34 protein-coding genes (2 of these 34 only partly in view) are annotated in these 57,671 nt (G+C 39.0%); 21 read left to right on the top strand and 13 right to left on the bottom strand.

The genetic code is table 11. The features are described from left to right. Together P0Y49_18960 and P0Y49_18955 are read left to right on the top strand one after the other, a co-directional pair. Window positions 1-40, top strand: the end of a protein-coding gene (locus P0Y49_18960) for a Panacea domain-containing protein (GenBank protein ID WEK18859.1). 470 nt of this gene lie to the left of the window's left edge; only the last 40 of its 510 coding nucleotides appear in the window; its start codon lies beyond the left edge, outside the window; the stop codon is at window positions 38-40. Window positions 41-66: 26 nt separating this feature from the next. After that, entirely contained in the window at window positions 67-522 is a 456-nt protein-coding gene (locus tag P0Y49_18955; protein ID WEK18858.1) for a hypothetical protein, read from the top strand. Between the two features lie 362 nt (window positions 523-884). Here the strand turns inward: P0Y49_18955 and P0Y49_18950 are convergent, their stop codons facing one another. Then, complete coding sequence (locus P0Y49_18950; protein WEK18857.1) at window positions 885-3,209, bottom strand: TlpA disulfide reductase family protein; 2,325 nt, start codon at window positions 3,207-3,209, stop codon at window positions 885-887. A gap of 1,004 nt (window positions 3,210-4,213) precedes the next feature. Here P0Y49_18950 and P0Y49_18945 point away from each other — a divergent pair. The 3 genes from P0Y49_18945 (at window position 4,214) to P0Y49_18935 (ending at window position 5,975) form a co-directional block, all read left to right on the top strand. Beyond that, the gene (locus P0Y49_18945) at window positions 4,214-4,585 is read left to right on the top strand and encodes a sigma-70 family RNA polymerase sigma factor (protein WEK21813.1); all 372 of its coding nucleotides are present in this window, start codon (window positions 4,214-4,216) and stop codon (window positions 4,583-4,585) included. A gap of 3 nt (window positions 4,586-4,588) precedes the next feature. After that, on the top strand, window positions 4,589-5,248 hold the full coding sequence (locus P0Y49_18940) for a hypothetical protein (GenBank protein ID WEK18856.1): 660 nt from the start codon (window positions 4,589-4,591) through the stop codon (window positions 5,246-5,248). A gap of 232 nt (window positions 5,249-5,480) precedes the next feature. Further along, window positions 5,481-5,975, top strand: a complete 495-nt coding sequence (locus P0Y49_18935; GenBank protein WEK18855.1) for a hypothetical protein — start codon at window positions 5,481-5,483, stop codon at window positions 5,973-5,975. A 35-nt stretch (window positions 5,976-6,010) separates the two neighbouring features. On the opposite strand, the gene P0Y49_18930 is transcribed toward P0Y49_18935, so the two are convergent. Beyond that, window positions 6,011-7,321, bottom strand: coding sequence for an MFS transporter (locus P0Y49_18930; GenBank protein ID WEK18854.1), 1,311 nt, complete (start codon window positions 7,319-7,321; stop codon window positions 6,011-6,013). A 28-nt stretch (window positions 7,322-7,349) separates the two neighbouring features. Between P0Y49_18930 and P0Y49_18925 the strand changes: the two genes are divergently transcribed. Further along, window positions 7,350-8,243 carry a LysR substrate-binding domain-containing protein gene (locus tag P0Y49_18925; protein WEK18853.1) on the top strand — a complete coding sequence of 298 codons (894 nt, stop codon included), beginning with the start codon at window positions 7,350-7,352 and terminating at the stop codon, window positions 8,241-8,243. On the opposite strand, the gene P0Y49_18920 is transcribed toward P0Y49_18925, so the two are convergent. Beyond that, window positions 8,223-11,216 carry a glycosyl hydrolase family 28-related protein gene (locus P0Y49_18920; protein WEK18852.1) on the bottom strand — a complete coding sequence of 998 codons (2,994 nt, stop codon included), beginning with the start codon at window positions 11,214-11,216 and terminating at the stop codon, window positions 8,223-8,225. The genes P0Y49_18925 and P0Y49_18920 overlap by 21 nt on opposite strands. A 111-nt stretch (window positions 11,217-11,327) precedes the next feature. On the opposite strand from P0Y49_18920, the gene P0Y49_18915 reads away from it, so the two are divergent. Both P0Y49_18915 and P0Y49_18910 read left to right on the top strand, forming a co-directional pair. After that, window positions 11,328-12,398, top strand: coding sequence for a patatin-like phospholipase family protein (locus P0Y49_18915; protein ID WEK18851.1), 1,071 nt, complete (start codon window positions 11,328-11,330; stop codon window positions 12,396-12,398). Between the two features lie 51 nt (window positions 12,399-12,449). Continuing rightward, the gene (locus tag P0Y49_18910; GenBank protein ID WEK18850.1) at window positions 12,450-14,942 is read left to right on the top strand and encodes an ATP-binding protein; all 2,493 of its coding nucleotides are present in this window, start codon (window positions 12,450-12,452) and stop codon (window positions 14,940-14,942) included. Between the two features lie 5 nt (window positions 14,943-14,947). Here the strand turns inward: P0Y49_18910 and P0Y49_18905 are convergent, their stop codons facing one another. Together P0Y49_18905 and P0Y49_18900 are read right to left on the bottom strand one after the other, a co-directional pair. Continuing rightward, window positions 14,948-16,276, bottom strand: a complete 1,329-nt coding sequence (locus P0Y49_18905; GenBank protein ID WEK18849.1) for a sigma-54 dependent transcriptional regulator — start codon at window positions 16,274-16,276, stop codon at window positions 14,948-14,950. A 96-nt stretch (window positions 16,277-16,372) separates the two neighbouring features. Beyond that, window positions 16,373-16,684: a hypothetical protein gene (locus P0Y49_18900; protein ID WEK18848.1), complete on the bottom strand. Its 312-nt coding sequence runs from the start codon at window positions 16,682-16,684 to the stop codon at window positions 16,373-16,375. A 206-nt stretch (window positions 16,685-16,890) separates the two neighbouring features. Between P0Y49_18900 and P0Y49_18895 the strand changes: the two genes are divergently transcribed. After that, entirely contained in the window at window positions 16,891-17,328 is a 438-nt protein-coding gene (locus P0Y49_18895) for an Rrf2 family transcriptional regulator (protein ID WEK18847.1), read from the top strand. Between the two features lie 139 nt (window positions 17,329-17,467). Beyond that, window positions 17,468-19,063, top strand: coding sequence for a S8 family peptidase (locus P0Y49_18890; GenBank protein WEK18846.1), 1,596 nt, complete (start codon window positions 17,468-17,470; stop codon window positions 19,061-19,063). A 56-nt stretch (window positions 19,064-19,119) separates the two neighbouring features. Here P0Y49_18890 and P0Y49_18885 read toward each other — a convergent pair whose 3' ends face one another. Further along, window positions 19,120-21,666, bottom strand: a complete 2,547-nt coding sequence (locus P0Y49_18885; GenBank protein WEK18845.1) for a hypothetical protein — start codon at window positions 21,664-21,666, stop codon at window positions 19,120-19,122. Between the two features lie 303 nt (window positions 21,667-21,969). On the opposite strand from P0Y49_18885, the gene P0Y49_18880 reads away from it, so the two are divergent. The 4 genes from P0Y49_18880 (at window position 21,970) to P0Y49_18865 (ending at window position 38,051) form a co-directional block, all read left to right on the top strand. After that, entirely contained in the window at window positions 21,970-31,302 is a 9,333-nt protein-coding gene (locus P0Y49_18880; GenBank protein WEK18844.1) for a putative Ig domain-containing protein, read from the top strand. Between the two features lie 35 nt (window positions 31,303-31,337). Continuing rightward, on the top strand, window positions 31,338-32,333 hold the full coding sequence (locus P0Y49_18875) for a PorP/SprF family type IX secretion system membrane protein (GenBank protein WEK18843.1): 996 nt from the start codon (window positions 31,338-31,340) through the stop codon (window positions 32,331-32,333). A 40-nt stretch (window positions 32,334-32,373) separates the two neighbouring features. Next, window positions 32,374-34,368: an OmpA family protein gene (locus P0Y49_18870; GenBank protein ID WEK18842.1), complete on the top strand. Its 1,995-nt coding sequence runs from the start codon at window positions 32,374-32,376 to the stop codon at window positions 34,366-34,368. A gap of 143 nt (window positions 34,369-34,511) precedes the next feature. Further along, window positions 34,512-38,051, top strand: a complete 3,540-nt coding sequence (locus P0Y49_18865) for a gliding motility-associated C-terminal domain-containing protein (GenBank protein ID WEK18841.1) — start codon at window positions 34,512-34,514, stop codon at window positions 38,049-38,051. A gap of 15 nt (window positions 38,052-38,066) precedes the next feature. On the opposite strand, the gene P0Y49_18860 is transcribed toward P0Y49_18865, so the two are convergent. Continuing rightward, window positions 38,067-39,077 (bottom strand): type IX secretion system membrane protein PorP/SprF, encoded by a 1,011-nt coding sequence (locus tag P0Y49_18860; GenBank protein ID WEK18840.1) that lies wholly within the window; start codon window positions 39,075-39,077, stop codon window positions 38,067-38,069. Window positions 39,078-39,169: 92 nt separating this feature from the next. On the opposite strand from P0Y49_18860, the gene P0Y49_18855 reads away from it, so the two are divergent. The 4 genes from P0Y49_18855 to P0Y49_18840 all read left to right on the top strand — a co-directional run bounded on the left by P0Y49_18855 (window position 39,170) and on the right by P0Y49_18840 (window position 43,623). Continuing rightward, window positions 39,170-39,358: a hypothetical protein gene (locus tag P0Y49_18855; GenBank protein ID WEK18839.1), complete on the top strand. Its 189-nt coding sequence runs from the start codon at window positions 39,170-39,172 to the stop codon at window positions 39,356-39,358. A 190-nt stretch (window positions 39,359-39,548) separates the two neighbouring features. Then, on the top strand, window positions 39,549-40,067 hold the full coding sequence (locus P0Y49_18850) for a GAF domain-containing protein (GenBank protein ID WEK18838.1): 519 nt from the start codon (window positions 39,549-39,551) through the stop codon (window positions 40,065-40,067). A 192-nt stretch (window positions 40,068-40,259) separates the two neighbouring features. After that, on the top strand, window positions 40,260-43,436 hold the full coding sequence (locus P0Y49_18845; protein WEK18837.1) for a hypothetical protein: 3,177 nt from the start codon (window positions 40,260-40,262) through the stop codon (window positions 43,434-43,436). Between the two features lie 4 nt (window positions 43,437-43,440). Next, window positions 43,441-43,623: a hypothetical protein gene (locus tag P0Y49_18840; GenBank protein WEK18836.1), complete on the top strand. Its 183-nt coding sequence runs from the start codon at window positions 43,441-43,443 to the stop codon at window positions 43,621-43,623. On the opposite strand, the gene P0Y49_18835 is transcribed toward P0Y49_18840, so the two are convergent. From P0Y49_18835 to P0Y49_18820, 4 genes are read right to left on the bottom strand one after another with little or no spacing between them, the layout of a single operon-like run. Continuing rightward, window positions 43,613-44,467, bottom strand: a complete 855-nt coding sequence (locus P0Y49_18835) for an N-acetylglucosamine kinase (GenBank protein WEK18835.1) — start codon at window positions 44,465-44,467, stop codon at window positions 43,613-43,615. The genes P0Y49_18840 and P0Y49_18835 overlap by 11 nt on opposite strands. 18 nt (window positions 44,468-44,485) lie before the next feature. Then, complete coding sequence (locus P0Y49_18830) at window positions 44,486-45,826, bottom strand: TolC family protein (GenBank protein ID WEK18834.1); 1,341 nt, start codon at window positions 45,824-45,826, stop codon at window positions 44,486-44,488. Then, a complete protein-coding gene (locus P0Y49_18825) occupies window positions 45,813-48,917 on the bottom strand; it encodes an efflux RND transporter permease subunit (protein WEK18833.1) in 3,105 nt (1,034 codons plus the stop codon). The genes P0Y49_18830 and P0Y49_18825 overlap by 14 nt, the downstream gene beginning before the upstream one ends. Continuing rightward, entirely contained in the window at window positions 48,914-50,005 is a 1,092-nt protein-coding gene (locus P0Y49_18820; GenBank protein WEK18832.1) for an efflux RND transporter periplasmic adaptor subunit, read from the bottom strand. The genes P0Y49_18825 and P0Y49_18820 overlap by 4 nt, the downstream gene beginning before the upstream one ends. Before the next feature lie 284 nt (window positions 50,006-50,289). On the opposite strand from P0Y49_18820, the gene P0Y49_18815 reads away from it, so the two are divergent. After that, window positions 50,290-52,077 (top strand): PDZ domain-containing protein, encoded by a 1,788-nt coding sequence (locus P0Y49_18815; protein ID WEK18831.1) that lies wholly within the window; start codon window positions 50,290-50,292, stop codon window positions 52,075-52,077. A 607-nt stretch (window positions 52,078-52,684) separates the two neighbouring features. On the opposite strand, the gene P0Y49_18810 is transcribed toward P0Y49_18815, so the two are convergent. Then, window positions 52,685-53,161 (bottom strand): hypothetical protein, encoded by a 477-nt coding sequence (locus P0Y49_18810; GenBank protein ID WEK18830.1) that lies wholly within the window; start codon window positions 53,159-53,161, stop codon window positions 52,685-52,687. A 305-nt stretch (window positions 53,162-53,466) separates the two neighbouring features. On the opposite strand from P0Y49_18810, the gene P0Y49_18805 reads away from it, so the two are divergent. Next, the gene (locus P0Y49_18805) at window positions 53,467-54,231 is read left to right on the top strand and encodes a copper homeostasis protein CutC (protein ID WEK18829.1); all 765 of its coding nucleotides are present in this window, start codon (window positions 53,467-53,469) and stop codon (window positions 54,229-54,231) included. Between the two features lie 137 nt (window positions 54,232-54,368). Beyond that, window positions 54,369-55,022 (top strand): response regulator transcription factor, encoded by a 654-nt coding sequence (locus tag P0Y49_18800; GenBank protein ID WEK18828.1) that lies wholly within the window; start codon window positions 54,369-54,371, stop codon window positions 55,020-55,022. Here the strand turns inward: P0Y49_18800 and P0Y49_18795 are convergent. Then, window positions 55,010-57,671, bottom strand: the 3' portion of a protein-coding gene (locus P0Y49_18795) for an ATP-binding protein (protein ID WEK18827.1). 308 nt of this gene lie beyond the right edge of the window; 2,662 of the gene's 2,970 nt are visible here — the last part of the coding sequence; the start codon falls outside the window, past its right edge — the gene reads right to left on this strand; the stop codon is at window positions 55,010-55,012. The two genes, P0Y49_18800 and P0Y49_18795, sit on opposite strands and share 13 nt — an antisense overlap.

Below are 57,671 nucleotides of genomic sequence, written 5' to 3'. Positions count from 1 at the left end.
GATCAACTATATTCAATCTTCAAATGAAAAATTAATCTAGCATTCTTAGCTAGTATTTGTTCCCCTATGAACCTAGCTGATGCATTTGGAGAAGAAGCCAAAAGAGAGTTTGCCCAAAACTGTATTGTTGTGGGGAAAGTCATTAAATGCTTTGTTGAAGACACAAATCCTCCAAAGGAAAAACGATTCATTATAGTGGGCATTTCAAATGACAATTCGATAAAGCTTGCTACTGTCTATATAAATTCACATGTGAATCATAACGTCTTTCCTACTCCAGAGTTACAAGCCCTCCATTTAAACCTTGAATGCGCAAATCGTCCATATTTATCCTATGATTCGCATGTTGATTGCTCTCAACTAAAAAAGAAAAACAAGGATTGGTTGATTAATTTAATTGCAGAAGATCCCACCAGGGTATTAGGAGAAGTCGCTCCGACTGATTTTGCTATAATTAAAGAGACCTTAAAAGGCACAACTACCATATCTGTGGCTGACAAAAAACGTTATGGATTATTTTAAACCCACAGGCATTTATATAGTGCATGGCAAAAGGGGCATGGTCCAAAAGTGTTGGCATAATTTTTAAGAAGATTGAACAGAAGAAGTGTAAATCCCAAGGGAAATACCATATCAACTGTACTGTAATTAGTCAAAAACGTAACATTTATACTGTTTTCGCTGCATCTAGCAAGTCTAAGAACTGTATTAGGTGTTCAAAGAATTTCCCCTTCCCGCTACGGAAAAAAAAGCGGATTGTACTCAATCCGCTTTTTTTATGTCGTATGCTAGGGAATGCTTTACAGTTTTGCAGAGGGGGTTATGGTTATAAAATTAATTGTTTTTCTTTAGGTCTTTAATTTTTTTCTAAGGGATTAAAAAAATTAAAGATATTTCTCCAATAATTGCTTCACCGCCTTGTTTTCCATAAAGCCCAGATAAGGATTTACCACCTTACCTTCTTTATTCACTAAAATCTGATGTGGAATACCTGTAATTTTAAACTTATCGGCTAAATATCTCCACTCATCACTTTTTAACCTATAATGTTGGCCTTTAATGGTAGGGATCATGTTTTGGTAAGTAGCTAGGGGGGAAGTCTCATCGGTAATGTAAACAAAAACAACATTCCTATCTTTCATTTCTTCTTTTAAAGGTTTTATTTCCGAAATCCCGTTCAAACACGGACCGCACCAGGTGGCCCAAAAATCGACCAGTACAACCTTTCCAGCATATTTACTCATAATGTTGTCGAATATTTTGTTTGCTTCAACTTTTGGTGTTTCATTCTCAAAATAACCACCTCTATTTTTGTTCAATGCAATCTGCGTTAAGGTTTCGTTATTTTTCAAAGCAATATAGTCCTTTATAAAAGGGTTGCTAATGGTTTTTGTTTCCAATGCCAGTTCATTTGCACTAAGCGGAGTTAATTGTTCTACAATCGGTCTTGAAATATCCTGGGCTTTCATTAAATCAATTAAGATACCCTTATTGATGCTTAATACAGAGTCTAACGCGGTGTAATAGCTGTTTTGGAAAAAGTTAGACACAAAACTTTTTATAAACTCATTATGATCGGCAGTCCATTTTTTTTCTACTGTTTTACTGGTGCTATCTTGTAGAATACTAATTCCATCGGCACTTATTAGCTTTTCGAAAGCGATATCATTTTCGCTGGGCCGCGCTCCAGTTGATTTTAATCTAGCTATAATGGCTTTATAATTATGGGTATAGCTTGTTTTTCTAAAACCAGGTGCAAATTTAATCCGGTTTATAAAAGTGTTGTAATTATCTGAAATTACATTGAGTTCGTTGTTGTAGATTTCATTATCAATAAAATTGTAATAACCAGCAGGATATTTTGCAACGGTAACTTTAGCTGTATCTGCCAATTTGTGTGCTTCTCTGTAAGCATATTTGTAATTCATGTGATATTCCATCATTCTGGTAGCATATTCAAAAAGGATATTCAGCTTTTTTACCTGATAAGCTTTTGCTGAAATTTTGCCTAATTTATTAACCGAATCCAACTTGGTGTTTTCAATGTGTTGGAGATACTGTAAATAAGCTTTATAATCGTTCGGCTGCATGTTTGCCATTTTTTTTTTCGTAGTCTCGTAATTATATTGGTCAATGCTATTCAATTCGCTTAAATCATAATTAAGTTGGGCAATATCTCCTGCATATTTTACAGGTCCGCTTCCAAGTATCACAAAAAGTTCTTTACTTGGTTCGAGGTAAATATCATTTTCGTTGCTAATATCCGATCTTAAAAAAACTCTTTGAAAATGGTATAAGGGTATTTTTTTATAGAAATAACCATTGGTATTTATTTTTATTATAGCATTTTCTTGTTTGCCCGTTATATTATTATCGATGTAAAGCATTAATGTTTTAGTATTTAGTTTTGGCGAGTAATTCTTAATGTATCCGCTAAAAACAGTACTGTCACTTTTTAAAAGAGGGAGTCTATACACTTCTTTAGAAACGGTTTGCATACAGTTTGCTTTATTGCTGCTAAGTCGTTCGGTAAGCTTGTTAACCGTAATGTTTATTTCATTGTTGGCTAGCCGTTCTACATAAACCTGTTTATTCTGCTTATTATAGGCAATAGATATGGTATAGGTATTGTTCTTTTTTGTGATGTTTTTATACTCCCAAACTTTTTTATCTAAAACAACAGCTTTATTATAAAAAGCAATGCTTAGTTTACTATTTGTCTTGTTGTACCACTCGGTATAAAGGAAATTGGGTAGTGGTTTTTGTGTTTTTGCCAGTTCAATGTCGTAAATTTTCCAACCGTCGCTATCGTCTTCGCCATAATCAATGGAGCTGGCTGCAGGGGTTATTTTTGGGAAGATTAGTTGATAAGCGATTTTACCACTATCTGGCATGGTATAATTTTCGTTAAAAGGGATCCCCCTAGTTGCTTTTATAAAAAGTTTGTTCGGCTCACCATTTAGCTGTATATAGGTATTTTTCGGAATGCGAATCCAATTTCCTGCAGATTCTGTGGTAACGAAGTTTAAAATGGTTGCTGTATCACTCAAAATTACTTTAACAATTTTTAAATTCGGGTTGTTACCATCAAAGCCAACCAAAGGATTAAAAATTGTTTTTTGCGCAAAGCTGAAGAGTGAAAGAGAGGTTAAGAAAAATAAGAGCAAAACTATTCTATGCAGATTGTGCAATGATTGTGGGAGGTTCATAGATTGTGAGTTAATTTGATATGAAACTAAATTACACAATTCATCCATATAAATAAATGCAGTAAGTCTTAATATATGTTAATTTTTTGGTAGCCAAAAAAGTCATTTTTTAAAAATATTGATAGCAATTAATAAAAATGCCCTATAAGGTTTCAACTCTTTGTAAGCCTAATTAACACCCAGAATTGGTAAATCACAATTGCTGGGTGTTAGATTATTCAATTAATATGGACAATCCTCTAAACCTGCTGCATTATGTAAATCATCTATAAAAGAGTTCGATATTTGTAGCTTATGGGCTACTAGATAGGAAAAGTGATTAAAAATCGCTTTTCCTGTTTTTGTTTTGTTGTAAGCCATTGTTTATCTGAAAGATGGTTTGCGTTACATTTCATTTGGGCGGTTCGATAAGTTTTTTCGTCAAATTCAAATTTTTTCGGGTAATATTGAACCAATCACGGCTCTCTTTGTATTGATTTTGTCTTCGCTGTACATCCTAAATATAATTTTAAATTCGACTAATACGAAACACCGAGTGTTTGCTGATGAATTCAAAAAGATGGTGGTTGAATGGTCCAGATTTAAGAAAGGCATCAGGTTCACCTTAGTATCAGAAGCATTCTGAAGAGAAAGTATGGGGTTACCAGGTCCTCTTAGCATCGTTACCCCATCCGCCTAACCATCTCAAGAGATTTCGGTACATCTGGGTAAAACTGTAAATATTCAGGACTATGTTTATAGAATAGAAACTGTTATTAAAAATAGCTCCAGATTGTGATTTTTTGAAAGGGTCTGCGAATAATTAAGAAAAGGAGTTTAATAAAAAATTGCAAATTTAATTTTATTAAAGATTGGTTTTCACAGCTATAATGAATAAACAGGAGCAACAGAAATTCTTTACGGAAATCATTGAACAGCACAAGGGCATTTTGTTCAAGGTTGCCCGTGTGTATTGTCCAAACGAAAACGACAGACAAGACTTGATGCAAGAAATGATGATATAAATATGGCAATCTGTTTACAAATACAATGACCAATTTAAAATATCAACGTGGTTATACCGTATTTCACTGAATGTCGCTATTTCGTTTTATCGGAAAAACACAACAAGAACAAACCTATTTACTGTATTGAGCAAACAAACAACAGAAATCTTAACTGCAGACAAAGCGGAAACCGAACAGCAGCTGACCTTATTAGAGCAATTTATAAGTGAATTGAAAGAGCTTGACAAAGCCTTGATATTACTTTATCTGGAAGATAAAAGCCATATTGAAATTGCTGAAGTATTGGGACTGTCCGTAAGCAACGTAGGTACAAAAATAGGACGTATAAAAGAAAAATTAAAAACACGGTTTTCACAATTAATATCATAAGAAATGAACGAATTGGAATTAAAGGAACTTTGGAAAACAGCCAATGAAAAATTGGAGGAAAGTTTTATAATAAACAGAAAAAACGCAGAAGATATAACTCGAATAAAGGTCTATAACTTTTTAAGCTCAATGAAGCCCATCAAAATATTTGCACTTTTAGTGGGGATATTATGGGTGAGTATCGGAGCAACTGTTCTGGGCCGAATTTATTTGAACACATTTTCGGAAGCCAACAAGTTTTTCCTTTTTTCAGCTACAATTCAGATTTTACTTACAGCTATTGCCCTGTTTGTTTATATTTATCAGTTAATAAAAATTTATCAAGTAAATAGCGACGAATCTATTTTGAAAACACAAGGAAAACTTGTGCAATTAAGAATTTCCACGCTTTGGTCTACAAGAATTTTATTTTTACAACTACCAGTTTGGACAACCTTTTGGTGGAACGAAACTATGCTTACGGATTGGAATTTATTTCAATGGATAATTACAATAGTGATTACCATTACATTCACTTATGTTTCTATGTGGTTGTTTTTTAATATCAAATACGAAAACAGAAATAAGAAATGGTTTCAGCTTATTTTTAGCGGAAAAGAGTGGATACCACTAATGAAGTCAATGGAACTGTTAGAGCAGGTGGAGGATTATAAGGTAAAATAGTTTCAATGAAAGCCAAATTGTCATTTATACTGTGCTGGCTGTTTCAATTAAAATCGTTCATCTTAAGATTTTCATTTTTGGTAAGCTAGAATTTAATAGTTGCAAAATAAAATAATAAGCTGATAAGATAAAAAAAGTAAAGATGTTTGAAATTATTTAAAACAATGTGCCTGTTTTTTTTATTTAACATTAAAACCAACTAGTTAATCGTTCATTTTATTTTAATGTTATTATGAAAAATTCAGCCTTTTATTTGTCATTTATGGCCTTGCCATTATTGTTTAGCTGTAACCAGAATGCTCAAAAAAATCAGGAATTAAAGGATAGTTTAAATGCTGTATCGAAGGGACTGGCTCCCAAGGAATGCTATATGGCCATAGATGGAAAGGATACTGCCACTTTAGTAATCAGACCAATTCTCAATGATAAACTATCAGGGCATCTGTTGATCAACTATGAAACAAAAGGGAAGAATGATGGGGAGTTTGAAGGGGCATATAAGGGGGATACCTTGTTTGTAGATTATACCTTCCAGATTGGCACAACGAATAAAACCGTTTATAAAAACCCATTGGCTTTTTTAAAGAAAGATGGCAAACTGATACTCGGTGTTGGCCAGATCGAGACAAATGTTGGCAAGTCCTATTTTGTAAAAGGAAAGCCGATTAACTTTGATAAAGGCAGGTTTACGTTTGCACCTACAGATTGTAAGGAAGAAAAGCTATAGAAATGAAAGAAGCCACTCCCTAAAGAGTGGCTTCGTCATAATTTGAACATCAATCTCATAATCGGTCTACCAGATCGCTTGGTTTGATAAAGCAGGAATAAACCCGTAGCTAAAAGTCCGATGAGACCGGCAATACAAACCGCCAATCTAGGCCCAAAAGCATGAGCTCCCCAGCCGATCAGTAAACTCCCAATGGGAATCATACCCTGATACGCCATGACATAATAGCTGATTGCTCGCCCTCTCATTTCAGGAATGGCATGAGTTTGAATATAAGTGTTGATTGCAGAAGTCTGAGCCATCATACCCAATCCACTTAGTGTCATAAAGACCAAGGCAATTGTTAATACGCTTGAATAAGATAATAGTATTAGGCTTAAGCCAAATACTGCACTGGCAATAATCGTGATTTTCATTAGCGGTTTAGCCGATTTTAGGTTGGCCAGGTACATAGCCGCTGCCACCGAACCTAAACCTGCAGCACTTTCGAACCAGCTAAAAGTCCCGGCATTACCATGAAACAAGTCTTTCGCAAAAATAGGCATTAAGGTATTGAATGGAATCACAAATAAACTGCTAATTCCAATCATGACAATCATACTGCTCAGATCTTTATCTCCGGATATATATTTAAATCCGTCTTCCAGCTCTGCCCAAATGCTTTTCTGGTCATGTGGAATTACAGTGAGGTTCAGCTTCATCATCAATAAACAAATGAGTACTGGGATATAGCTTACAAAATTGCCAACAAAACAGAAGTCTTCGCCAAAAGTGCTTAAGATAACACCTGCAATTGCAGGTCCTAAAATTCGGGCAAGGTTTGCCATGGTGGAATTGAGTGCGATGGCATTAGGTAAATCAGCCTTATCTTCGACCATTTCAACCATAAGCGATTGGCGGCAAGTTACATCAAAAGCATTAATGATACCTTGTACCAGGCTTAAACCTATTATGATGGGAATATTATAATATTTAAAGAAAATGATGGCTGCAAGTGCGCCTGCCTGCATCATCGAAATCACTTGTGTAACGAGGAGGATTTTATATTTGTTGTTTCTATCTATTAAACTTCCGGCATAAGGAGAAAGAATTAAAGATGGGATAAGGCTCACAAAGGCAACCAGCCCTAATAACATGGCCGAATCTGTTAGTCTGTACACCAGCCAGCTCACCGCCGTCTTCTGCATCCAGGTCCCTATAAGGGAAATGGATTGTCCGTAAAAGAAGAGTTTGAAATTGCGGTACTTTAATGATCTGAACATAGGTGTTTTTTTATTGCGTTGCTGCGCTACAAATTTCGGGATAAGATTTAAAGTGGTAAAATTGATTGTTTTAATGATATTCATTAGTTTTAACGATTGATTATTGAAGCTCATGGAAATAAGACAAATCAATTATTTTATTAAAGCTGCTGAAATGCTCCACTTTACTGAAGCTGCTGCGGCATGTTTTGTTACGCAGTCAACCCTCTCTCAGCAAATTAAACAATTGGAAGATGAGCTGGGTATGATGTTGTTTGACAGGATAGGGAAGCATGTACATTTAACTGAGGCTGGTGGTGTATTTTTAAATCATGCCCGACAAATTGTGTTGGATGTAAAGAAATCTAAGCAGGCAATTTTCGAATTAAATAACCTGGTTATTGGCGAGCTAAGAATAGGTGTTACCTCTGCGTTTAGTTCTGTATTGTTACCTGCACTGGCTCCCTTTTCTGCTAAATACCCGGGTATTAAAATAGTCGTGGAATATGGTACTGCAATGGAGTTGGAGCATAAACTGAAACAGGCCGAACTTGATGTACTCCTTGCTTTTCATGACCAAACCGATAGTGATGATGCCAGTCTGGAAATGGAGCATCTTTTTTCCTCAAGGATCATGATGGTGGTATCAAAGCACCACCCACTTGCAGGTCTTAAAAAGATCTCTTTAGCTAACCTTGCCAAAATAGAGCTTTGCTTGCCAAGCAAGGGATTTAGCTCCAGGGACTTGTTGGACGAGCTCTTCCATAAGGCGCGTCTTTCTCCGCTTATAAAAATTGAAATTAATAATATCCATTCCTTACTTTCATTGGTGGATGATGGGAGCTGGGCCACTATCCTTAATGAGAAGGCACTCATTACCTGGGAAAACCTGATTGCGATTCCAATCTCAGGAAAGGAATATTACAAGCAAGCATTTATTTTGTGGCAAAAAGGAGGATATAGAAAGAAATCTGCCACCCTCTTTATACAGGAGTTAATTGAAACACTACAACTTAGGAAAACCTGATGAACTCATTTCTGATTGTTTAATGGCGGGTAATTTGGTTGGCGATTTGTCCCACTGATCATTAAAGTAAATAATGTTGTCGGCTACAACATCCGATGAGTTTTTAAGTTTGATGACAACGGGATTATTACTTGCCCTAACCATTTTTAAGCCGGATAGGTTTGCCCTTTGTACGTCATCCAGAAAAATTGCATATCTGCTGTCGCGTTTTTCATAATTAAATGAGCTGTTTTTTATGGTAAGACCGTTAACGTGGCGTGCCCAAATTCCATAAGAGGGCTGGACTTTCAAGTTTCCAACATTGTATTGACCAACGCCCAATTCAGGAGCCAGGTTTGCCGTATCTGAGGGCGGGTTTCCACCTTTTACCAATATCTGCACATCGTTAAACACGATGTTTTTGATATAGCCGGTATGTAATCCGTTTGGCAGTTTAAAATTAAGCCCGCCTATAACCGTTTCTGTATCTGGTAACTTGTAGCCTGCAATGATTGGAGTAGCTTTATCATCAGTGCCTTCATAAGGTTTCCAACGACCATTTTTTCCGCCGTAAGAACTTCCGGCATAGACCTCATAAATATCTATTCCATTAAGTATAATGTTCTCTACTTTACCAATGTTCACATTCTTAACCAGCAATTCATCATGTTTTACCCCATTTTCAGTAAAGGCATATTTGCCCACACTGGCACCTATGATACGGGCGCGGTTAGATATAGAAATAAAGAAAGGAGCCCTGGTTCTGTACATCTGAGAACGGGAATGTAGTTTTCCGGTATGACCACAATTTAAGTGAATGTCGCTGATATGTGCGCCATCATTCGTTGAAATTGAGAACCCAGCCTTATTAGCCCCAAGCACATAGATGTTGTCTACACAAATATCTTTGATGTCATCAGCAGTTTCCGAGCCGATTTGAAATAAGTTACAGTTGGTATCACCGATAATGTTGCGGACTTTATAATTCCTTGCCGGACGTGTAAATCCCAATGAACAATCAGAACCTGGCTTTATAATGTCATCCGAGCTTACCTTTGAGTAAATGTTGGTAGCTGTAACATTATTGCAGCCCATGAAATCGTAAATATCGCGGGCATTCCCCTGACTTTCTTTAGCCATGTAGGTATCATGCACATTGATGTTATCTGTGCCCGTAGCTAGTAAAACAAAGTGCCCCGCACGGTCAATCCTTAACATATTGCTTACATCCGCTATTTTCGAGTCGTTTTTGCCAATATAATACGGTTCATCTCTTTTAGGATCATACCAAAGATCTTCGGAGCGGTAGATGCCACCGATTTCCAGATTGGTACACAATTTCAGGGTAAACATTTTATCTGCACGATTGTCGGGCGCATTGCTCATCACCTTGTCGCCATTTACCAGGTTTCCATTACCCGTTATCAGACCATTGCCAATAATTTTTATATTGTCCAGCCTCTCCCCAAAAAACATGGTATTCCTAAAATAATGATGGCCCACATCTTGCTTCGTCATATAATTCTCTGGATCAGCATAAGGTCCTGCATCAGTAGGCGAAAGCCCTGAGCGGTATTTCTTATCACTAAACCAGGTAGATTCCGGAGCGTCGGCACCTTTAATCGCCCTAATGGTCGCCTCCTTATCCACAAATAAATAAACATTGCTTTTCAAATGAACCGTTCTCACGTTGTAAACTCCGGCACTAAACAACAGTGTACCACCACCCATTTTGTTTAAAGACTCGATCGCATCATTTATACCCTGCGTATCATCCGTAGTACCATCGCCCTTTACACCAAAACTTTTCACGTCCATTTTTCCTGAGTAAAACTTGAGTTCATTAGATAAACCTTTATTTGGTCCATCCTTAGTATTAAGTTTAAAGGCATATAGTTTTTTAGGTAATAAACCCGACACTGTAGCCATCGCTTTTTTAGTGTCAATCACCGCGGAAGCAGTTGTCCAGGTTTGGCCATTGTCCGCAGATTGCATCACCTCAACATTTTTGATGTCATTATTTACACCCCATTTAAAACCAACAGTGGTGTATCTGTCAGGAGTCTCCCTATACTGAATGTCCATGTTTACGATCCTTTCAAAGCTCGAAACAGGGTTAGTTACTGTAAGTGTTGCACAGGCCGCACCTGTAGCCGGGCTGGTTAAAACCTCAGGTTTACTAGTTGTATAAGTACCACTAAAAGTATATTTGCCCGCCTTATTCAATTTTACATTTTCAATGGTAAGCTTGAGGTCCGGGCCATTTTTTGGTCTCAAATCCAGGTTGCTGAAGGTAAGGATAGAGCCTCCATCAGCAGTTTTGCCAATGGCTACACTGCCAACCTTCGAATAAGAATAGGCACCGCCAACACGACCAATAGATTGAGTGGATAAGTCTTTTAATTTAACCGCTCCACGTCCAATTACGTTAACAGTGGTATTGTCTTGCGTGACCTCGATGCCGGCAGGTAAAAAGAGCTGAACTGTAGCATTGGGCGTTCTTTGGCCTGCGCTAAAATAAAGGGTCAAATCATAACCAGTATTTATGGTTGCATTCTCTGTTTGTAAATAAAGATGCCCTGCTACAGCCATAGTTTTTATTGCAATTTGATAGGTCTTTGTCGCTTTCCCATCCTCAGCAGTCACTACAAGCTGATCTCCATTTACGAGCTCACCATCTTCTTTTTCCATTCCATCCTTATCCATTAACCTGTACTTTTGAAAAGAACCATCTTTCGACCTTAGTTGCATTGGGAGTTGCTTCGCACTAATTTTTGTAGATACCAGGCCTTTATCCTCAGGAGTGTCCACCGTAAATAAATAAGTACTTCCCGTAATGATGATCAGACGATCATCAGATATTTGTGCAACATGAGTGGCTGATTTGCTAATCTCTATTTCTGTAGTAGGCTTGATTTTTTTGACTTTAACAGCCATTGAAGGGAGATAAGTACAGATCAATAGAATCAGTGACAAAGATTTTAGTTGGTTCATGATGGTTTAAAATGGTTGTTAAAAATCGGCATTAAGTATTAAATATATACGACTAAGTATTAAACTATTCTGGCAGAAAACCTATATTTACCTGCAAGGCTTAGTTATGTTATGAAGAAAATCCTTTCTATTGATGGTGGAGGAATAAGGGGAATTATCCCGGGAATGGTTCTGGTTGCACTTGAAGAAAAGCTGAAACTGGAAAGTAAAAATCCCGATGCGGCTATAGTAGATTATTTCGATTTTTTTGCGGGCACCAGCACCGGAGGCATACTTACCTGTCTATTGCTATGCCCTGCAGAGGAAAATCCGACAAGACCTCGTTTTTCGGCCCGGGCAGCATTAGATCTATATCTGGAGCATGGGAATGAGATTTTTAAAATGAGTTTCTTTAAACGCATCCGGGCAAAGCTGGGGCTTGCGGGAGAGCGATACAATAGTCAGATTTTCGAAGGCGTGCTCAAGAATTATTTCGGGGAAAAAAAACTCAGTCAATTGATCAAGCCCTGCATCATAAGTGCCTATAATATCGAACTGAGGAAAACCCATTTTTTTAGGCAACAGAATGCAATTTCCAGAGGTGATATCCGTGATTTTTATTTAAGGGACGTTTGTCGCGCTACTTCGGCTGCACCTACTTATTTCAGTGTAGCAGAAATACACTCCCTGGCTAATGTGCGTTACCCCTTGCTTGATGGGGGGGTATTTGCAACAAACCCCGCTTTAAGTGGTTTGATAGAAGTAACGCGGGCCTTTAACCAAACCCGGATTAATGATATTTTTTTAGTTTCACTGGGCACGGGTCGTTCCAGAAGGTCTTATGATTATGATCATTTTAAAAAAAGCAGTGCAATGGCTATTGTGCCTGCAATATTGGATATTATGATGAGTGGAGTGGCTGAGACCAGTGATTTCTTTCTGCAGCAGCTGTTTCATTCGACCGGAAAAGGGGACAATTACATTCGTATTGAGCCCGACAGTTTGGATAGTATTAAAGAAGGGTTGGACGCGGCAAGTCCTGCAAATCTTGAAAGGCTGGTAGCGCTGGGCGACAGGACGGTTAGCGAAAACGAAGCCCGGATTGCGCAGCTTGCAAAGCTGTTGGTTGCTGAAGAAAAAGAAGCCGTAAATAAAAAACCATGGGATTTTTTAAAGGCAGTAAGATCACTAGGCTCTTTATAAGCGCTTGATTATAGCACACTTTTTGTTAATGTTTTATCGTTAACAACCAGGATGAGTAATAAACCCCAAACCAGATTTTTTAAAGCCGTAAAAGGAAAAATCATTATTGCATTACTTTTAGCTTGCTTTGCCTTGTTTATGGCTTGGGGAGTAAGTAAGGTGGCTTTTAAGGAAATGCTGGCCACTGTCGAGAATGTCTCAGCACCAAGTGAGCGGCTACGGGTAGTGAATGCGATATCCCGAAAAATCAGCAGCCTTGATCAGCTGCAAAAGAAACAAGCATTTAACGATCCCGGTAACTACAACCAATTGTTTAAGGAATCCGGGCAATTGCGGTTGGTATTAGATACCCTGGCCAGCTTATATGCGAATGACTCTACTCAGCTGAGGAGAATTTTAACGATCAAAAAACTCTTAAGCGAGAGAGATAAACAATTTATAAATTACCTCAAAGTAAGGGAGCGGCTGGTCAATAACAAGTCATTCTCCGAGCAAGTTAAAAATCTAAGTGCGCTGGTAACCAGGGGCTCAGAACAGGCTGATAGTACCATTGTTGCTACAGAGCAAAAAACATCCACAACAACGATATACCCAACAGAAGAGCGAAAAGGCTTTTTTAGTAAAATTTTTGGTAAGAAAAAGACCAATGAGCAGGAAAATGCTTTCAAGATTGTAAACGAAGAAAGGGTAAAAAGAGATACCATCGCGCTGTCTGCCGAAGACCGGATGACTAAAAACCTGGAGCAATCGTTAAAGGTGATCGAGCAGGAGCAACGGATTAAAAACGAGCGTTTCTTAAATAGGGAAGCGCTTTTAACGGATGCAAATAACCTTTTGGTTAGCCAGATGCTTGATGTTTTAAGAAAAGTGGAAAGCGAGGTTGTCGCACAAATAGAATTAAATGGCATACAGGCAAAAAATGTGGTAAATACGGGCATCAATACGATCAGTATCATTATGCTGGTTTTCTTCCTTTTAACCATATTACTGCTATATTTCATTTTAACAGACATTACCCGAAGCAACAAGTACAGGGCGGAGTTAGAGCTGGCAAAAGACGAAGCGGAATATCATGGAAGAGCGAAACAGCGGTTTCTTTCCAATATGAGTCACGAAATCAGAACACCCTTGCAATCCATCATTGGGTATGCTGAGATCATCCGAAAGCAGGAGCGACCGCAACGTAAGGATATTGATGCCATCTATCATTCCTCAGAACATCTGCTGCAGATTGTAAACGAAGTGCTGGACTATAACCGCATCATTTCGGGCAAATTTACCTTCTCAGAAAAAGCATTCGATATCGAACAACTGCTCCTCGAAGTGGTTTCGGTAATGCGTGCCCAGGCCGAACTAAAATCACTAAAACTGATTGCTGAATTTGAGCTTTCCGGACTAAAATATGTAGAGGGAGATCCTTTTAGATTAAAGCAGATTTTATACAATCTTTTAGGTAATGCGATAAAATTTACGGTAAAAGGAGAAGTCACACTTTCTGCTTTTTATAAAAGGCGGGGCGAGCTCCTTCATTTTACTTTTATGGTAAAAGATACTGGAGTTGGACTTAGCGAGGATGAAAGTGAACTGATATTTAATGAATTTGAACAGGTCAATACTTTAACAGATGAAGAATTGAATATATCTGGTGCCGGACTGGGTTTAACCATTATTAAATCATTAATTGAACAACAGGGTGGACGGATATATGTGAAAAGCAAGAAGGGTGAAGGAAGTATTTTTACCGTTTATCTAACCCTTAAAACAGCTGTTGAACCTCAATATGAAAGTTCGCTTATTGCGCCCCTGGGTTATAAGGGTAGGGTTTGGGTAGTAGATGATGATCGGTTAATCCTTGACTTGTGTGCGGTCATGTTTCAAAATCATGGAATTGAGGCCCGGTTTTTTAATTCGCCCGCCGAATTGCTAAATGCATCATGGGATAATAAAGTAACGCATATATTGATGGATATGCGGATGCCAGAAATGAATGGCATAACCCTTTGCAAGCTGCTCAGGGAAAAGTTGGGTAATGCAGTAAAGATTTATGCAATTACAGCACAGGTCTTGCCTGATGAGCGCGAATTGCTTTTAAGTAATGGGTTTGATGGCCTGGTGATGAAGCCTTTTAAAGAAGAGGAGCTTTTGTCAGTATTTTACGATCAACCTGCTGCGGAGGAAGAAGACGATGAACGGGATGAAACAAAAACGATTGACCTGGATTTAACTGGTTTAAAGAAAATGACTTTCGATGATGAAGCGCAGTTAAAAAAGATACTGATCAGATTTTCAGCAGATAGTTTGGATGATAACAATGAAATATTGGATGCAATCAATAAAGCCGATCAGCCTCGTCTGCGATTGCTTACCCATCGGTTGGCAGGGCGAATAGCACAGATAGGGGCAAAAAAACTTGCTACATCCTTCAGGTTGATGGAAATGGAGCTTACTGGTAGTGAAGGTTTAGATCCGATTAAAAAGCGTAAAATAGAAAGTTTGTTGCAGCAGCTAAGTCAGCTATTGACTCAGGTTAAGCAGTTGGGATAAACCATTTATTCGATGTCGTAACGCTCCATTTTACTGTATAGCGTTTTCCGATCTATATTGAGCAGTTTCGCGGCTTTAGATTTATTGTATTTAACCTTAATCAGCGTTTCCATAATCATCGCCTTTTCATTTACTTCATTAATCGCTTTTAGATCACTTGTATTTGGCCTTGGTAGCTGATTAATAGAAATGATCATATCATCAGGCAGAGAATCAACTTCAGCTGTGTCTGATGGCGTTAATAAGACCATTCGCTTAATTACATTTTTAAGTTCCCGAAGGTTGCCCGGCCAGTCGTACTGAAGCAACAGTTCTTTTGCCTCAGTCGAAATGTTCTGGACATGCCTGCCTAATTCCTGATTGGATAACTTTATAAAATGGTTGATGAAAAGCTCAATATCCTTTCCTCTGTCCCGCAATGCCGGTAATTGTATTTTAAATTCATTAAGTCGATGGTAAAGGTCTTCTCTGAATGTACCATTAGCTACGCTTGTTTTCAAATCATCATTTGTAGCGGTAATAATTCTTACGTCAACCTTAATGGTTTTAGTACTACCGAGAGGCTGTATAATTCTTTCCTGAAGTGCCCGAAGCATTTTAACCTGAACCTCGTAACTTAAATTGCCGACCTCATCTAAAAAAAGAGTGCCCCCGCCAGCGGCCTCAAATTGACCTTTTTTATCATTTAACGCACCTGTGAAAGCCCCTTTGGTATGACCAAATAGTTCGGATGCTGCGAGCTCTTTAGACAGTGCTCCACAGTCTATAGCTACAAAAGGCTTATTGCTCCGCTTACTCTGCATATGCAGTTCTCGGGCAGCATATTCTTTACCGGTACCACTTTCGCCTTGTATAATCACAGACATATCAGTAGGGGCTACCAGGTTAATGTGTTCATAAAGCTTATCTGCAATTACACTTTTGCCTTTTATGGCATCCATATGTTCAACAGACTTTCCTGATTTAATGGTCTCTTTTTTGCCCAGCGCATTTTTTATAATCATGAGCAGCTCATCTGGGTTAACCGGCTTGGTGATGTAATCAAAAGCACCGAGCTGTATAGATTTTACGGCTGTTCTGACGTCGTTAAAACTGGTCATGATGATGGCGGGTTGCGGTGAACCCTTCTCGAGCACATGCGAAAGCACATCTAGTCCGGTGCCATCTGGTAAGCGATAATCGATCAATAGGAGATCGAAACTTTGCTGATCCGTTATTTTAAAAGCCTTTTTTACATCATTTACAACATAAGGTTCATGACCATGCTTTGTAAGAAAGCCTTCTAGTACCTGTGAGAAAGTAGAGTCGTCTTCAATGATCAGTATTTTTGCCATAGGTAGTTAGCTAGAGATAATAGCAAAAATACAAAAGCCGGATGAAATCCGGCTTTTGTAAGGTGTTAAATTGTTATTTATTGAGGAATATAGGGATTATTCTATAACTACGCCGTCTTTACCAATTTTTAAAGATGCGGTTTCTTCTTGTTTTTTAACATCAATCTGATAATGCTCAGATTTGTCTGCTTTTGTAACGAGGAATGCTGCTGTTGGAGCCCATGCTTTATATTTGTCTGAAGCTAATGTGGTCTTAACTGCATCAGGAAGATCCTTCACTTCAACCGGAGTTTTAGTTACACTATCTTGTTGTGCATTGATGGCAACTGGAACTTTAATGTCGCTTGCTTTTACTGTGGTTAATCCTGCAAATGCCAGGAACGCTGCTGATAAAATGATCTTTTTCATAATTATAAAATTTAAAATCGTGTTCTAATTAAATTACGATCAGATAAGGTACAGAATGATGCCATGATTTTGTTTTGTGTTTAATCGCTTGTTTTTTAGGTTGTTGGGTTGTTTTTGTGTTGCCGGGGTTGTGGACTTATTCCACAATATGTAGCTGGATGAAGCAGGGTGATGAAATACATAAATCTTTTCTTAGCTTTGTTGTTATGCTGTCTAAGAAAACGAAATATGCAATAAAGGCTCTGGTTGCCCTTGGCAAGAACAGAGAAAATCCTCCTATGCAAATAGTCAGGCTGGCAGAGCAGGAGATGATACCCCGGAAATTTCTGGAGCAAATTCTGCTGGATATGCGTAATGCAGGCTATTTATATAGTAAGAAGGGTGCGGGAGGTGGATATAGCTTGAATAAGGATCCAAAAGATATTTATCTGGCTGATATACTTCGTATTACTGATGGACCCATAGCAATGGTTCCTTGTGCCAGTTTAAAATTTTACCGAAAATGTGACGAATGTCATGATGAGGTAACTTGTGGTATCAGAAAAACATTTATTGATGTAAGGGATGCGACCTTAAAAGTACTTGCCCAAACGAGTATAGCTGATGTAATAGCCAGAGAAACTGACGATACGATAATGAGCTAAAATACGTTTGTTAAGTGGGACTTCCATAACATTTTAAAGCCAGGACTTGTCCTGGTTTTTTGTTTCAGGTGAGATTGGTTTATAAGGGTTTATCGCGCGGGTCCTAAATTTAATTAACTTTGTCAAAATTTTGAAAACTATGAATAAGATTAACAAGAATTTTTTCTGGAGTAGAGTAATGGTGGTGGCCTTATTGGCAGCGATGCCTTTTATGTCATTTGCTCAGAAACCTAATTGGCAGAACCTGGATTTAAAAGCAGATACTACTTTCGGCATAAGCACAGAAAAAGCTTATAATGAATTATTAAAAGGTAAAAAATCAGTGCCGGTTATCGTTGCAGTTCTTGATGGTGGTGTAGATATTGAACATGAGGATTTAAAACCGGTAATTTGGGTAAATAAAAAAGAAAAACCAGGAAATGGAAAAGATGATGACAAAAATGGTTACATCGACGATATTCATGGCTGGAACTTTATAGGCTCATCAAAAGGCAATGTGAACTACGAGACCTTAGAGCTGACGCGTTTGGTGAGAAGAGACAATGCTAAATTCGCTAATGCTGATGCAACTTCAGTACAAGCAAGCGAGCTACCTGCTTTTGAGGCTTATCAAAAAAATAAAGCAGAATTGGATAAGGAATTGGCTGAAGCAAAAATTGGATATGAACGTTTTTCAGGGTTCAAAAATGCAGTTGATGGCGTAGTGAAGAAAATTGGTAAAGAAAACCCTACTCTTGAAGATTTTGAGGCTTTTAAACCTGAAGGTGATATGGAAGCCAATATTCAGCGCATCATGGTTAAGCAGTTAAAAAACAATAGCTTCGATGATTTTTATAAGAACCAAATTGTAGCAGGTTATGACCATTATAAAGATCAGGTAGAGTATAACTTGAATGTTGATTTTGATCCACGTGGTATTGTAGGTGATGATCCAAATAACAGTAAAGAGCGTTTTTATGGTAACAATGACGTAGCCGGACCAGATGCAAGGCATGGAACACATGTCGCTGGTATTATAGGTGCTGTCCGTACCAATGATTTAGGTGTCAAAGGCGTGGCCGATAATGTACTGATCATGGGGGTTAGGTGTACGCCAAATGGTGATGAGCGAGATAAAGACGTAGCTAATGCAATTCGTTATGCGGCCGATAATGGTGCTAAAGTAATCAACATGAGCTTTGGAAAAGGATATTCATGGGATAAGGCAATAGTTGATGAGGCTGTTAAGTATGCCGTTGCTAAGGATGTATTGCTTGTTCATGCTGCTGGTAATGACAATAAAGATCTTGAAGTTGAGGATAATTTCCCGAACCCAGATTATATTGGTGGTGGTAAAGCGGCTTCATGGATTACTGTAGGTGCCTCTAGCTGGACAAATGATGGAAATATAAAAGCTAATTTTTCTAACTATGGTAAAACCAAAGTTGATGTTTTTGCCCCAGGTGTAGACATTAACTCCACTGTACCGGGATCGAAATATGAAAAATTAAGTGGTACAAGTATGGCATCGCCGGTAGTCGCTGGCTTAGCGGCACTAATTCGCTCTTACTATCCTAAATTAACTGCTGTACAGGTAAAGGATATTATTATGAAGTCAGTAGTTAAGGTTAATCAGTCAGTGGTGATTAAAACAGAAACAGACACGAAAACTGTTCCTTTTTCAGACCTATGTGTTACAGGTGGTATCGTAAATGCTTATGATGCGTTGAAACTTGCTGCTGAATACAAGAAATAATTATTAAGACAATATAACAACAAAGCCATTGATCTTCAGGTCAATGGCTTTGTTGTTTAACGGTGATCGAAGTCCGTAAATTCTTTTGGCAGGGCGAGTATCCTGCTCGAAATCTTGTTTTCCTCCATAAAACAGAGCCGCTCATATTTATATTCGTTGATTCTGGCCATACTATTTAAATCAGAAAAGATAGCGATCATCAGGTTGTACATTTCTATGCAGTGATAATTTAAACGATGTTTTTTAAATAACTGTATACAATCCTCACAATAGTCACGGGCTAGCAGATATTCCCCCCTGTTTTTCAACTGATGCGTCAGGGTCGTCTTTAACAGCACAGCCGAGTGTTGTGTTACTTTAAACCGGTGCTTATTTTCATGAACTCTTGTCAGAATCCTGACTAGCTGATCAGTTTTCTTGCTAGGGTTTATCCGTGATTTTGATAAGGCAAGTGTATTCATCATAAAAATTGTAAAAGCAGATCTTCGGGTAAAGTCTTTAGGATGTAATTCGATAATGGCATTTATGATTTGAATCGTGCTTTCATCTGATCCATAAAATAAGTTGGTTACAATTGTCAGCAAATAAATGATTCCCTGTCGGGTGTTAAGTACGGTACTTTCCCTCAAAAATGGATGCAATATGTTTTCTATCTTGGTTAGAAGCTGGTTATTGCTGACTGGTTTGTTGGTGATTTTTGAATAAACAAGCTGCATAACTTCATATGGATCCAGGTTCCAACCTGTGCGATCAAGATTCAGTAATTTGTTCATTCTTGCATTTATATTGTTCTCATCCAGACTGAGCATGTCCAGTACAGCAAGGATTGACTGATATATTAAAGTGTGTTCATCCGAATCCGAAATCTCAACCAACACTTCTACTGCCTCCCTGAAGCTGGGATCTACAAAATCGAAGTTAATTAGTTCTTCTATAATTCTGTCGTGCAGTTTGTGTTCTCTGATCAGGTAGTTTGTGTCTGCGCTATATTTTGACCTGTATTTTAAGTTTTCTGCTATAAAAAGTATTAAATAGTTATGTTCGAAGGAGTTTAATGGTAAGTCGAATAAATAGTTTAGCGATTTTAAATCACCTATTCTAATGATAAAACGAATGGCCCATTGTAATAGTTGGAAACGGATCGGGTCATTTTCATGCTCGCTTTGGATATATTGAAAGAAATCCTGTTCTACCCGTAAATGGAACTTTTCCAGGATCTCAATGAATAAGAAATATTCAAATATATGTGGATGAATAAAACGAACATATTCTCTGGGATGGTAATCTTCGTATTGTTTTTCTTCCATTAATATACCATCAGAAAGGAGTTCCATATAAGCATTTTTGAAGGCTGATAATTCTGCAATCAAACTGTCTTTAGGAACACTTGCTCCATTTTTGCCAAAATTGGTGAGCTGAATTACTTTTTTCAGAAAAAGGATTTTCTCTGTGTAATAATTTGAGCGGTATATATTTTCCTGAATAAACCTGGAAATCAGTTCATGGAATGTAATGTTCGTAGAATAATTGAAGCAGGGATCTTCTTCTTTTAATTGATAATACAGCTGAATATGGAATGGTAGTTTTAGTTGCAGTTTAAGTTTTGGATTGATATTCGTAATCTCTTGTCCATCAATTTTAGATACGATCAAATCAACTTCTTTTTCCGTTAATGGCGGAACGTTAGAAATTTCACTTACGTTGAAATAATTGCCTGCAAACCATTTTGTTTTTAAATAAGCCGAATGCCGCATCAATTCATAAAAACGAATCCATATGGTAGAGCGCATGCTCATGACTAATTTAATGCAATCAATGTTTTCTATAGAACAGATAAAATTGATAATGCTGTCAAACAGCTGTTTCTTTAAATCTTTCTTAAGGTTAAGCTCTGAAAAACCATCTAAAAAAATGACAAATTTACCTTTGGACTGCTGGTAGTTCTGCTGAATGAAACTAATCAGACTTTCTTTTTTTGGAATATTGAGTAAATTTTTGAGCTGATCTTCAAAATTCAGGTTAGGATTTTCAGCATTAAAAAAGTTATATGCCTGCAAAAATAATACGGCAGAATCAGGGTGAGCGTAATTTGGATTATTAAAGAATTTTTCTGCCAGATGACTTAGTAAAATTGTTTTTCCATAGCCCGGTTGGGAGACGAAAGCAGTAAAGCTATAATTACTTTTAAGGAATTCCTCAAAATCATGTTCAGCAAATTTCCTGCTAATGGTTAACTGAAAAGGCATGCCTGCGCGATTTTTAACTCCTTTCAAGGTAAAATCCGTGACTTTGGATACCCTGTATTTTAAGTCTCCCCAACTTGCCGGAGCATTGTTGGGATGGATACTAACTGAGATCGGCCAGTTTTCTAAACTCTCTCCGCTGACATATTCAGATAATGTAGTTATAGTGAATTTAGAAAACTTGTGTTTGACCACCGCAAACCCAAACAATCGCTTAATGGTCGTTTCACTGACGTTCTTATTTAATGCTTTGCTGATTTCAATCGATATCCTTTTACAATCAGCAGGAGTAATCGTCCTAATTCCTGTTTTAATTAGGATTAAACCTTTGAGTTCGTTTAAGATAGATGCTTCATCCATACACTTGATAAGTGAGCGTTAAAAAATTCAACTAAACGAATGTAAAGTAATAATAAGAATAAATGAACAGGAATTGTTTTAAGAATAAATAAATAAAAAAAATAGCGGACGCACAAAATCCTATCTTACAGTTGTTTAATGATTGTTTTTGAGTAAGAATAGCTTTTATTCATTCAAATAATGAACAAAATGAACACAGACAGACACTCAGTCTGATTTTAATGAACAAGTCGAATAGGGGTAAAAATGATAGGTATGTATAGACTTGTGCTATATAAATATAATCATCTCAATCTCTCTCCTATGAAAAGGACCTCTACCTTATTTAACTCATTTAAAAAGTATCTTTTCCTTGTTAGTTTTATCAGTCTAACGCTCGCAGCTTCAAAATTGGATGGTCAGACCAGGGTTTATGCTAATAGTGTAAACAGTACCGCTAATGTAACGAATCCGGATAATGCTAAAAGCAACAACGAATCTACTTTCGCAAGGGTGAACTCCAACGCAGGACTCGCGTTGGGTCTCGGGGCTTTCCAGGGCGAGTTGGAATTGATATTTCCAACCAAAGTCCTTGCAGGTAAAACCTCGTACATCAGGATAAATGTAAATGACCCGGATCTTTTAAATACGCTGTTGGGTGGTAGTTTGGGTAATTTATTAGCCAATGTGGTTGGAACCGTTGTACTTGGCAACAGATATTTTGAAACCGGGGCCAGAATGGGGCAGGGTAGTGGTAACAATGTGATCTCTGCAAATAGTTCCACGCCTTTCGCTACTGACAACATCAAAATTATTAAAGATGCAAAGGGTTATTTTTATATCGCCATTACGCCACAAAAGGATTATGATCGTGTTTATGTCAAAGATTTTACCAATGCGGTTGTAGGTCTTGGTGCAAGTAGTTATACTGATGTTTACTATGCTTTTCATGGGGAGGGTACTGATCCTTGCGCACAGGGTTTTGCCACATCTTTCGAAGGAAACGGTATATCATTAGATTTATTGAAGCTAGGTCAGGCTGGGGTAAAGAATATGGAAAGGGCTATTGATGCCGATAGAACTAATTATTCACAATTAAGTCTGGGTGTTGTAGGTGTAGGATCTGATGTGAGTCAGGTGATTTATTTTGAAACACTTTCTAAGTCTACAGATGAGTTCAATGTGAAAATTCAGGCCGCTCAGGCTTTGCTGGACCTGGGACTTGCAAATAATATTAAGCTGACGGCTTATAACGGATCAACAGCAGTTTATCAGGCAAACTTAAATACATTGTTAAATCTGGATCTGTTAGGTCTGCTAAAGACGGGAGTCCCCGTTGCTGTTCCTTTTGCGCCGGGAGTTCCTTTTGATAGAGTGAAAGTGACTTTCTCGTCGCTCGTGGCAGTTGGTTTAACACAAACTTTTAATTTATATGGTGTTACGCGTTCGGCGGCTCGTCCTACATTTGTAGCTCCGGCATCGAATACCGTCACAACCTGCTATGGAACAGGAGCCAATTTAACTGCGACAACATTAGCTACAAATGATTTACTTTGGTACGATGCACCAGTAGATGGTAATTTGTTGGCCACCAGGACTTATAATGGTGTTTATACTACACCTGCCTTAACGGCTACTACAACTTATTATGTTGCTGCAAGAACTACCGGTTGTACAGAAGAATCTGTAAGGGTACCAGTTATAGTTACTGTAAATCCTCAGATAAATTTTTCGACCACCATATTAAGCAATGCATCGCTTACAGCGCCTTACTTTAAACAAATTAATGGTGCTACAGGAGGAACACCAGCATTTACATATGCTTTAGCGCCGGGGAGTACCCCACTGCCAACTGGTTTAACATTGTCTACCACTGGAGGGATCGCTGGTACACCAGCAGCTTCGGGTGTTTTTCCATTCATTGTTGCAGCTACAGATAGTAAAGGTTGTTCGGTAACCGCTAATTTTAGCTTAACGATAACTGCGGCCTTGTCTATTCCAACAAAAGTATTGCCTAACGGAACAGTTGGAACGGTTTATCCACCGGAGACAGTTCCACAAGCTACTGGTGGAACCGGCCCTTATATTTATGCAGTACCTCCCGGCGCTCTGCCTCCGGGATTAACTTTTGACCCGCTAACCAGAGAAATAAAAGGTACGCCTACACAAAAAGGAACTTATGATATTCCTGTAACGGTTACCGATGCAAACGGAAACACCATTACTCAAAAATATACCATCGTGGTAAGAGATCCGCTGGTATTGGCTACTGTACCACTTTCAAACGGTACGGTGAATGTAGTCTACCCAACTCAAACAATCCCGCCGGCTACCGGAGGAAGTGGTTCTTATACCTATAGCGTACCAAATGGAGTATTGCCTCCGGGATTAACTTTTGATCCGGTTACGCGCGAAATAAAGGGTACACCTACCCAATCCGGAACATATCCAATTCCGGTTACCGTTACCGACACCGAAGGGAAAACAATGACTGCTAATTATAGCATATTGGTGAAAGATCCATTGTTGTTGCCTGCAAAATCATTGCCGGATGGAACAGTGGGAACTGTTTATGCGACACAAACGCTTACGGGTGCTACAGGTGGAACTGGTCCATATACCTATCAAGGTAATAACCTTCCTCCGGGATTAACTTTTAATCCGGCAACACTTCAGATCTCAGGAACGCCAACACAATCGGGTTCATATAATGTAAGTGTGAAGGTAACGGATGCGGATGGAACTGCTGCCAACCAGATTTATACGATAAAAGTAAATGGAGAGCTTACACTTCCATCGGCTACATTACCACATGGGGTGGTGGGTACAGCTTATCCAACTCAGGTTTTACCTGGCGTTAGTGGTGGCACCTCACCATATACTTATACCGCAATTGGCTTGCCTCCGGGATTAACATTTAACCCTGCTACCCGCGAAATAAAAGGTACACCATTATCAGGAGGTACTTTTACCGTAACAGTTATGGCAAAAGATAAAAATGACCTGAGCACTTCTACAGATTATACGATTGTGGTAGATGTAAATGCTCCTGTTGTTGCTGCAGCTACTACTTGTAGTGGCTCAACGGCAACTTTGTCGGTATCTAATTCGCAATCCGGAGTGAATTATAACTGGTATGGCTCAACCGGGAATACGCCAATATTTACAGGAACAACTTACACTACAGGGTCTTTAAGTGCGAATACAACTTATTATGTAGAGGCCGTTTCAGGTACCGCTGTGAGCAGCAGGACAGCTGTAAATGTAACCATTAATGCTGCTCCTGATCCAGCTAATGTAATCACTTCGAATGAAACGATCAGTACTGGCCAAACTGCAACACTGTTAGTTAACACAACTGGCGGAAGTGTTGCAAAATGGTATACTGCACCAACAGGAGGCACAGCATTTTTTACAGGGACCAGCTATACCACGCCTGCCTTAACGACTACAACAACCTATTATGTGGAAACAGAAAATACATTAGGCTGTGTTAGTGTCGGTAGGGTAGCAGTTAAGGTTACAGTAACCAATCTGCCGGTAAACACTAAATGTAATGCTGCCATTAGTCAGCAATCCGGAATTGATGGAATTTGTGCATTATGTGCAGTTGTTGATCCAGGCAATTCTACAGATGCAGATCCAGATAATTTTACCAGGATTAATCTGGTTGTAGGCGTTGGTTCTACAGGTTATCAACGATTGATATTTGCTGCTCCGGGTTCAGCTACCGATAGTATACGTCTGGATCTTGCTACACCAGTAGGTCTGGCTGATCTGAGCCTATTGGGAAATATTACCATTACTTTAATGAATGGTAATACTGTAGTGGGGACACCACATGCTTTAAATGAATCATTGATTAACCTTCAACTGTTGACAGGAACCCGATTTAAAGCAACCTTTGCAGCAGGTGGGGTATATGATCGGGTTGAAATACGCTTTGGCGCATTGGTTTCTGCATTAAGTAATTTAAACATTTATGGGGCAGAGATTATTTATCCTAATCCAACAGTTTCGGCTACAGGCAAAACCATTTGTTCGGGTAGTACTACGACATTAAATGCGATAGCAAATGGTGGCACCACATTAAAATGGTATGCTTCGGCAACCGGAGGTACTGCACTTGCCACCGGGGCAACCTTTACAACACCTGTAGCCTTAACCGCAAATACTACTTTTTACATTGAAGTTAGCAAAAATGGTTGTGCGAATGCAAATAGGGTGCCGGTTACTGTTATTGTGACTACCGCACCTAATGCTCCGGCATTGGCAACTGTTAATCCTGTATGTGCCGGATCGGTAGCTGTATTGTCAGTAAGCAATCCTGGCGCAGGAACAACCTATAGGTGGTACACCGTAGCAGCAGGGGGAGCGTCTGTATTTGAAGGACCGGTATTTAATGCGGGAGCATTAAATGTTACAACCACCTATTATGTTGAAGCTGCTAATGGAAGCTGTTCAAGTGCGAGTCGTACTGCCGCTACAGTTATTGTAAACCCGCTTCCAAACTTGCCACAAGTTCAGGCTTCGGCAACAACTGTTAGTCCGGGACAAACAGCAATACTCAATGCTTCATCAACAGAAGCCAATATTATATTTAACTGGTATGGTTCAGCCAATGCTAGTACATCTTTACACACCGGCCCTACATACGTAACCGCTCCATTAACGGTTACAACTACCTATTACCTTGAAGCTGTATCTACCATAACTGGTTGTGCAGCTTCTAGCCGGGTGCAGGTGACCATTAATGTAGACAATGGCGGGGTGCCAAATCCGGTACCATGCGAGGGTGCTATAACTGAAACGAATGGAGTTGATGGTCTTGGATTATTAGCTGGGGTGTTTAATCCAGAGCTAGCAATCGATAATGATACTAAAACCGGATCATCATTGGTGCTTCCAGTAGGTCTACTAGGTGGCTCAGTATATCAGCGTGTTGGGTTCAATGGGCTTTCTCATGTAGGGGATACCGTGCGTGTTCAATTGTCTACACCAGGTAAATTACTTTCATTGGGGCTTTTAGGAGGAATTACCATTACTACTTACAAGAACAATGTCAGCAATAACGATCCAATGTTATTGACCAATAATCTTATAGATCTGCAGTTATTAAGCGGAAATACAACTGTGCTACTTACTTTTGTTCCGACTAGTCCGTTTGATCAGGTAGAGGTACGTTTGAATGGCGGAGTAGCAACCTTGCTTACATCAGTCGATTTAGACTACGCGCAGCGTATCATTAAAGCACCGGATGTGGCTTCGGCTAATGTTGCCGGCTGTGCAACAAAACCATTGACCTTATCAGTGCTTAATCCTCTGGCAGGGATAACCTATAAATGGTATGATGAAACCGGAACATTTAAGTTTGAAGGCAGTTCTTATATAACACCTAATCTTACTGCAAATACAAAATATTATGTTTCGGCTAACAATGCTTCGGGATGTTTAAGTTACAAAACTTTAATTAATGTAACGGTAACACCTAAACCGGCAGCCCCTGCGCTGGAAGCTCCAGTTATCAATACTTGTGCTGGTAATAATGTGATTTTAACGGTAAAAAACCCGGTTGTAGGAGTCACCTATAAATGGTATGATAGCGGTAACAATTATATTGCCGGTAAAGATGGAATATCATTTACAATAACTAACATTCAGATATCAACAACTTATTCAGTAACTGCTGTAAACAGTTGTGATGTAGCTTCTGACCCTACCATAGCGACTATTAATGTCGGTTCATTAGATATACCGGTAATTACCCCGCCTTCTATTACAGTAAAAGTTGGGGTGAAAGCTGTTTTAACAGCAACATCCAGCACCGCAGGTGTTACATTTAACTGGTACGATGCTGCAGTAGGGGGTACATTGTTGTATACAGGTTCAACTTTTATCGCTCCGGCACAGACTCAGCCAGGTACAGTTACTTATTTTGTAGAGGGTACCGCTCCTTCGGGTTGTAGTACGTTAACAAGAGCGTCGGTTACCGTAACAGCTTTTGATGGCCCGGTTTTACCTGTTCCTTGCGAAGGTGCAAGTAAACAAGAAAGTGGAGTTGTTGGCGTAAATCTGCTTGCCGATGTATATAATCCCGGATTGGCGATTGATCAGGATGCTGCAACAGCATCATCACTGGTAATCCCAGTTGGTTTATTAAACGCTTATGTTTACCAACGATTAGGTTTTAACGGTTTATCTAATGTAGGTGATACAGTCCGGGTACTGATTACCTCACCTGGTAAAGTACTTTCACTAGCGGCATTACCTTCACTTGAACTGACAACTTACAATAATAATGTAAGCAATGGTGATGCAATGATGATTTCCAGCTCATTCATCAATCTTGAACTCTTGAGTAATGGTACACAGGCTTTATTAACTTTTGTGCCAACAAAACAATTTGATGCTGTCGAAGTAAAATTAAACTCCGGACTTTTAGGAGCCTTTACTTCTATAGATGTGAATTATGCACAGCGTGTATTAGCCGCTCCAACTGTTTTTGCACAAACCGCAGGTGCATGTCAGGGATCATCGGCAGTATTGTCGGTTACAAACCCTCAGGCAAATGTCACTTACAGATGGTACCAGGGAGCTACGTTTATGGCAGAGGGCACTACCTATGCAACGCCTGCTACTTTGGCTGCGGGTACTTATGATTTCTTTGTTACTGCTGCAAGAAACGGATGCGAAAGCAGAAGGGTAAAAGTAGCGGTAACCATATTACCATTGCCATTGCCTCCTGTTGCCAATATGGTTAGCCCGGTAACAACATGTATCAATACCCCGGTTACTTTAAGCGTAAAACCTGTAAGCGGTGTGGTATTTAACTGGTTCGATGCTGCAGTTGGTGGAAATCAGCTGGTAACTAATAACACTAACTATACTACGGCTGCAAACCTGGCAGTAGGCACTTATGACTACTATGTTGAAGCGGTCAATGCAAATAGCTGTACCAATTCGACCAGAACAAAAATTACACTCATTGTTCAATCAAATGCATTGCCAACAGATATTATTGTAAACGATGTAACAATTTGTTCAGGTACCAAAGCAACATTAAATGCTACTGCGCCATCTATTTCAGGAGCTACATTTAGCTGGTATAAAGATCCGGCTTTAAAAGATATCCCGTTTGTAGGGGCTAACTTTACTACTGATGCATTAACTGCAACTACTAAGTATTATGTAGTTGTAAATGGACCAAATACCTGCGCTAATGATGCATCGTCAGCTAAGATTGTTACTGTAACAGTGAATCGTAATTCAGTTGCTTCGGATATTGTTATTACAGACAAGACCATATGTGCAGGCTCAATAGCTACATTAAATGCAACAAGTACAACGGTGACCACTCCAGTATTTAGATGGTACAAAGATCCATTATTAACGGATGTACCTTTTGCAGGAGCCTCATTTACTACAGATGCGCTTACCGCAACTACTAAATATTATGTAACTGTTAGCGGTGATGGTACTTGTGCCAACAACGCAGCATCGGCTAAAGTTGTTACGGTTACAGTAAACCGCAATGGAACAGCAGCTGATATTGTTGCAGCCGACAAATCCACTTGCTCGGGTACCGCTGTAGTTTTAACTGCTTCGAGCACATTAAACAATGCGGTGTTTAGTTGGTATCGTGACGCGGCACTTGCCGATCTTGCAGTAAGAAGTAGTTCATTTACTACACCAGCACTAACAGTTACCACCAAATACTATGTTACTGTAAGCGCGAATGATGTATGTGCGAATGATGCTGCAAATGCGAAAGTAGTAACCGTAACGGTAAATAGAAATGGTGTAGCATCTGATATTACCCTTGCAGATAAAACTATCTGTTCGGGAACTGCAGCAATACTTAGCGCTAGCAGCGCTGTACCTTTACCTGTATTTAAATGGTATCGCGATGCTTCGCTAACTGACCTTGCATTTGAAGGCCCTAATTTTACTACGCCTGCACTTACACTAACTACTAAGTATTATGTAACGGTTAGCGGAACTGGTGTGTGTGCTAATGATATGAATACTGCAAAAGTGGTTACAGTTACTGTAACCAGAAATGGTGAGGTGAAAGATATTATTTCAGCTGATCAAACCATTTGCTCGGGACAAACAGCCGCACTTACTGTAAGCAGTGGTACTGTAAATAACGCAGTATTTACCTGGTATCGTGATGCTGGATTGACCGATGTAGCCTTTAGAGGAACAAATGTAACTACGCCTATCCTAATCACTACTACAAGGTATTATGTAACTGTAAGTGGTGATGGTGTTTGTGAAAACTTACCAGGGTCAGCCAAAATGGTGACGGTTACCGTTAATCCGGTGCCAAATGTACCGATCATTGGCCCAGCAAATCCAACAGTTTGTTCTGGAGATGCTACGATATTAACTGTTCAAAATCCACAAGCAGGAATTACTTACGAATGGTATACAGCAGCAGTGGGTGGTACTTTATTAAATACTGGTATTTCGTATACCACTGGTCCACTTAATGCTAATGTAGATTATTATCTGCAGGCTACCAATGCGTCAAATTGTGGCAGTGTTTCTGGTAGAGTTAAAATAACTGTAACTGTAACCAATAGACCACAACCACCTTCAGTAGTCTTAGGCACTGTAAATACCTGTATTGGAAGCGGTGCTACATTAGCTGTATCCAATGTGGTGGCTGGAGTTACGTACAATTGGTACGCTACTGCTACCAGTACAGATGTGTTAGGCTCTGGAGCGACATTTACTTCCCCGCCGGCTACTACGACAACTACAACTTATTATGTAGAGGCCAAATCAGGAAACTGTACCAGTACTTCTCGCACACCAGTAGTTGTAAATGCAGGAGCACTTCCAAATCCACCGGCAACGGTTTCAGGTGCGGGTAATCCGGTATGTCCGGGTAGTACAATTGTGCTAACGGTTAATAATCCTGATCCTGCATTTAAGTATGTATGGTTTAGTGCTCAAACAGGTGGAACAGTACTTGCCGAAGGAAATAGCTTTACGGTGCCGGCATTAAATGCAACAACGGTTTACTATGTGGGTAGTGTCAATTTGGTTTCCGGTTGCTCAAGCAGTACACGTACTGCAGTAACTGTTACAGTGTTAACCAGACTTGCTGCACCGGTGGTTTCTATACAATTTACTACTGCAACTAGCATCACCTTTGCGTGGGCTCCAGTACCCGGCGCTACGGCTTATGAAGTTTCTACAGATGCCGGTTTAACATGGGTATCGCCAAGTTCGGGTCCGGCAGGAACAACACACCTGGTGGCAGGTTTAAATCCAGATCAGCAAGTAACAATACGGGTAAGGGCTAAAGGTCAGCTGGATTGTCAGTTGAGTGATGCAACCACCTTTACTGGTAAGGCTGAGAATCCTTTGGGCAACAACATATTTGTTCCGAATACATTTACGCCAAATGGTGATGGTAAAAATGATGTATTCTATGTATATGGAAATACCATTGCCAAATTAAGACTTCGAGTTTACAACCAATGGGGGCAGTTCCTGTACGAATCATTAACCATTCAGAATGGTTGGGATGGTACTTATAAGGGAGAAATGCAACCAAATGGAGTATATGTGTATTACCTGGAAGTTGAGTTTAATGACGGAACCAAAGCAACGAAAAAAGGAACGATAACCCTATTGAGATAAAAATGTATCCGGGAATAATGAAAAATAGAATTGTCATGAAGAAACTAATTAGAATACTAGCAACTGGAGCATTTTTAAGTTTGGGTATGTTAAATGCAACAGCACAGATTGACCCTCACTTTTCACAATATTATGCTCACCCTCTATGGTTAAACCCGGCTTTAACTGGGGTTACCGATGGGGAGTATAGAGTTTTATTAAATGCTAAACAACAATGGGGACCGATCTCCAACTCATTCTTAACCGGGGGCGCTTCGTTTGATATGGCCCCGGTTAACAACCTGGCTTTTGGAGCAATGGTGCTTAATCAAAACGCTGGAGACATCAATTACAATCAATTAAGTGCATTGGTTTCCGGTGCCTACCGGATTCATTTCGGATGGGCAGGGCTAAGCATGATCAATTTTGGTTTACAGGCTGGTATTTTAAACAAGAGTTTCGACCCTTCAAAAATTACATTGGGGAGTCAGTATAATCCTGTAACAGGGTATGATCCGGGATTGGGCCTTAGTGAGTCTTTTTCTTCGACCAATACCCTTGTTCCGGATGTGAACGCAGGAGTCGTGTTCTTTGATGGTAATCCTGATCAGGGTGTGAATGCTTTTGGCGGGATTATGGCTGCGCATCTAACCAGACCAGTAGATAAATTTTTGGGAAACAGTATACGTATGCCTATTCGCTATGCAGCTCATGGTGGTGCCCGGATTAAAATCACAGAAACTTTTGATCTTACTCCGAATGGCTTATACATGAAACAGGGTAATGCAAGGGAAATTTCGATGGGTGCATATGGGCAATTTATGCTTAATCCTGAGTCTGACCTACTTTTTGGGTCTAATTACAGGGTGGATGATTCAGCCATTGCTTTCTTTGGATTACACATCAGAAATATGGTGTTCGGATTAAGCTATGATTTTAATACATCTAGCTTAAATCGGATTACAGGGAGCAAAGGCGGACTGGAGCTGTCTGTTTCATTTACCGGTAGAAAAGGAATACTGGGCCCTAACTTCTTTTGCCCACGATTATAGCTGAACTAATATGAATTCATTACCCATTAATGAAACCCCGATGAAAACTAAGATACTCCTGATCCTCTGTTTATTTACCTCCACAGTCCAAGCACAATTTATAGCCAATAATAAAAGGGTGGCTGATGTATATTTTCAAAATAAAGAATATTATGCTGCGGCTGTATATTATAAAAAAGCACTGACTATCTCGTCTGATAGTGAAGGCTTCATAATCCCTTATGGTTTCGAAAATAAGATTAAAGAAGAAAGCCCCAAAAAGGAAGATTTTGAGTATTGTACCTTCCAGCTTGCTGAAGCATTAAGATTATACAAAAACTATACTGATGCGGAGCACTGGTACGGAGTGGCGAACGACTTTATTAACCCTAAATATATTTTAAGTGGCTTTTGGTACGCCGAAACGTTGCGCTCTAATCAGAAATTTCTTGAAGCTATTGATGCATTTAATGAATTTCTTGCTAAATACAAGCTTAAAGATGCTTATGCCACTAAAGCTAAACAAGAAATTGCCTCCTGCCAGTTCGCGCTTTATGAGTTGCGCTATCCCAGGTTATATAGATTGGACAAATTGAAAAATGAGGTGAATGACAAGGGATCAAACTATACCCCGACTGTGAAGGCTGGTAATCTCTATTTTACCTCATCAAGACCAGTAGGGCCTGCAGGTAAGAAGGAAATATTAACAGGTAAAGATGTAAAGGTTGTTAAAAAAGAAACCCCATTTTTAAATGCAGTGTACATCACTTCTGGCAATCCTCTTTCTCAGAATGTAACGGTTAGAAAAACAATTATTGAAGGGAAAGACAAGGAATCGGGAGCACCAGCTTTTCATCCCAACGGGAAAATTGCTTATGTTACGAGTTGGACTACACAAGGCACCAAGAAAATCTATCAGCTAAATGCTACTCCGGGTGCTGCAAAGGAATGGTCAGATCCCGTTGAGCTGGGCAGTCAAATCAATGTTAAGGGCTTTAACGCCATGCAGCCTTTTGTTACAAAAGATGGGAAATACCTGATATTTTCATCCGATAGGCCTGGCGGTTCCGGCAAATTTGATTTATGGTATTCGGCAATTCGCATTGATGGTTCATTAGGTACGGCGGTAAATTTGGGGAGTACCATCAATACTTCAGAAGATGATGAGGCCCCGTATTATAATCCCGCAACTAAAAGATTGTTGTTTAGTAGCAATGGAAGAGTAGGTATGGGCGGGTTCGACTTTTTTGAAAGTGAAGGTGATTTTAGTCAGTGGTCTGAGCCCCGTAATTTGGGGTATCCATTTAACTCTTCAAAAGATGATCTTTATTTTGCACCGCTCAACAATGATGATTCGGAGGGTTACATTAGTTCTGATCGTGAATCGCTTTGCTGCCTTGAAATTTTTCATGTCAAAAAAGAGCACCTGGTTATTCAGGGATCATTGTTAGATTGTAACACTTTAAAGCCATTAAAGGATGCTATGGTTCTTTTAGCTGATTCGGTGCAGCAATTTAAAATCACTACAGATGCCTTGGGCAAATACACTTTTAGAGTAAACAGTAACCGTTATTTTAAACTGACTGCGGAGAAGGATAAATACTTTAGTAAAACCCTAAGCTTTAAGTATGATCAGATGGCGCAAAGAGATACTTTATTTAGTCCGGAATTGTGTTTAACACCTTATGAAATTGATAAGCCAATTGTGTTAAAAAATGTTTTGTATGAATTTAATAAGGCAACATTGACAGAGGACTCGAAAGAGAAATTAGATTATTTGTATACCATCATGGTGGATAATCCAACTATTGAAATTGAACTCAGTTCGCATACTGATAGCAAAGGCTCAGAGGCATATAATCTGGATTTGTCGGACAGAAGAGCAAAATCTTGTGTTGAGTATTTAGCAGGAAAAGGGATTGCACAAAGCAGGATGACCAGCCGCGGCTATGGAAAAACCAGACCTATTGCACCAAATGAGTTTCCTAATGGAAAGGATAATCCGGAGGGAAGAGCGCTAAATCGTAGAACAGAATTCAAGGTCACCAAAAAATAGAAACGAATTCTCTATTGAAACCCTGTATAAATTGCTTGAAAGTTTATACAGGGTTTCCACTGTATTGCTCATTTTCGGCTGTTTGTTAAAAATATTTATGCTATAATTACATTAAATTGTAAATTGGCATTTCATTTTTAATTATGCGCTACTCTAAATGTGCCATTCTGGTGTTTCTGCTCTTCAGTTTCTTGACTGGATTTTCTCAAACTGTTTTTGTAACAAGTACCGCTGATGCAGGGGCAGGGACGTTGAGGGAAGCATTAAAAAATATTCCCACTGTAAGAACGACACCGTATATCATTAATTTCAATCTGCCTGGTGATATGTCTAATGAAACAAATCGTACAATCAGGTTGCGGAGCCAGTTACCCAACGTTCCTTCCAATGTAACTATTGACGGAACTACACAAACAGGTCCGGCTTTGGGTGCATCAGGGGCAAAGATCATTATCGAGCCTGAAGATCCATCAATGACTTCTCTTTTCACCTCTTGTCTAACTATAGCAAACGTCAATACTACCGATGTGCAGACAAGTGATGTGGAAATTTATGGTCTTTATATTAAGGATTTTGCGAGAATCACAAATTTGCAGAACACAAGTATTCAGGCTTCAGGGATTATCATCGATGCCAGAGCAAAAAATATAAAAATTGGTGCTCCCGGAAAGGGTAATGTGATTAGTGGAAATCAATATGGAATTTCCCTCCGTAGTGTTTCTAATTACTACCTAACAACGCCTATTACAGATATTAGTATTCGGTCTAACTTTATTGGTTTACATTATGATGGACTTACGGCAAAAACTAATTTTAATGGTATTAATGCCATAGACTTTAGGGATGGTTCACTTACTATTGGCGGCGATAATCCTGGGGATGGGAATGTTATTTCAGCAAATAAGATCAATATTGATCTTAGAGGAAGCAGTTATGGTAGTACACGTTTCGCTATAAATGTGGTTAACAATAAAATTGGAACTGACCGAACAGGTACAATAGATTTCCATGGGATACCACTTTTTGCTGTGCCCTCCGCTGTAGAAATAAGCGGATTAAAGGTAGATGCTGCTAATACTAATTTATATGTACGCGACAACGTGATTTCTGGAAATCGAACTGCAGGACTGTCTATTGCTAATGCTGATTTCATTGTAACCGGGAATAGTATTGGGACAGGAGTGCAGGGCTCGGAGGTATTGGGTAATGGAATAGGGGTTAAAATCGAATCAGGTGCGGTAGGATTTATTGGTGGTGATACAGACGCCAAGGCAAATAAAATCGCCAATAATGAGTTCGGTATAGAATCTTTATCTGCTAAACCGATTACAATTACCCGCAATAGTATGTATTGTAACACCTCATCTGGAATAGGTAAAACCCAAAATATAGCACAACCTTATGTGCAAATTTTGATCACTAGATCAGGTTTCCTTTCCGGAAAGGCAACGCCTAATTCGACAATTGAACTTTTTTACACAGAAAACTGCAAAGGTTTATGCGAGGGCAGGCAGTATTTTGCAACTGTTCCAACCGGGAGCGATGGCCGGTGGAATTATAGCGGCACAATAAGTGGAAAAGTTACTGCTACAGCAACTGTTCTTAATTTAACTACTTCACCCTTTTCGACAGCTGAGGTATTAGATAATGAGATACTAAATGAACCGGTTACCTGTAATGGTAATGGCTCCATTAAAGTTCCTGAGCCTCGGGAAGGTATTACTTTTCAATGGTATAAAGTGCTTGGTGATGGTACTAAAGTAGATTTAGGAACTGCTCAGGAAATCTTGGATCTTCGTGAAGGGTTTTATGAACTCATCACTAATGACGGGTGCAGGGAAATTAAGAAAGTACCGTTACTAGAGATCAAAGATCAGAAGCTAACAGATTTGATAGTTTCATGGCCTGCAGAACAATGCGGACAGACTTCATTTACTTTTTCTGCTACGGTGCAAAGGGGAAAGGGAGTAAAAACATTTAAATGGGTTGACCAGGCTGGGAATATAATAAGAACTGGAACCCCAGTTACTATGCCAGCAGGAACCTATAAACTTATTGTTACAGATGAGGCTGGATGTAGTGTGAGCGAGCAAGGGCGTGAAATAAAGGAGCGACCAATACCTCGCATTGTTAACTCAGTGCCACCATCACCAGCTAAGTGCGGCTTTGCAGATGGCGCTATAACTGGTATTACCATTGGGGGTACACCAACAGGGACCTTGACTTACAGATGGAATGTGTATAACCCAAGCGTTCCCCCATATATTGGAGCAATAGTAGGTGGCAATCAGCTTGATTTAACGGGGGTTGAAGGTGGCATGTATATTCTTACAGTTATGGATCAGGGGAATTGTACTCCTGTAACACAGATTTATACTATTCCTATTATTAAATCAGTAAATATTAGCTTGGCGCAGACCACAAGAGCAACCTGTAATAAATCAAATGGAAGCATCTTTGGCGTTACGATAACAGAAGCCAATTATATTCAATGGTTTAGTCCGGCTGGGGTAATTTTAGAAGAGGGGACATATTCTCCTGGTCAGTCTTTGCTATTAAAAGACCTTGCTCCGGGAACATATACATTAAAAGCTCGTAATACTATTACAGGTTGCAGCGATAGCAGAGATTTTCGGGTAGATCAGACGCTTCCTACGATTTACAATTTGTCTGAACGGATTGTTGATGCTACTTGTGGATTGAACAACGGTCGAATTACTTTGACCTATACAACTGCAGAGCCAAGAAGATTTGAATGGCGGGATGATATGGGTACTGTTTTGCCGACAGGGACAGTTAAGGACTTAAATGGAGTTGCACCGGGAACTTATAGGTATTTTACTTATGATGACAATAACTGTATTTTAGAGTTTGGCCCTTTTGTAGTACATAAAATCGATGAGCTTGCGATTATTCCTGGAAGTGGGATGGTTACTAACGACGGATGTAGTTTGTCTCGAGGTGCAGTAAAGGGAGTTAGATTTAGTGGGGGTGTTCAACCATATAGGTTTACTTGGGAGAATGAAGCTGGCGAACGTGTTTATTCCGGGGCTACTCCAGATTTGCTAGGGGTGCCTGCAGGTAAATACCGCATGATTTTGGAAGATGCCACAAGTTGTGGACACAAGGAGAGTGCTGATTATTATACAGTCGAAAATCCTTCTTTTCCAATTAGTACCCCTGTAGCAAATGATTTGCGTGTATGTTATGCCACGGAGATTATGATTAAGGTGCTGGCGCCGGAAGAAGGAACCTATCAATTATATCGTGAAGAAACAAATGCTACCCCGATTATGGAGAGTACTAATGGGATATTTATATTTAAAGTAAATAAAACAGGTGATTATAAAATCAGGAAAAAGCTGGGTAGTTGCTACAGCAAATTTGCCCCGCTACATATTGAAGTAACTAATGACAACCTGGAGATTAAGAATACCATGACGCCCAATGGTGATGGTATGAATGATTACTGGATGATAACTGGTTTACCAGACCATGCTGATATTAATATTAAGGTTTATACCAGAAGTGGCCAATTGGTTTACGAATCTGTAGGGCCATATAACAAACCATTCGATGGGAAGTTTAGAGGTGTAGATCTTCCTGCAGGGGCGTATTATTATAAAATAGACCTCAGGGCCGATTGTAAACCAATAGCCGGAAGCATTACTTTGCTACGATAAATTTATAAAAGCATTTTAAAACTGACGCGTAGAACATTTTACGTCATAACGGTTATTCAACAGTATACCCAATACGATCTCATGGGTGCCATTGTTAACAGATCGCAATGCAGAAGTAGTTACATCATATGAATAACTGATGTTGACTAATGAACCTATATTAAAACCGGCGAGAGCAGAGAAAGAATCATTGTTTCTATAGCTTCCCCCAATCCAGAATTTGTCCTGATACGCAATTTTAAGGTTGGCATCTATGGTGGGAGGGGCGCTTAACCAATAGGTTAATAAGGTTGATGGAATAAAGGCAATGTCTTCATCCACAAAAAACTTATACCCTGCAGTACCGTAAAATGTAGCTGTTTGGTAGGCCGATAAGTTGGTTTGTTTGTTCGGGGTTTTAGAACGATAACCTAATATCTGCTTTGCTGATGCACCTACAAAAAAATGGGGACTATAAAGCCATAGCCCACCACCAACATCAGGTCTGATTTTATTATTGTAATCTGCAGATAAAAGTGGATCAGCAGCATTGTCAACCGTTATGTTAGCTACATCGATACTGGTAGAAGCTATTCCGGCAGAAATTCCAAGCGAAAGGTTTACATCGTAACTCAATCCTAAATGATAAGCGTAACTTCCACCTATATTGGTTTGCCTTATTCGGGCAGCCTTATCTGTCATAGCATAGAATCCTATCCCATGATGAGGTTCTGCTGATGTATAAGTGTCCACATAGCTGCGGCTTAAAGGATTATAACCGGCTCCGGAAAAGGAGTTTACCGAGCTTCTTACAAAGTCTTGTCCAATTGGAGCATGAATAGAAATGTATTGAGTAACAGGTGCGCCTTCAAGCCCTTTCCATTGATTTCTGTAACCCAGTTTTAGGTCAGTATAATTGTCTATTCCTGAAATTGCTGGGTTAATTAAATAATTGTTAAAGATATATTGGGTGGATCTGGGATATTCCTGCCCGAAGCTGAATAAGCACGTTAGGAGCAATACCGAGAGGTTAAAAATAGATTTCATTCTTATCAAATAGCAATTAAGTAACCAATTATAAGATTAATTTTGTGTATAATGAACTTTTAAACTAAATTCTTTAATTAAAGCTGTAATTTATGCACCCCGAATCGCAAATAAAACTCATCGCAGATACCTTACTTCCAGGCTTTATTCCCAAAAATGCAAATGAAAAGGAACTTTCTTTTCATTTTACCATACCTCCCAATAAGAGCTATAAAGTAAATTATAAAAAGAACCCAAAAAATGAATGGGTATTTGAGGATTATGAGATTGTGGAAAACTAATTGGTCTTTATGAAACAGATAATGAGATCGTTTGTAGTTTTATTCAACAATTTGAGTAATTTTCACCCCCTTATTTTTTTAGTGTAAATTACACACTTAGGACTTAAAAGCGCCAGAGCATAATGTATATGGACATTGATTGAATAGGGTATGGTAATTGTCTAAAACTAGGTAGCTAGATAGGAAGAAATTGGAAAAGAAAATAAGAAACAGTATTGCGCTGGATAAGCAATCCCGACTAGAGAAATCAAATAGATATAGAATTATATATACTAAATCGGAAACTGTTTTTGATGATTTGGCAATATTAACTGCAACGATATTTGATACTCCAATAGCCGTAATTAATTTTGTAGATCAGGACTATATCTGGTCGAAAGTTAAGACCCAAACCAATCGGGGGGCAGACTTGCATACGGAAACCAGTGTTTGCTCATTAGCTATCCTCAATGAAGGAGATGAAATGTTTGAGGGACTTTCGGTGGCGCCAAGGTTGATGTCAAATCCCTTAATTGTAGGAGAATTAGGAATGAAGTTTTATGCAGCCGTACCTATAACTACCGATGAAGGTTTTCATGCAGGAAGTGTTTGCATCATTGATAAAAAGCATAGAACATTCATGCCCCATGAAAGAAAGAAATTGGAGTTGATTGCTGCAATGGTCAGAAAAGAAATGAATAAAAAGATGGCCAAAAAGATATACGCATAAGCATTTACGATAAACTATAAAATCGGTAAGCGTCTGTATCATAATACAGGCGCTTTTTTATATCTTATAATTTATAATAACGATATTTTTATCTTATTTATAAATTTAATTATGAATTTTAAGTGTAATTATTTAATATTGAATTGTGTAAATTAACTAATTTGTTATTTTGTAATTAAATATTAAATACTGATGGTTTATTCAATTTTTTGGTTTAAGTGGATGATTATTCTTGTTTTCGGGGTTACGGTATATGGTAATGCAATTGCGCAGAGCTGGATGTCAGGATATAACTTTCGGAAAAAGATAACAATTGATAAATCCATGATTCAAGGCAAGGTTAACCTGCTTGACTTTTCTGTACTGATTGAAATGGAAGATACCGAATTGAAACAGGCGACAGGTTGCGTGTATATGGCGCAGAATAACAAAGAACTGGATATCTCATTTGCTACTGCCGCCCAATCCAGCGTACCAATTAACTTTCAACTCGATACTTATGATGCTTTGAAAGGAAAGTTAAGTTGTTGGGTGCGGATAAATGAATTGATTGCAGAAGGGAAGCCAGGCAACAATGAGCTTTATCTTTACTATGGGGCAAAGGAAACGCACAAGCCTTTCTCTGCAGAAAGCCGTGCCACCTGGACCAGCGCTTACCAAAATGTCTGGCATGTAAACTCTGATATTGTGCCTGCAACCAGTCGCAGTGCCAATCAAAGTTCGGGAAAGGACTTGATAGGTAATGCTGGAATGAGTTTGACTAACTTCCATCAAGGTAAAATCGGGACAGCAGTTCGGCTTAATGGAATTACAGAAGCAATGCATGCAGCTCCAGATACAGAAGCAACGGTGTATATTACCTTATGGTTTAAACTTAATCAAATTGGGGTCGACCAGGTTATTCTGGCTAATGATACTTTATCAGGTGGATATCGTATTGCCGTAAATCCAGAAGGGTATATAGTCTTTAATACATTCGAAACCTCAGGTGAGTTCAGTCGGAAATCAACTATGGCGCTCTTGCCGGATACCTGGTACTATCTCGGAATAATGTATAACAATCAGCAGAAAGCGATTTATATAAATGGAGAACATAGAGGAGGGGGAGGTTCGATTATTTCGGCAGCGAAAAAAGGCGGACAATTTAGTATTGGTAAGAGCAAACAAAACGATAGATACTTTAATGGGATGATTGATGAGCTGAGGATATTGCATACAGAAAGGACTGGAGATTGGCTGTTAACGGAATACAGGAATCAGGTTAATCCTGCAGCCTTTATCCATGTTTCGCCCCAGGAGATAAATCCTATACAAACAGCGCTGGCAAATGAATTTACAGGGGCCAATGGGACAAGCAATTGGGGAGATGAAGGTAACTGGAGTTATGGAAAGGTTCCGGCGCCTTATGCCAATGTAATTGTTAAGGCAGGAAAGGAGCTGCAAACAGTTACTCCTGTCGTCGTAAATAGTTTTATTCTGGAACCCGGTGCCCGGCTTTCATTAGGAAGTGATTTTGAAGTGAACTGTAAAACACAAATTGGCTCGTCAGCTTCAATAGCTTTAAATGAAGAAGTACGGTTGGTTTTTAAAAACGATGTGGTCAATAATGGATCAATTATTTTAAATCAAAATACCGGTACCTTGGTTTTTAATAGCAATTATGCTTTGCAAACTTTTACCGGATCGGGCACCTGTACCGTTTCCCGTTTAGAAGTAAATATGGTGTCGAAAGAAGGTATAGCATTACTCCAGGGCAAATTGAAAGTAAGCAGGCAGGTTGCGCTGATTAAAGGAGTGTTAAACTCTAATGGCCAGCTCACCATATCTTCAACCGGGCCAACTGATCATGCCTCCTTATTGCCCATACAAAATACCAGCGAGGCAAATGTTATTGGAAACGTAATTGTACAACAGTTTATTGATGGTGATTTTTCAGCACCTTCAACGGCACGTGGTTGGTGGTTGCTAACTTCACCAGTATACCAATCAGTGGGAACGGCAAAACTATACAACCTAAATGCGATTCAGCAAAGTATTTTTGTAACGGGACCAGGAGGTATAAATAACGGCTTTGATCCCTCTCCCAATAACAACGCTACTATTTATAGCCATGATCAGTCCTTGCCCGGAAGCCTATCTCAGAAATATATCAGCATTGCCAGCATGGGCACAAATGTGTCGGTGGGAAAAGGATTTTATGTGTTTTCAAGAGGAAGCAGAGAAGAACCAAACGCTTATATTCATCAAATACAAACGACTCCGTTCTCTAATCCACGTCCCTATACACTCAACTATACCGGCAAATTGTTTACAGGTGAACTCCGGATTGACCTGTATAACAGGGATATGGGGGCGGAGGGGGATGGGTATAATTTATTGGGTAATCCCTATGCCTCGGCAATTTTATGGGGTAATTTACAAAAGATCAATGTTGGACCTTTTATATGGGTATTTGATACAAAAAACAATGCCTATCGGGTAACAGATGACCCGGCATATATCATTCGTCCTGGTGCAGGTTTCTTTGTTAAAGTAAGTAACGGTAGTTACAGTGGTACACTTACATTTACAGAACAGGCAAAATATATAGAGGCTGTCCCCGGCTTTTCAAGAAAGCTTTCTACCACCCGGAAAGAAACTGGCTTAGCGCAATACGATGGAAAAACAAGGTTGAAAATAACCTTAAATAAAGAAGACCTATCTGACGATTACATTTTAACACTACATCCCTCCGGCAATAATGAAATCAACGATGCCGATGCAGCTAAAATAGGAGAGGGATATTTAAGCATTTCGGGTCTGGCTACTAATGGGAATAAATTGTCAATTGATGAGCGGGCTACAGATACAGGTCGGAGGGAAATTAAATTGTTTGTGAAGGGCTGGACGACCGGCACCTATGCTTTGAAGTTTAATGCAGTCTTTAACAACAATGAACAGCTTACCTTAATTGATCATTATCTCGACATGCAGTATCCCATCGCAGCAGGTGAAAGTACATATCCATTTTCTATGGATACCGAAGTCGGCAGGTCTTATGGTACACAGCGTTTTTCTTTATTGTTTGAACCGCTGCATAAAACAACGAAGCCAATAAATGAAGGTACAGATAAACCCTTTTTATTTTATCCAAACCCAGTGAATGATCTCATTTATTTGAAGACCGTAAATCAAACCTGGAGAAACCTGAAGGTTTTAATCAGTACCATTTCCGGAGAGATTGTGTGGCGTAATGAAGTCGCCATTTTAGAACCCGGTATCCCAGTACAGCTGCCCTGTAGTCAATTGATAAAGGGGATTTATACATTACAATTGATAGATCAGACCAGAAATAAAATCATTACTTCCTTTAAAATTTTAAAAAACTAAACTGATGAGATATGTACTTCTTTTTGTTTTAATACTCAGCTGTCTGTTTACTAAGGGCATGCCAATAAACGATCCAGGCCTTCCAGGAGGTGATCCCGATGTACCGGTGGATGGAGGTGTTGCTGTGTTGTTAGTTGCAGGGGTTGTTTACGGAATAAGGAAAATTAACAGATTTACTAAACCGTAATGCCTTCTTTTCTTAAAATGTAGTTGTAAATTCCTTCAATAGGTTTTTGAAGAATTTGTCCCACTTTAACTTGATTCTTTAAGCAAACCTCTCTTAATATATCCTGATAATAGAAGGCAATAGAACCTACAAAATGAGTTTCAATGCGTTTATAATCACTATAATCTTTAATGTTGGTATCTATAAATTCCTGAAAGCCTTCGCGTAAAATATTTACGATAAATGGATGCATTCTATGATTTACCATAAAGCGGCTAAAAGAAGCTAAATAGGTATTTGGACTCGGTTTTTGATATACATTAGTAATCACCGTTTCTTTATCTATAGGAAACTCCTGTCTAAATTCAAAGCTCAGATCCGCCGGCATTTGGTTATATAGATAGGAAGTGATCAGTTTGCGGCCAAACCATGTACCCGATCCTTCATCACCCAAAACATAGCCCAAGCCATGTTTACCAAAATGTAAATTTTTACCGTCAAAATACGATATATTGGAGCCTGTACCTAAAATACAGGAAAGCCCTGGTTTATCCCCACAAGTAGCATAAGCGGAACCCATTAAATCATGTTCTACAGAAACGTATGCATTGGTGAAAAATGAAGAAATGCCGTTCGATATGATCTCTACCTTATCGGGTGAAGAACAGCCTGCTCCAAAAAAATAAATTTCTTTAACCTGACTTGCATACTGAGCAATTTCTTTCTTTTTAGAAAAGAGCTTAAAAATGTCATGTGCATTAAGGAAATAAGGGTTTATACCTTGCGTGCTAAAGCTGATTTGTTCATTTGGGCTGTAACCCATCCAATCGGTTTTTGTTGAACCACTGTCTGCTACTAGAATCATTCGCTAAAAATAGTAATCTTATTGAATATTCAAAGTACCGCTGATTTCTTTTAGGCTGATTTCCGTTAATTTTGCTTCATATTCTGCATTTAGATAACGTATTATAGCATTGATGAAGTTTCTTTGAGCCTCTCTGAGCTCTAACGGAGAGATACTACCCAATCTGTATTTATCTAGGGTAATGTCAATGTTTTGCCTGGCAATATCCATGTTGCTTTTCTCAACTTTAAGCAGATCAAGGTTGGTGCTATAGTTTTGATAAGTGGATAACAATTGCGCATTGATGTCTAGTTTGGTCTTTTCAAAAGTCAATTCCGAAGAGCTGATTCCAATTTTTGCATTTCGTTCATTCTGACGCTGTAAAAAACCGTTAAAGATGTTTACGCTGGCAGTAACCCCATACGTCAAGCCGGTTGAACGTTGCTGGGTGTTAAAGCCTGTCGGGCTCGCACTCTTCTGAAATTCATAACCACTATTTATGCCTACTGTTGGATAGCGCTGCCCTTTTACCTGCTTTAAATTGAGTTCAGCAATTTTCTTATTAATGAGCGCACTCTGTAGATCAGGGTTTAGCCTTGTCGTCTGGCCTTCCAGTGTGGCGTAATCCAGCGCAGCATCAATATCAATTCGGTCAGCAACCTTAAAATCAACATTAAGGTCTCTAGCCATTACCTGATTCAAGGCCGTTTTTGCTGTTTTTAACAAGTTCACTTCCTGTAAATATGCAGAGGTATCTGTATTGTAATCTACCTGAGCGGCGAGTACATCCAGCTTAGAACCCCTGCCGATGGTGAGCTTGTTATTGGCAATTTTTAAACGCAATTGAGATATATCCAATGCACTATCTCTTGCCATGATGAGCTGCTGCTCTTTCAATACGGTATAATAGGCACTGATTACATTGCTTACCGTAGTCAATATGGTAGCTTTTGCATTCACCTCACCCAATTTTTGCAACTCTTTAAGGCGTTCATAATTGGTAAACATCTGTAGTCCATCAAATATTGTCCAGCCTAGTGCAGCCCCATAATTCATACTGGTATTTCTTACGCCATCAAGTGTTTGCTGATTCCCGTTACTTTGCGTACGGGTGATGTTCTGTCTGCTGCCTCCATCACTAAAGTTTCCATTTAGCTGAGGTAGCATCCCTGCATTACCTGGGTTTACATTGTTTTTAGCAATCTGAACATTGTTGTTTACCAGCTTAATATCGTAGTTATTTTTTAGTGCAATGCTAATGGCTTCTTGCAAATCAAGTTTTTGCTGTGCTAAAGCCAGTTGTGCGCTCATGGACAAAACCGTCATTAAACAAAATGCAACAATACTACGCTTCCCCCGCATGTAATTAACCCTTTTCATGTTCCAATGCTAATTTTAATGATTGTTCTAATTCTGTATTTGCCTTGTGCTCTTTTGACCAGTACGAATAGATTGCAGGGATAACAAATAAGGTTAGTACCAATGCAAATGTTGTTCCGCCCACAATTACAATACCCATACCCATCCTGCTTTTTGCGGCAGCTCCTAAAGCCATGGCAATAGGAAGAGCACCAATGGCGATAGCCAGACTGGTCATTAGGATAGGTCTTAACCTCGAAACCGAAGCTTCCCTAATGGCATCATGTACACTTTTTCCCTGTTCCTTAAGTTGGTTGGCAAACTCAACAATCAAAATACCGTTCTTGGTTACCAAACCAATCAGCATAATCGTACCAATCTGGCTAAAAATATTCCAACTCTGCCCAAATAACCATAGGGATAAAAATGCCCCAGCAACGGCCATGGGTACCGTTAAAATAATAATAATCGGATCGACAAAACTCTCAAACTGGGCTGCAAGAATTAGATAAACCAGCAATAACGCCAGTCCAAAGGCAAAAAGTGTATTCGATGAACTTTCTTTAAAGTCCCTCGATTCACCGCCAAGGTCGGTAGTAAATGATTCATCCAATACTTTTTCGGCAATCCTGTCCATTGCAGCTATACCCTCACCAATACTTTTACCTGGCGCCAGGCCAGCAGAGACTGTAGCGGCAGTAAGACGGTTGTTGCGGTAAAGTTGCGGCGGACTGCTCTCTTCTTTTGCCGTTACAAGATTATCCAGTTGTATCAGTTCATTATTGTTATTTCGTACATATATCGAGCTCAGGTCTAGTGGGGCTTTACGGTCGCCCACCTCAAATTGCCCAATCACCTGATATTGCTTCCCGTTCATAAAGAAATAAGAGAAACGCTGACCGCTTAAGCCAAGTTGCAAGGCCGTACCAATATCAGAAACTGATACCCCCAGGTTTTTAGCTTTATCCCTGTCAATAATCAGGTCGATTTCGGGTTTGTTAAACTTCAGGTTCACATCTGATGTGGTAAAAGTTGGGTCTTTAGCTACCTCATCCATAAACAAAGGCACTTTTTCACGCAGCTTTTCAAAGTTTTGAGCCTGGATGATATAATTGACAGGCAATCCACCACGACGTCCTACCGAAATAGTCGGTTGCTGGGTAACGACCACTTTCCCTTCCGAATATTTGCGGGTAATCTTTGTCAGGTCTGCCGCAATCTCTGCCTGGGTTCTTTTTCTTTCTGTCGGATCAGTTAAGCCCATCCTAACGAAACCACTATTGGTAGAACCTGAACCGCCAAAACCAGGTGAGGTAATGGTAATATTTACTTTCTTTTCAGGCACAGAATCATTGATCATCTGGTTTATTTTCATCATAAACTTATCCGTATAAGCGAATGAAGAACCCTCAGGAGTGGTTATGTTCATGTTGATTGCACTTCGATCATCATAAGGGGCAGTCTCCTTGGGCAATATCTTCCAGAACAACACAATCAGACCAACACATACGGCTATAATGGGAATAGCCAACCATTTTTTGTCCAGAAACTTATTTAATTTCTCAGCATACCCTTCATTTAGCTTTATAAAATAAGGTTCAGTTACTTCGTAGAACCTTGTTTTTTTATGCCCTGCTTTTTTCATCAGATAGGCATTCAGCATCGGTGTTAAAGTAAGGGATACAAAGGCCGATATTAAAACCGCGGCCCCGATTACCACGCCGAATTCCCTAAACAGTCGGCCGACAAAGCCCTGCAAGAATATTACCGGTAAAAATACTGCTGCGAGGGTAATGGAAATAGAGATTACCGCAAAAAAGATCTCATTTGATCCTTTAATGGCCGCTTCGAAAGGTGAATAACCTTCCTCTACCTTTTTAAAGATATTTTCTGTTACCACGATACCATCATCTACAACCAGACCTGTTGCCAATACAATAGCCAACAACGACAGCACATTGATGGAAAATCCGAAAATGTACATGATGAAAAAGGTAAATACCAATGATACCGGAATATCAATAAGTGGCCTGAAGGCGATGGCCCAATCTCTGAAAAACAAATAAATGATCAGGATTACCAGGACCAAAGATAAAATGATAGTTTCAGCAACTTCGGTTACCGAGGCTTTGATAAATTTGGTCGTGTCTAAAGAAATATTGAGTTTAATATCTTGGGGGACATCCTTTTGCAATTGCGCAAAACGTTTGTCAAACTCCTTAGAAATGTCGAGGTAATTAGCACCGGGCTGGGGGATAAGGCCCACGGCAACCATCGGTTTGCCCGACTCTCTCAATACCGTTTCTTCATTTTCCGAACCCAATTCTGCAAAACCCACATCCTTCAAGCGGACCACATTACCAGTCTGATTTTTTAGGATCAGGTTATTGAATTCATCTGCGTTGGTTAATTTTCCTAGTGTTTTTACAATCAGCTCTGTGTTGGCCCCTGTTATTTTTCCAGAAGGCAATTCAACGTTTTCCTTATCCAATGCAGCTACAATATCCTGTGATGTTAAGCCATAGGCCGCTAATTTATCCGGCGAAATACGGATACGCATTGCATATTTTCTTTGCCCCATGATCTGTACACTACTTACCCCGGTAATGGTTTGTAGTCTGTCGGCAATTACATTCTCTGCGTAATCACTCAGTTCCATTACATTGCGTTTATCACTTTGTACGGTCATGGTAATGATGGCATCTGAGCTTGCGTCAGCCTTACTTACAACTGGATTTCCATCAATATCTTTAGGTAACCTTCTGGCCGCTTCAGATACTTTATCGCGCACATCATTGGCTGCATCATCAATGTTTTTATTCAGGTTAAATTCGATGGTGATGTTACTACTTCCCTGGTTACTTGATGAGGAAATGTTCCTGATCCCATCAATACCGTTAATGGATTTTTCGAGTGGTTCAGTGATTTGAGTTTCAATAATACCTGCGTTGGCACCTGGATAAGATGTTCGCACATTAATTACTGTAGGGTCGATATTGGGATATTCCCTTACGCCCAGAAAATTATAACCGATTACCCCAAACAGTAGGATCGTCAGGTTCATAACTATGGCCAGAACCGGCCTTTTTATACTGGTGGTTGAAATACTCATAGCTTCGATTTGTGATTAACCACCGTAACTTTAACTGGTGCATTAGGTTTTAAGGCCATTGCTCCGGTTGTTAATACCGTGTCGCCAACGTTTAAACCCGAGGTGATCACAATTTGATCAGCAGTACGTGTACCTGCTTCAACCGGTATCTGTTGCGCCTTACCATCCTTACTGATAAAAACGGTTTTACCTTTCAATACGGGGATAATGGCTTGGTTCGGTATAAGGATGGCATCTTTTATGGCGCTCAATGCCAATTTTACTTTAGCAAAAGAACCAGGCCTCAATTCATCATTGGCATTAGGTGCAAGTGCTTTTATTTGTAAAGTTCGGGTTTCTGTATTGATGCCAGGCTCTATGGCGAAAACTTTACCCGTAAACGTTTTATTAAGTCCGGCAGTTGTAAAGGAAATCTCCGAGTTCAGTTTTATTTGCCCCATGTATTTCTCCGGAACTGAGAAGCTAATTTTTAAGGGGTTGACACTGGATAGGGTTGCAATGAGTGTTGTTGGTGTGATGTAACCACCTACAGAAATGGAGCGCAGACCAATTTTACCACTAAATGGCGCATAGATAGCTGTTTTTGCCAGCTGCGCACGGATCAGTTGGGTTTGTGCTTTAAGTGATTGCAGATCGGCCAATGAAGTGTCGTATTCTTCCTGACTGATGGCTCCTTTTTCTAACAATTGTTTAGAACGATTTTCGTTGGCGGCCGACAATTGCTGTTTGGTTAGTGCCTGCTGCAGTTGCGCCTGTATATCTCTATCGTTAATCTTAACCAGCAAACTGCCTTTACTCACATTGGCACCCTCTTTAAAATTAATACTGGTCACTAACCCGGATACCTCACTGCGTAATTCAACAGATTCATTGGCTTCCAAAGTTCCGGTAATTTCCAGATCATTGCTGAAATCACTTGCTGTAACTACAATTCCATCAACATGTAGACCTTTCGAAGCACCTCCTTTTCCGCCCTTACTCATGTTTGCTCCTTCTTCTGCGATTTTTTTATTCGCATTGATCCTGTAATAAATTAAATAAGCTGCTCCTACAACAAGCAGGGTGTAAATAATGTACTTTACTTTCATTTGTTTGTGGTTCTTGTTTTACCTGCAATTCGAGTTCCGGCGAATGCATTTTATACCTTGATACTTCAGTATACTACTAATAACGCTCTTTAGAGGTTAACGCACAAAAATATTTAAAATGACTGTAGCAGCTTGTATTAAGTGTGTTACAGGTTGGGACATTTTGAAATAAATTCAGTGCTACAATCGGCTTTTTGCGCAGTTTTCTCTAAGTTTGGCACAATTTAGCAAACAATTGCATTACCTTATGCAAGCTTAATAACCGTTAAAAGAACAAAACATCAATGAAAAAATCATTATTAGCATTAGTAATATTACTATCAGTAGGTATGACGGCCAAATCACAAGTTAAAATAGGGTTCGAAGTAAGTTTTATAGAACCACAGGCGCATTATGCCGAAGTAGAAATGACCATTTCTGGATTAGTTAAAGATTATATAGACGTAAAGATGCCAGTATGGGCTCCGGGTTCTTACCTGGTACGTGAATTTTCTAAAAGCGTAGAAGGTTTTAAAGCTACCACAGGCAGCAAAACATTAAAACATGAAAAAGTAAGGAAAAACATCTGGAGGGTATTTTCTTCCAAAGCCAATACCGTTAAAATCAAATACAGGGTATATGCTTTCGAGACTTCTGTGCGTACTTCTTTTATTGATGATACCCATGCTTTCTTGTCGAGCACAGGAATATTTATGTATCCTGATGGATTATTGAAAGAAGCCAGCACTGTAAAAATCATTCCTTACAAAGGCTGGACTAAAGTCTCAACGGGATTAGAGCCGGTTGCCGGAAAAGAATTTACCTATACTGCTGCTGATTTTGATATCCTGTTCGACAGCCCTATTGAAGTAGGTAATCAGGATGTATTCGAATTTATGGCCTCCGGTGTAAAACATGAGGTTGCGATGTTTGGTGGTGGCAATTACGATAAAGAGAAGCTAAAGGTGGATATGGCTAAAATTGTAGAGCAAGGCACTGCAATTTATGGCGAAAACCCAAATAAGCATTATACATTTATTGTGCACAATTTCACCACAGGTGGTGGCGGTTTAGAACACTTAAACTCTTGTACACTGGGCGCCAGTCGCGACGGCTATGGTACGCAAGAAGATTATAACAAATTCTTAGATCTTGTTGCTCACGAATATTTTCACTTGTGGAATGTAAAAAGAATGCGTCCAATTGCTTTAGGGCCATTTGATTACGATAATGAAAACTACACGACCAATCTTTGGGTAGCCGAAGGTTTTACTGCTTATTACGAGAATAAACTAATGTTGCGTGCAGGCTTTATCACTGATAAGGAGTTTGCAGATAAGTTGGTTACTGCAGTGAGCAATGTCTCTAATATTCCTGGTGCACGGGTACAATCTGTAGCTGAAGCCAGCTATGATGCATGGATCAAATTATACAGACCTAATGAAAACTCTAACAATACTACGGTTTCTTACTATGCTAAAGGTGAAGTAGTTGGTGTGTTAATGGATGTCGCAATTGCACAGGCAACAAAAGGAGTTAAAAGTCTGGATGATGTGATGAAAGCGATGTATTTGCAAAATAAAGCACAGAAAAGAGGTTATACTGATGCTGAATTTAAAGCTATGGTAGAAAAGATCAGTGGACAGGATTTTACTGATTTCTGGGCAAAGTACGTGAACGGAATAACCTTACCGGAGTATGCTAAATACTTTGGTTATGCCGGAATAAAAGTTACCAATGAGCTTGAAGGTAAAAGCTCTCCTTATTTAGGTGTTACGTCTAAAAAGACTGAAGGAAGGATGTTCATTACCTCGATCATGCGTAATACAGCAGCATGGGTGGATGGCTTAAGTGTGAACGACGAATTGATTAGCATAGATGGTACACCAATAGAGTCAGCTGTGGAGCGTATGCCAGCTATCAGCAGTAAAAAAGTAGGTGATGTTGTTGTGATAAAAGTAGCAAGAGATGGGGTAATCAGAGACTTTAATGTTACCCTTAAAAATTACCCTGGAATAAAATTAGTAGGGGAGATAGATGGGAATGCAAGCGAATTACAAACGAAAGTAAGGAAGGCTTGGATGAAGAATTAAAAATAACCGTTCTCTTCAAGAGCTGCATTGTTTCGCTGAAGAAGCGAAGAAGGCTAGGCTCTTTCTAAGAAGGTAATTTTTATCTTAAGTAAAGCGCTAGAAATAACAGCTCAACAAAAACGAAGTGCAACAAGAAAGGGCGGCAGGTTTTTTTAACCTGCCGCCCTTTCTTTATTTATAATCAGATATTTTGCCTTAATCTTTATACCACTTATCCGGTACACTTTCTTTATTTCTGATAAAAGTAATAAGCCTGCGAATCGATCTTCCGTGAAAAAAAAGCGTCATTACCAGTGCATTAATTAAGCATAAATAGAATTTGAGATTAGTATAATCATTTGAACCGTAGGGAGCAAAAACAATCTGGGTAAAAGCTAAGAAGAAAAAGGTTGACAAATAACTATCTATCCGAAACCATATATATCTCCTCATCTTAAGTTTCTCATCGGAAAATTCTTTCATATCAATCATAATTTTGTTAATCACCTACCACAGGTTAGCGCTAATGAAGGTACATTCTGGTTTATGCTATTATCTCAACAATTATAACAAAAAAGGCGGCAGGAGTATAAAAACCTGCCGCCCTTTTTTTGTTATTTTAATTCGTTTAGAAAGCGAAACGAACGCCCAGGCCTATATCACCACCCCAAAAACCAGTGTTTGGAGTTAATTGTAAAGCAGGAACCCAATCCAAAGATAAGTTGATAGGGGCATCTTTAAATTTATAGTCTAAACCTAAAACACCATTTGCCGATAGATAAAAGTCTCCATCACCATGTTTTACTTTGTAAGAACCAATTGTTGCGCCGGCACCATAGTACCAGTTTAATCCCGGAGCATCATTGATTGGTTTATAAACTTCGTACAAACCGGTTAAATTAGCATAAGAGGCAACGCTATTGCTTCTAAAGTTCCCAATTAATTCTAACATAGCACCTTTACTAAGGCCGGTTTTAAAACTTACTCCATTAGCCGATCCAAAACGACCACCGATAGCATTATTGTACCTTTGAGCTGAAGCAGTAGTCATGTTCAATGTGAAAAGTGCAGCAACGGCAATGAAAGTAAAAAGTAATTTCTTCATAATTTTTGTTTGTGTATTTGTTATTAATTCAATTCACCCTGCATTATCAACTATTGTGCCGAAGTTGGTTTGTTTGGGATCAAATATTTATCTGAAATTCAATTAAAGTCCAGTTTTAAAGCGTGATATGAAACAATTAAATTATATTAGTTGTAATAATGTTTTTGGATATGCAAAGCAGACCTAAATTTATTAAGCCTCCTATGCCATTCAAAAATTGGTTTATTATGCAGTCTGTATCATTCAGAAAAGGGGATCTGCTAATTGAGGGTAAAGTTTATTATTAATAAGTAAAACAAACAACTATGGTCAATATGGAAGTATGTGCCAACTCGCTGCGCTCTGCCCTGGCAGCGCAAGAGGGAGGGGCTGTAAGAGTAGAACTTTGCGACAATCTGCATGAAGGGGGTACAACACCCAGTTATGCACAGATTGCAATGGCAAAAAGAATGGTGGATATCGAGGTCTACCCGCTCATCAGGCCCAGAGGTGGAGATTTTTTATACACCGATCTGGAGTTCGAACTGATGAAGGAGGACATAAAGATGTGTCGGGATTTGAAATGTGAGGGGGTAGTGTTTGGTATTTTGACTCCCAAAGGATTCATAGATGAGAAGCGTTGTTCGGAGTTGCTTGCCCTGGCCGGTGACATGAAAGTTACCTTCAATAGGGCTTTTGATAGGTGTATAGATTTGTTTGATTGTATGGAAACGATTATAGAATTAGGTTTTTCGAGGATACTTAGCTCCGGGGGTCAGTTAACAGCAGATAGAGGGGCGTTTGAATTGGCCCGGCTGATTGAACAGGCTGAAGGTAGAATCAGCATTATGCCAGGTTCAGGGATAACTATTGATAACATAGAGAAAGTGATCAGGATTACCAAAGCTACAGAGTTTCATGCTTCATCAAGATGGGCTAAAAGAAGTGAAATGGAGTTTAGGTCTAAAAACCTGAAAATGGAAGATGGGCTTCATGAATTAGACTATGAGTTAACCAACAGTGATGATGTGAAACTATTGATACACCTCGCAAATAATCCCAGGCAGCAAGTAATGCCAAATGTAGATTAAACCACATTACATTTAAGCCATTGTTATTTATATATTTGAATTGTTATTTGTTTTGAGTTTATTTTATTCTTTTAGTAAGAAATACAGCTGTATAAAACAGTTGTATTTCTTATTAAAATATAGATCCTACTTCTTCAATGAGCAATTTATTTACGAGCGAACTTAAAATTTTAATAACAGACGATCATCTGGTTATTCAACAGGGCTTAGGTTTTATCATTAAAGACTTTTTAAATAAGGCAATTATAACCTATGCAAATTCTGTAAATGCGACCCTTGTTTCACTTGAAAAGGAAAAGGTAGATCTGTTGATCTTGGATATTAACATCCCAGGCGGCAATAGTTTTAAGATGATCGATCAGATCAGGGCAATGCAGCCAGGGATTAAAATACTGATTTTTTCAGCTTACGAGGAAACTACTTATGCTTTAAGGTATCTTAAAGCAGGGGTGAACGGGTATCTTGAGAAAAGTGTTTCAGAAGAAGAAATAAAGAAAGCCATCGGAAGGATTCTGGTAAAGGGTAAATATTTTAGCCCCAGGGTTCAGGATCAATTGTTTGATACCTTCGACCAGGGCACTAATTATAAAAACAGTTTGCATCAATTAACAAATAGAGAAATTGAAGTCGCAAGATTTATCATTGGTGGAGAAGGTACAAATAGTATTGGCGAGAAATTAGATTTGCAGGCATCTACGGTAAGTACTCATAAAAAGAATATATTCGAAAAATTGCAGATTTCCAATGTTTCAGAATTGATTGATGTATTCAGGCTGGATCATGAAATATAATTAATATGCCTTAGGGTAAACTTAACATTTGTCCCTTTAGCTGGCTTACTTTCAACCTCTACCTGTAAATCCATTTTTGCGGCAAACTCCTTTACCATCTTTAATCCCAGACCATCTGTAACGTCCCGGTCTTCTTTGGTATTCAGCCAGTTTAATATATTGTCAGGCATTCCACTGCCAGTATCCTGGACCCAAAAACTCAACATTTCTCCGGTGATTTTGGCACCAAGGTAGATGTGACCGTTCGAACAAAATTTAATGGCGTTGTCTAAAAGATTATGGATAATCAAGGCGAGCATAACCCGGTTCGTATACAAAGTAGTACCTTCCGGAATGTTATTGTGAATAGCCGTGTCGTTGTATTTTGCAATTTCAGAGAAGACCTGGATTTTCTCCGAAGCAAGATGATTTAAATTAATATAATCATCTTTTGATATTTTTTCAGTAAGAAAAAGCTTGCTGTAATTTAATAGATTTTCAGTTAAGTAATACATGGAATTGGCAGAAATATAAATGGCCCGCATACTGTCCTTAACCGAATCGTTCGCGGCTTCATGTTGGTATAACTGTTTGCCCATGATCATCATATATTTTAAAGGGCTTTTCAGGTCATGCGTAATTGCTCCAAGAAGTTTTTTTTGAAATTTAGCTTGTTGGTTGAGCAGGTACTGTGATTCCTCCAGATTAAAGATGTTCTTTTCTAGCTCTACCGTTCGTTTCTTCACCAGATTTTCCAATTGTTCATTTTTAACCATAATGCGCCGGGTTCTTTTTTTAAAGAAAAAGACAATTAATCCCAGTATAAGCAATGTAATTAGCGCACTAAACCACCAGGTTTGGTAAAAATAAGGCTTAACAATTATGGTTAGTTTCTTGTAAGTAAAGCGGCTTCCAAACCCGGAAGGCTTTCTAATTAATAACTCATGTTTTCCATAAGGAAGGGTATTAAAGGTAATTATGGAGGTGCCATTTAGTCTGGCCCAATTTTCTTCCTTTGTAAGCTTGTATTCGAAATTCAGATTGTCCAGATTTCCAAAATACGGAGAAGAAACCCAGATATTCAGTCGATCAAAGTTCTGGTCTATACTAATCGTATCTGTAGTTTTTATGCTTATATGATCCCGAAATATTTTATCTATATAAATGGGTTTGTCGGGTAAGGCGGGAGAAAAAAGGAGCGGGTTAAACATCACTGAGCCTATTAAGGATGGAAATGTAAAATGCCCATCCTTTAATATGGCGCCACAGGGCTGGCAGCCACCATTAAATTCGTTGGTGTTGAAACCAAAGCTTTCATTGTAGTATTGATAGTACACTTGTGCAACCTGTCCTTTGCTATAGGCCAGGAGATCATTAATCGCAACTTGAAAGATCCCTTTGTTGGTACTGATCCAGAAAAAACCTTTAGCATCTTCAAGTATGCAGTGGGCCGTATTTAAGTAACCATACTTGTCCAACGGCATTTTTTTTAAACGTGAATTGGTATAAACATAAAAGCCATCGCCATAAGTACAAATCCAAACATCCTTTCCGCGAACAACAATGTCTCTGATATGCATATTGGCCATTTCAGGTATAGTAGCTAGTTTTTTCCTGATCAAATCATACCTGAAAAAACCGTTATATGTTCCAATCCATAAGTTCTCATCCTGTTTTTTCAGGACACTAACCTTGTTTAGTTTTAGCAATAGGTTTGGTTTGGCATTAACCTTAGCTAAATCTTTGGTATAGATTCCACCATATGTTCCAATCCAAAGTAAATTATGTTGGTCAAGGGAAAGGCAGCTTGTTTGCTCCGGAAAATCGAAGCTTTGCAGCAGCTGATCCCCTTTAGGTGAGAGTTTATGAATTGAAAAACCCTTTAGTGTCCATATATTTTTCTCCTGGTCAATTACAATCGTGTAATTATCACTGTAAGCCCTAACAAGAGGGAGTTTAGATGCTTTCCCATCAGCTGGTATCAGATCACCAGTGGCAAATAATACCGAATGATCCGTAAAAGGGTATAGGGCGTATTTTACACCACTATTCAAATCTTTTTTTTGCTTTTCTGCCTGGAAAAGATGTTGTTGCAATACAAAGAAGCCCTGAGTTGGACTTCCCAGGAAAAGCTTTTTAGCCACCGAATCATAATACATGGCTTGAATTTGTTTCTTTTCCAGATCAAAATCGTTGACGATGAGTTTTGAGCTTAAGACATTATTTTTATATGTAATCTGATAGATGGCCTTGTTCAAATAAAAGAAGGTTTGATCTGTAGCCGTATTCCAGTAGATCTTCAGGCCTTTTGGCTGAGTATTTTTTGCTTTTATCAGATCCCCCTTTAGGAAAATGGTTTTTATTTTTCCGTCTTCGATTAATGTAAATTCTCCATTGCTTCTATAATGGAAAAGCTGCTTGCCGGAGACGAAAAAATTAAGCTGTTTGTCGTGTTTAAAAGGAGCAGCAGTAATTCGCTTATTGCTATGAAAAAAAAGAGTATCCTTTGTAATGTTATAATAGGTATTGGCAGTTGTTTGAATCCTGAATTTTATGATATTGTCGATAATTAACGGCAACTCCTGAACTTGCATCTGGGGACTTAAATCAGGAAATACCTGTTTAAATGCCAGCGGATTGGGCAGGACATGCCCTTTGGTTATAGGAATA

This window comes from Candidatus Pedobacter colombiensis, assembly GCA_029202485.1.
GTDB lineage: Bacteria > Bacteroidota > Bacteroidia > Sphingobacteriales > Sphingobacteriaceae > Pedobacter > Pedobacter colombiensis.
Note: the sequence above shows the minus strand (reverse complement) of the source record. Positions and strands in the feature narration are given on the sequence as shown.

Excerpts from the sequence above, each read along its gene's own strand:
- P0Y49_18805 (WEK18829.1), top strand. The coding sequence starts at position 53,467 with ATGGTCAATATGGAAGTATGTGCCAACTCGCTGCGCTCTGCCCTGGCA.
- P0Y49_18800 (WEK18828.1), top strand. The coding sequence starts at position 54,369 with ATGAGCAATTTATTTACGAGCGAACTTAAAATTTTAATAACAGACGAT.
- P0Y49_18940 (WEK18856.1), top strand. The coding sequence starts at position 4,589 with ATGAACGAATTGGAATTAAAGGAACTTTGGAAAACAGCCAATGAAAAA.
- P0Y49_18810 (WEK18830.1), bottom strand. The coding sequence starts at position 53,161 with ATGAAGAAATTACTTTTTACTTTCATTGCCGTTGCTGCACTTTTCACA.
- P0Y49_18930 (WEK18854.1), bottom strand. The coding sequence starts at position 7,321 with ATGAATATCATTAAAACAATCAATTTTACCACTTTAAATCTTATCCCG.
- P0Y49_18875 (WEK18843.1), top strand. The coding sequence starts at position 31,338 with ATGAAGAAACTAATTAGAATACTAGCAACTGGAGCATTTTTAAGTTTG.
- P0Y49_18835 (WEK18835.1), bottom strand. The coding sequence starts at position 44,467 with ATGATTCTAGTAGCAGACAGTGGTTCAACAAAAACCGATTGGATGGGT.
- P0Y49_18935 (WEK18855.1), top strand. The coding sequence starts at position 5,481 with ATGAAAAATTCAGCCTTTTATTTGTCATTTATGGCCTTGCCATTATTG.
- P0Y49_18860 (WEK18840.1), bottom strand. The coding sequence starts at position 39,077 with ATGAAATCTATTTTTAACCTCTCGGTATTGCTCCTAACGTGCTTATTC.
- P0Y49_18840 (WEK18836.1), top strand. The coding sequence starts at position 43,441 with ATGAGATATGTACTTCTTTTTGTTTTAATACTCAGCTGTCTGTTTACT.
- P0Y49_18845 (WEK18837.1), top strand. The coding sequence starts at position 40,260 with ATGGTTTATTCAATTTTTTGGTTTAAGTGGATGATTATTCTTGTTTTC.
- P0Y49_18820 (WEK18832.1), bottom strand. The coding sequence starts at position 50,005 with ATGAAAGTAAAGTACATTATTTACACCCTGCTTGTTGTAGGAGCAGCT.
- P0Y49_18910 (WEK18850.1), top strand. The coding sequence starts at position 12,450 with ATGAGTAATAAACCCCAAACCAGATTTTTTAAAGCCGTAAAAGGAAAA.
- P0Y49_18830 (WEK18834.1), bottom strand. The coding sequence starts at position 45,826 with ATGAAAAGGGTTAATTACATGCGGGGGAAGCGTAGTATTGTTGCATTT.
- P0Y49_18915 (WEK18851.1), top strand. The coding sequence starts at position 11,328 with ATGAAGAAAATCCTTTCTATTGATGGTGGAGGAATAAGGGGAATTATC.
- P0Y49_18865 (WEK18841.1), top strand. The coding sequence starts at position 34,512 with ATGCGCTACTCTAAATGTGCCATTCTGGTGTTTCTGCTCTTCAGTTTC.
- P0Y49_18885 (WEK18845.1), bottom strand. The coding sequence starts at position 21,666 with ATGGATGAAGCATCTATCTTAAACGAACTCAAAGGTTTAATCCTAATT.
- P0Y49_18890 (WEK18846.1), top strand. The coding sequence starts at position 17,468 with ATGAATAAGATTAACAAGAATTTTTTCTGGAGTAGAGTAATGGTGGTG.
- P0Y49_18870 (WEK18842.1), top strand. The coding sequence starts at position 32,374 with ATGAAAACTAAGATACTCCTGATCCTCTGTTTATTTACCTCCACAGTC.
- P0Y49_18950 (WEK18857.1), bottom strand. The coding sequence starts at position 3,209 with ATGAACCTCCCACAATCATTGCACAATCTGCATAGAATAGTTTTGCTC.
- P0Y49_18815 (WEK18831.1), top strand. The coding sequence starts at position 50,290 with ATGAAAAAATCATTATTAGCATTAGTAATATTACTATCAGTAGGTATG.
- P0Y49_18955 (WEK18858.1), top strand. The coding sequence starts at position 67 with ATGAACCTAGCTGATGCATTTGGAGAAGAAGCCAAAAGAGAGTTTGCC.
- P0Y49_18900 (WEK18848.1), bottom strand. The coding sequence starts at position 16,684 with ATGAAAAAGATCATTTTATCAGCAGCGTTCCTGGCATTTGCAGGATTA.
- P0Y49_18905 (WEK18849.1), bottom strand. The coding sequence starts at position 16,276 with ATGGCAAAAATACTGATCATTGAAGACGACTCTACTTTCTCACAGGTA.
- P0Y49_18925 (WEK18853.1), top strand. The coding sequence starts at position 7,350 with ATGGAAATAAGACAAATCAATTATTTTATTAAAGCTGCTGAAATGCTC.
- P0Y49_18920 (WEK18852.1), bottom strand. The coding sequence starts at position 11,216 with ATGAACCAACTAAAATCTTTGTCACTGATTCTATTGATCTGTACTTAT.
- P0Y49_18895 (WEK18847.1), top strand. The coding sequence starts at position 16,891 with ATGCTGTCTAAGAAAACGAAATATGCAATAAAGGCTCTGGTTGCCCTT.
- P0Y49_18880 (WEK18844.1), top strand. The coding sequence starts at position 21,970 with ATGAAAAGGACCTCTACCTTATTTAACTCATTTAAAAAGTATCTTTTC.
- P0Y49_18855 (WEK18839.1), top strand. The coding sequence starts at position 39,170 with ATGCACCCCGAATCGCAAATAAAACTCATCGCAGATACCTTACTTCCA.
- P0Y49_18825 (WEK18833.1), bottom strand. The coding sequence starts at position 48,917 with ATGAGTATTTCAACCACCAGTATAAAAAGGCCGGTTCTGGCCATAGTT.